Here is a 57,671-nt window from a genome sequence, read left to right as displayed (position 1 = left end):
CCGCGGTGTAGTAGCCGGCGGTCACAGGGCTCAGGCCATATTGGTCGTTGAAATAGCCGGGCAGTGCGCTGGCCAGGCCAATGAATCCACCGAAGGTCACGCTGTAGAAAAACATGAACCACCAGCTGTCGCGGTCGCCCAGGGCTTTGAAGTAGTCGGACACGGACTTGGCTTTCGGCCGTTCAGGTGCGTTTTTCGCCAGCCAGGCGAAGACGATGATGGTCAGGATCAACGGGATCAGGGCGAAACCGAACACATTGCTCCAGCCGAAGGCCGCCGCCAACACCGGGGCGATCAATGCTGCCAGCACAGTGCCCGAGTTACCGGCACCGGCGATGCCCATGGCTTTGCCTTGGTGCTGCGGTGGATACCATTGCGACGCCAACGGCAGGGCGACGGCGAAGGACGCACCGGCCATGCCGAGGAACAGGCCCAGCACCAGCGCTTGCTCGTAGCTGTGAATGCCGAGTTTCCAGGCACCGAACAGGGCACAGATGACAATCACCTGGCCGATCAGCCCGGCGGTTTTTGGCGACAGGCGATCAGCCAGCATGCCCATGATGAAGCGCAGCACGGCACCGGCCAGAATCGGCGTGGCCACCACCATCCCTCGCTGTTGGGTGGTCAGGTGCAGGTCGGCGGCGATCTGCACCGCCAGCGGGCCGAGCAGGTACCAGACCATGAAGCTCAGGTCGAAATAGAGGAAGGCCGCGAACAGTGTCGGGGTATGGCCGGATTTCCAGAAGCTTGAATTCATCGCGCACCTCAGCTGTAGGGAGTCTCGAGAAAGAGTCATGAGCTTGCAGGTGGGGCGCCGCATCGGCCGCACCACCGGCCCCGGTCTCTGGGGCCAAAAACTAAAAAACGCCGCCACCCGATTCGCCATGGGCAAATAAGGTGAGCGACGTCTTTGTCGTAGGTGGGGCAACCGCCGTTGGTTACCTGTAGTGATTACTTAGCGAGATTTGTGCCAGGTTCAGGATGATCGTTCCCACGCTCTGCGTGGGAATGCATCTCGTGACGCTCTGCGTCACAGCTCGAAGCGGACGCAGAGCGTCCATGGCGGCATTCCCACGCGGAGCGTGGGAACGATCATTGGGGGGTTAGCCCAGCAACTCACTCATGGCGATGATCTGTTCCGCCACCTGAATCAGCTTCTGCTGCCGGCTCATGGCCTGGCGGCGCATGAGGGTGTAGGCCTCTTCCTCGTTGCAGTCTTTCATTTTCATCAACAGCCCTTTAGCCAGCTCGATGCGCTTGCGCTCGGCCAGTTGCTGATCGCGGGCGTTGAGCTGGGCGCGCAAGGCCTGGTCGCTTTCAAAGCGCGCCATCGCAACGTCGAGAATCGGCTGCAAGCGTTGTGCGTGAATGCCTTCGACGATGTAGGCACTGACGCCGGACTTGATCGCCTGACGCATTACGTCGGGGTCGTGTTCGTCGGTAAACATCACGATCGGCCGCGGTTGATCACGCGACACCAGCACCACTTGCTCCATCACATCGCGGCTCGGTGACTCGGTATCGATCAGGATCACGTCCGGACGCACCGTTTCGACGCGTGCGGGCAGGTCAATGGTCAGGCCGGATTCATCGATGACCTCAAACCCGGCTTCGGTGAGGGCGGCTTTCAGGCGACCGACTTTCTTCGCCGTGTCGTTGATCAGCAGGATACGCAACATGTTCGCAGTCTCCTGTCAGCGGGTGGCGAATCGGTGCGAGCTGTCGCTCATGGCATGTAGCTTGAAGCTGCGGGCGTAGCCGGCAGGGTCGCTGCCATCCCAGATGTTGCCGTCGATCAATTGGCTGGCGCGCATGGCCTGGCCCTCGGCGGCAACACCGACTGCTGCGGCCGCCTCACGGTACAAGTCTAGTTGCTGGACCTGACGGGCTACGCCGAGGTAATCCGGATCATCGCGCAACAAGCCCCAGCGACGGAATTGGGTCATGAACCACATGCCGTCGGACAAGTACGGCAGGTTGACCTCGCCATCGCCATGGAAGCGCAGGGCGTGCGGGTCCTGCCAGCGATTGCCGAGTCCGTCGGCGTAATCGCCCAGCAACCGTGGCTCGATGCAATCGAGCGGCGCATCGAGGTATTCCGACGCACTCAACAGCTTGGCGGTGCTGCGCCGGTTCTCGGTGCTTTGCTCGATGAAGCGGCTGGCCTCCAGAATCGCCATCACCAGCGCCCGCGCGGTGTTTGGGTATTGCTCGACAAAGGCACGGGTGCAGCCGAGGACTTTTTCCGGATGATCGGGCCAGATTGTCTGGGTCGTCGCCAGGGTAAACCCCAGGTTCTGCTTCACCGCGCTGGCAGACCAAGGCTCGCCAACGCAGAAACCATCGATACGACCCGCCTGCAGGTGCGCGACCATTTGTGGTGGCGGCACCACCACACTGTCGACGTCCTGCAACGGATGAATGCCTTGGCTCGCGAGCCAGTAATACAGCCACATGGCGTGGGTGCCGGTCGGAAATGTCTGGGCGAAGGTCAGTTTTGGGCGACTTTGGTGCACGTGCCGATCCAGTGCTTCAGGACTGGTCACGCCCAAGGCTTGCAAGCCGTGGGAGAGGTTGATGCTCTGACCGTTCTGATTCAGCCCCATCAACACCGCCATATCGGTGGGGGCTACACCGCCGATGCCCAGGTGTACGGCGTAGACCAGGCCATAAAGGCTGTGGGCGGCATCAAGTTCGCCGCTGACCAGTTTGTCCCGCAGGTTGGCCCAGGACGATTGGCGCTTGAGGTTCAGGGTCAGGCCATAAGGCTGGGCGAAACCCTGCGTGGCCGCGACCACCACCGAGGCGCAGTCTGTCAGGGCCATGAAGCCGAGGTTGATTTCGGTCTTTTCCGGGGCATCGCTGCCGTTGACCCAGGCGAGTGGGCCCGCTGTGGTTTCATTCATGACTAAACACCTTCCAAAAAAAAACGTCGCCCGAGACCCTTGCGCGAGCAAAGCCTTGTGACGACGCCATTGTCCTTCCACTCATCCCGCCGTTGGCATGAGTGCTGATGCCTATGCCGGTGCAAGGCATATGCCATCGGCCCTTGATTTTGCTGCGTGCCTCGCTTGCGACCCCGATGCCCGGCTATAATCGCCGCCTCATTTCGCCGCCATTCGAGTCAAAGCCGCCCATGTACACCCTGGCCCGTCAGCTGTTGTTCAAACTTTCCCCGGAAACCTCCCACGATCTGTCCCTGGACCTGATCGGTGCGGGCGGGCGTTTGGGCCTCAACGGCTTGCTGTGCAAGGCCCCGGCGAGAATGCCGGTGAGGGTCATGGGCCTGGACTTCCCGAACCCGGTCGGTCTGGCGGCCGGCCTGGACAAGAATGGCGCGGCCATCGACGGCTTCGCGCAACTGGGTTTTGGGTTCGTTGAAATCGGCACCATTACCCCACGCCCGCAACCGGGCAACCCGAAACCACGGATTTTCCGTCTGCCGGAGGCCGAGGCGATCATCAACCGCATGGGTTTCAACAACCTCGGCGTCGATCACCTGCTGGCCCGTGTGGCGGCCGCCAAGTACAAGGGCGTGCTGGGCATCAACATCGGCAAGAACTTCGACACGCCGGTTGAGCGTGCGGTTGACGACTACCTGATCTGCCTGGACAAGGTCTACGCCCACGCCAGCTACGTGACGGTCAACGTCAGCTCGCCGAACACCCCGGGCCTGCGCAGCTTGCAGTTCGGCGATTCGCTCAAGCAGTTGCTGGCGGATCTTGCGACCCGTCGTGCGGAACTGGCGTTGCGCCACGGCAAACACGTGCCGCTGGCGATCAAGATCGCACCGGACATGACCGATGAAGAAACCGCGCAGGTCGCGCAAGCATTGATCGAAACCGGGATGGACGCGGTGATCGCTACCAATACCACCCTGAGCCGCGTGGGCGTCGAAGGTCTGGAGCATGGCGAGGAGGCGGGCGGTTTGTCCGGCGCACCGGTTCGCGAAAAAAGCACCCACACCGTTAAGGTGTTGGCGTCGGAACTGGCCGGTCGCCTGCCGATCATCGCCGTGGGTGGCATCACCGAAGGCAAGCACGCGGCTGAGAAAATCGCTGCGGGCGCGAGCCTGGTGCAGCTCTATTCCGGTTTCATCTACAAAGGTCCGGCGCTGATTCGCGAGTCCGTCGACGCCATCGCAGCCCTGCGCTGATTCTCTTGCAGACATAAAAAAGGGCACCTCGAAGGTGCCCCTGGGCCGGAGCCCGCCGCCCGGATGGGGCGTGCGTGGTTAAGTCGTTCAGTAATCAGATTGTCGTGTCGGAGTGTTTGGCCCTGTAAATTAGCCGACGGCGTGAAGTTCGTTGAGTCTGTGGATTCCCGCAGTGCCGGTCATACCGTCCCAGTTGTCGCCGCGTCCTTCTCGCCAGCCATTAATCCAGGCTTGGCGTACCGACGGTAGAGTAAATGGGCAAAGCTCACGGGATTTGCCACCAACGCCATATTGATATCCGCGCAAAAATGCTCTTTCCAACGGATCACGCTTAAGTCTTCTCATAGGGTGTTGCCCTCACTTGTTGACTGTATTTATCGCGTCGACCTCAACTGAGGTCTGGCAGAAAAAATCCTGCCGTTGGGGCTCGCTGCCGGCGTCGCGAGCCAAGGTGTTGACGTCGTTGCGGCGTCAACCTGTATTGAGTTCTAACCAATGCGTCACACCGATGGAATGATCGTTTTGTCATAAGGACGTAACCATTAAGGTGGTATGGCCATAAGTAACACGATGTTTGCCCGTGTTTATTGACCAAACCCCGGTATGATCTGCCCCGCGCTGGATGATGGGGTTAATCCTTTGGTGAGAATGCCTCGCGTTGCCCGGAGGCATTATTCGACGAAGGGTCGACTTATGACATTTTGTTGCATCAACTTTTTTATCTGCCTTTGCATCTAAGCTCTTTTAACCCGGGCTTGCAGGGGTGGGACGGCACACCTTCGTGCCACGCGGGCGCTCTTTTAGAAAAGCGCCTGATTGAAAACCGGGCCGGCAATGCGTTGCCGGTCCACTTAGCTAAAGGCTTTGAAATTCCAATGTCCGATCAATTCGAAATCTTCCTCACTTGCCCCAAAGGCCTTGAAGGCCTGCTCATCGAGGAAGCCGTCGGGCTTGGCCTTGAGGACGCGCGTGAGCACACCTCGGCTGTGCGCGGCATGGCCACCATGGAAACCGCTTATCGCCTGTGCCTGTGGTCGCGTCTGGCGAACCGGGTGCTGCTGGTGCTCAAGCGTTTCCCGATGAAGGACGCCGAAGACCTGTATCACGGCGTGCTCGACATCGAGTGGCAAGACCACATGCTCAACGACGGCACCCTGGCCGTCGAGTTCAGCGGCCACGGTTCGGGCATCGACAACACCCATTTTGGCGCCTTGAAAGTCAAGGATGCCATCGTCGACAAACTGCGCACCCCGCAAGGCGACCGTCCGTCCATCGACAAGCTCAACCCGGACCTGCGCATTCATCTGCGCCTGGACCGTGGCGAAGCCATTCTCTCGCTTGACCTGTCCGGCCACAGCCTGCACCAGCGCGGTTATCGTTTGCAGCAAGGCGCGGCACCGCTGAAGGAAAACCTTGCGGCCGCGATCCTGATCCGTTCCGGCTGGCCACGCATTGCGGCCGAAGGCGGCGCACTTGCTGACCCGATGTGCGGTGTGGGTACGTTCCTGGTCGAGGCGGCCATGATCGCTGCCGACATGGCGCCGAACCTGCGTCGCGAGCAGTGGGGTTTTACCGCTTGGCTCGGTCACGTACCGGCACTGTGGAAAAAACTCCACGAAGAAGCCACCGAACGCGCCGCTGCCGGCCTGGCCAAGCCACCGCTGTGGATTCGCGGTTACGAAGCCGACCCGCGGCTGATTCAGCCGGGCCGCAACAACGTTGAACGTGCAGGCCTGAGCGAGTGGATCAAGATCTACCAGGGCGAAGTCGCCACGTTCGAGCCACGTCCGGACCAGAACCAGAAAGGCCTGGTGATCTGCAACCCTCCATACGGCGAGCGCCTGGGCGACGAAGCAAGCCTGCTTTATCTCTACCAGAACCTCGGCGAGCGCCTGCGTCAGGCTTGCCTGAACTGGGAAGCGGCCGTCTTCACCGGCGCCCCGGAGCTGGGCAAGCGCATGGGCATCCGCAGCTATAAGCAGTATTCGTTCTGGAACGGCGCCTTGCCGTGCAAGCTGTTGCTGATCAAGGTCACCCCGGACCAGTTCGTCACCGGCGAGCGTCGCACCCCGGAACAGCGTCAGGTCGAGCGTGAACAAGCTGAAGTCGAAGTCGCCGACAACGACGTGGCACCGGGCAAGTACGAGAAGTACAACAAGAACGGCAACCCGATCAAACCGGCCCCGGTAGTGATCGAGCAGCCGCGCTTGAGCGAAGGCGGGCAGATGTTTGCCAACCGCCTGCAAAAGAATCTCAAGGCGCTGGGCAAGTGGGTCAAGCGCGAAGGCATCGATTGCTATCGCGTCTACGATGCCGACATGCCGGAATATTCCATGGCCATCGACCTCTATCAGGATTGGGTCCACGTCCAGGAATACGCCGCGCCGAAATCCATCGACCCGGAAAAAGCCTCGGCGCGCATGTTCGATGCCCTGGCGGCCATTCCGCAGGCCTTGAACATCGACAAGAGCCGCGTAGTGGTCAAGCGCCGCGAGCGCCAGAGCGGCACCAAGCAGTACGAACGCCAGGCGGCGCAGGGCAAGTTCGTCGAGGTCAACGAAGGCGGTGTGAAGTTACTGGTCAACCTGACCGACTACCTCGACACCGGGCTGTTCCTCGACCACCGTCCAATGCGCATGCGGATTCAGAAAGAGGCGGCCGGCAAGCGCTTCCTCAACCTGTATTGCTACACCGCGACCGCCAGTGTTCACGCGGCCAAGGGCGGCGCCCGCAGCACCACCAGCGTCGACCTGTCGAAAACTTACCTCGACTGGGCGCGTCGCAACCTGTCGCTGAACGGTTTCTCCGACAAGAACCGTCTGGAGCAGGGTGACGTGATGGCGTGGCTTGAAGCCTGCCGTGACGAGTACGACCTGATCTTTATCGATCCGCCGACGTTCTCCAACTCCAAGCGCATGGAAGGCATCTTCGACGTGCAGCGTGACCAGGTGCAATTGATCGACCTGGCCATGGCGCGCCTGGCGCCGGGCGGCGTGTTGTACTTCTCCAACAACTTCCGCAAATTCACGCTCGAGGAAAACCTCACCGAGCGTTATGCCGTCGAAGAAATTACCGCTCAGACCATCGATCCGGATTTCGCCCGTAACGGCAAGATTCACCGTGCATGGAAAATCACGGCCCGTTGACGGTTAAGCCGATTGGATCCACAGAGCCTTGATTTTTAAAGGCTCTTTGGTTCTTTCAGTGCTGGTCAAATTAGTGGCTAATAGCTATAACTCAACGCATGGCCAATGGGCTTTCCCGCACCTGGCGTTTTGAGTTGCGTCTATGTCGTTGCACGCCGTGCGCCCCAAGATCCTGGGTTTTATCAGCGAAGATGTCTCGGCCTGGCTGGTCGCGCTGCTGGTATTGCTCGTTGGCGGAATTCTCACCGGTTTGCTGGCCTGGTCGACGCTTAATCTGTTTCAACATCAATTGCGGCAACGTTTCCAACTGCTGGCCAGCGAACGTTACAGCCGCATCGAAGAACGTTTCGAAGACCAGGAGCAACGCCTTGACGGGGTGCGCCGGTTCTTCGCCAATTCCGAGTCGGTCTCCCGCGAGGAGTTCAACGGCTACACACAACCACTCTTGCACCGCGCACAGGCGTACTCGTTCGCTACGCGGGTCACTCGCGCCGAACGGCCTGCCTTCGAACGCCGGGTGCGCGACGAGGGGTTGAGCGACTTCACCATCCGCGAACTCAATGCCGAAGGCCAACTGCAATTGGCGGCCGAACGGGATGAGTACGTGGCCGTGCTTTACAGTCAGACGCAAAGCCGGCTCGGCTCGCCGCTGGGGTACGACTTGTGGGCCCAGCCCTTGCGCCGCGATACGCTGGAGCGGGCCAACCAACTGGGGGGCCTGGCGGTGTCGAAGCCGATGCATCTGGTCAGCATCGAGCCTGCTTACGCGCGCGGGGTGTTGTTGGTGGCGCCGGTGAAGCAGGCCAGTGATCCGGCCGGGAAACCCTCCGGTTATGTCATGGCGGTGATCAGCATGCGTCAGCTGCTGGCAGATGGGTTGCCCGAGGCCAGTCATGACTATCTCTCGGTGCGAATCCTGGATTTGTCCACCGATGATCAGCACGAAGTGCTGTATGAATCCTCCAACACGCCAGCCACCAGCGAGTTGTCCGCGACACGCCTTTTGCGCATGGCCGACCATGACTACCAAGTCGACATCCTGCCCAGCGAAGCCTTTCTGCAAGCCAACCATTCCTCGGTGAGCAGCCTGGTGGTGCTCGGCGGTTTGCTAAGTCTGTTGCTCAGTGCGTTGCTCTATGTGTTGGTCAGTCAGCGCCAGCGTGCGCTGAGAATGGTCGAGCTGCGCACTCAGGAATTGCACGCCCGTGAGCAGGAGTTGCGCGGCACCCACGGCCAGTTACGCGGTGTGCTCGATGCCGCGACTCAGGTGGCGATCATTGCCACCGACTTGCGCGGTGTCATCAGTACCTTCAATGCCGGGGCCGAGCAGATGCTGGGTTATTCCAGTGCCGAAGTGGTGGGGCACATGACCCTGGAAAACCTGCACTTCCCTCGCGAGCTGGTAGCCCGCGCGGCCGAATTGAGTGCGTGCTATGGCAAGCCGATTCCGACCTGTCAGGCAATGCTGGTCGAGGGCGGCGAAGAGGGGGGCCACGAAGCGCGGGAGTGGACGTTGGTCCGCCAGGATGGCAGCCATTTGACCGTCAACATGCTCGCGACCCCGGTGCTCGACGAACAAGGCCTGTGGGTCGGGCATCTGGCCATTTGCATCGACATCACCGAACGCAAGCGCGTGCATGAGGCATTGGCCGCGCGAGACCTGCTGCTGAAAAAACTCAGCGCTCATGTGCCCGGTGGCATTTATCAATTCAAGATGGAGTTTGACGGGCGCTTCAGCGTGATTTATGCCAGCGACGGTATTCGCGACATTTACGAACTCGAGCCAGACGTGCTGTTGTTCGACGCCGAAGCAATCTTCACGCGGATTCATCCTCAGGACACCACCCGCGTGCGCGCCTCGATCCGGGCGTCGGCGGACACCCTCAGCCCGTGGCGCGAGGAATACCGTGTGCAACTGCCCAAACGCGGCCTGCGCTGGGTGCGTGGCGAGGCAACTCCGGAAGAACTGCCCGGCGGCGGTGTGCTGTGGCATGGCTATGTTTCGGACATTTCCGACCTGAAGCGAGTGGAGGAGGAACTGCGGGCGCTGTCGATCACTGACTCCCTGACCGGAATCCACAACCGCCGCTACTTCCAAGAGCGCCTGACCACGGAAATGTCCCGGGTCGAACGCGGTGGCGGCGAATTGTCGGTGATCATGCTCGACATCGACCACTTCAAACGCATCAATGACCTGCATGGCCACGCTGTGGGCGATCGGGTGTTGCAGGCCGTGTGCGAACGCATCGGTCATCGCCTGCGCCGCACTGACATATTCTGTCGCCTGGGCGGCGAGGAGTTCATGGTGCTCTGCCCGGACATTGACGGCGAGCACGCGCATGTCCTGGCCTTGCAGCTATGGCAGGGGTTACGCGGTACACCGATCGAAGGCGTCGGCACCGTGACCGCGAGTTTCGGGATTGCCAGTTGGCGAGTCGGGGAGGGCGCGGATGCGCTGTTGTTGCGGGCGGATTCGGGGGTTTACGCGGCGAAGCAGGCGGGACGGGATCGGGTACAGGAAGAGATGAAGTAAGCCACACCAGATGATCGTTCCCACGCTCCGCGTGGGAATGTCTCCAGGGACGCTCTGCGTCCAGTGACGCGGAGCGTCACGGGCTGCATTCCCACGCAGAGCGTGGGAACGATCAAACGATCAGTGTCAGGCGGATCAGGTCACAGCACCGAAGCCGTTTCCGGCACTTTCGGCTGGCGATACAGGTCCAGCAGCACCTGATCCAACACCGACGAAGCACCAAACGGCGCCTTGTCGTTGAGAATCGCCACCACCGCCCAGGTATTGCCGTTGACGTCGCGGCTGAAGCCGGAGATCGCGCGTACCGTGTTCAGGGTGCCGGTCTTGACGTGGGCTTCGCCGCGCATGGCCGTGGTTTTCAGGCGTTTGCGCATGGTGCCGTCAGTGCCGGCAATCGGCATCGAACTGATGAACTCGGCGGCGTACGGGCTGCGCCATGCGGCTTGCAGCATCGCCGCCATTTCACGCGCGCTCACCCGTTCGGCACGGGACAGGCCGGAACCGTTCTCCATCACCAGGTGCGGCGCGGTTATGCCTTTCTTCGCCAGCCACTGACGCACCACACGCTGGGCAGCCTTGGCGTCGTCGCCGTCAGCGTCGGTGCGGAATTTCTGGCCCAGGCTCAGGAACAACTGCTGGGCCATGGTGTTGTTGCTGTATTTATTGATGTCGCGAATGATTTCCGCCAGGTCCGGCGAGTAAGCCCGGGCCAGTACCTTGGCGTCGCTTGGCGTCGGGGCCAGGCGATCCTTGCCCTGGATGCTGCCGCCCAGTTCTTTCCAGATCGCACGCACCGCGCCTGCGGTATACGTGGCGTGGTCGAGCAGCGACAGGTAAGTCTGCGAACTGCAGCCATCGCCCAACTGACCGCCAACCGTCACGGTCACGCTGCCATCGGCCTGGGTCACCGGGTTGTAGCGCACGCCACCGGTGCATTGCTTGGAATTGACGGCTTTGACCTGGTTTTCAATGTTGATGGTGGCGATCGGCGGTTCCACCGAAATCAGCACCCGGCCATTGTCGTTGCGTGCCACGAAACGCAGGGCCTTGAGGTTGACCATCAGCGAATCTGGCTTGACCAGGAACGGCTTGTTCTCGTCATTGCCGTCATCGTTGAACTCGGGCAATTGCGGTTGGACGAAGAAGCTGCGGTCGAGCACCAGGTCGCCAGTGATTTGCGTCACGCCGTTGGCGCGCAGGTCACGCATCAGCAACCAGAGTTTTTCCATGTTCAGTTTCGGATCGCCGCCACCCTTGAGGTAGAGGTTGCCGTTGAGGATGCCGCCGCTCAAGGTGCCGTCGGTGTAGAACTCGGTTTTCCACTGATGGTTCGGGCCGAGCATTTCCAACGCGGCGTAGGTGGTGACCAGCTTCATGGTCGACGCCGGGTTGACCGAAACGTCAGCGTTGAAAACGGTTGGGGTGCCCGGACCGGTCAGCGGAATCATCACCAGCGACAGGGCGGTGTCCGGCAGCTTGCTGGCCTTGAGGGCTTTTTCGACGTTGGGCGACAGGCCGGTATTGATGGACGCGGCGGAAACGGAGAAGGCCAGTGGAAGAAGGAAACCGGCCAGCAGCAATGGACGCAAAGACTTGATCATGTGAAATAAAACCCTACAGCCGAGGGGAAAAAAGACGAGGGCATGGAGACAAAAATCCCTCAGTGGTCATGAAAGTGTCGGCATTATGCCCCAAGGTGCAACCGCTTGTGCCGTGCCAGGCTTCACTGATTTGCTATTTTTTACCGGCGGTAGGCGTCACGCCGCCGAGAATCGGGCAATCAGCGGCTGAAACTGCTAAAGTGCCGCCCGTTATTACTTATGAGGATTGTTCCAATGGCGACTAACCGTTCCCAGCGTCTGCGCAAAAAACTGTGCGTCGATGAATTTCAAGAGCTGGGTTTCGAACTGAACCTGGATTTCAAAGAAGATTTGGCTGATGAAGCCATTGATGCTTTCCTCGACGCGTTCCTGAAAGAAGCCATGGAAGCCAACGGTCTGGGCTATGTTGGCGGCGACGACTTCGGTCTGGTTTGCCTGCAGAAGCGTGGCTCGGTATCCGAAGAGCAGCGTGCCGCTGTTGAAGCCTGGCTCAAAGGCCGCAGCGAACTGACCGAAGCAACCGTCAGCCCGCTGATCGACGTCTGGTACCCGGAAAAGCCGATCAATCCGGTAGCTTGATGTCATAAAAAACGGCGACCCAAGGGTCGCCGTTTTTTTATGCGCAGATTTTAGGTTTTACGCCAATTCAGGATCAGCAGCGTCAACACCCCCGCCACAATCCCCCAGAACGCCGAGCCGATGGAAAAGAGCGTTAGCCCCGACGCCGTGACCATAAAGGTGATGAGCGCTGCTTCACGCTCCTTCACTTCGGTCATGGCGATGCTCAAGCCATTGATGATCGAACCGAACAGCGCCAGCGCGGCAATCGACAGCACCAACTCCTTGGGCAACGCGGCAAACAACGCTGCCAGCGTCGCGCCGAACACGCCGGCGATCCCGTAGAAAATCCCGCACCACACCGCTGCCGTGTAGCGCTTGTTACGATCTTCATGGGCATGCGGCCCGGTGCAGATCGCCGCACTGATGGCCGCCAGGTTGATCCCATGGGAGCCGAACGGCGCCAGCAGCAACGACGCGATCCCTGTGGTGGTGATCAGCGGGGAGGCTGGCACGGTGTAGCCGTCGGCGCGCAGCACGGCAATGCCGGGCATGTTCTGCGACGTCATCGCCACCACGAACAGCGGGATGCCGATGCTGATGGTCGCGGCCAGAGAGAAATGCGGCGTGGTCCAGACCGGCGTTGCCACTTCCAGATGGAAGCCGCTGAAATCCAGCAGCCCCATGAACCCCGACAACGCCGTGCCGATCAGCAATGCCGCGAGCACCGCATACCGTGGCGACAGGCGCTTGATCACCAGGTACGTGAAGAACATTCCCAATACCAGCCCGGTGCGATGCTGGGCAGCGACGAAGATTTCGCTGCCGATCTTGAACAGGATCCCCGCCAGCAATGCCGCCGCCAATGAAGCCGGAATTCTTTTCACCAGGCGTTCGAAGCTGCCGGTCAAACCACAAATCGTCACCAGCACCGCGCAGGTAATGTAGGCACCGATGGCTTCGCCGTAGCTGACGCCGCCCAGGCTGGTGATCAGCAATGCTGCGCCGGGCGTCGACCAGGCGATGGTGATGGGCGTGCGATAACGCAAGGACAGGCCGATGGAGCAAACTGCCATGCCAATCGATATCGCCCAGATCCACGAGGAAATCTGCCCACTGGTCAACCCCGCCGCTTGCCCGGCCTGGAACATCAGGACCAGGGAGCTGGTGTAACCGGTCATCATCGCGATGAAGCCGGCGACGATGGCCGACGGTGACGTGTCGGCCAGGGGGCGGAGCTGCGTGTGCGTGGCGTCGTTCATGACAGCGGTGTTCCTTGTTCTGATAAAGATGTCCGTTGCAGCGCCAACCCCTGTGGGAGTGAGCCTGCTCGCGATAGCGATTTCACATTCAACATAAATCTCGACTGACCCGTCGCCATCGCGAGCAAGCTCTCTCCCACAGGGATCGCGGATTCTGTGTTCAAGCCTAAACTCAAAAGTAACCAGTCGTTGCAATACAGCGGAAGTGACAAACAGCCGTACAGTCGTGTTGCCACCATCCATTGTGTACAATCGCGGTGTTTTTTACGCGATACTTGCCAGCGACCCACTGTGCCGTATTACAGTCACGGTCAATTCGCCGCAGTTCTCCCGACTCGAGTGCCCATGAACGAACAGTTGCAACCCCTAAAGAAACAACCGCGAGCAGGCAAAGCCGGCCGCAGCGGTACCCAGGACGATATTGTCTACGCGCATATCTTCGAGGCCATCCTCGAACAGCGTCTGGCGCCCGGCACCAAGTTGAGCGAAGAAGCGCTGGGGGAAATTTTCGGGGTCAGTCGCACCATCATTCGCCGCGCGCTGTCGCGCCTGGCCCATGAAGGCGTCGTGCTGCTGCGTCCAAACCGTGGCGCCGTCGTCGCCAGCCCGAGTGTCGAAGAGGCCCGCCAGGTGTTCCTCGCGCGGCGTCTGGTGGAGCGGGCGATCACTGAACTGGCCGTTCAACACGCCACCGCCGAACAGATTGCCGAGTTGCGCCAGATGGTCAACGACGAACGCGACAGCTTCTCCCGTGGCGATCGTGGTGCGGGTATCCGTTTGTCGGGCGAGTTCCATCTGAAACTGGCCGAAGCGGCGAAAAACGCGCCACTGATCAGCTTCCAGCGCAGCCTGGTGTCCCAGACATCGTTGATCATTGCCCAGTATGAAAGCGGCAATCGCTCGCACTGTTCCTACGACGAGCACACCCAGTTGATCGACGCGATCGAAGCGCGCAACGGTGAGTTGGCAGTGAATCTGATGATGCATCACATGGATCACATCGACAGCAAACTCAACCTCGACGAAGAAAGCGCGTCGGATGACTTGCATGCAGTGTTCTCGCATTTGTTGCAGACCAAGAAGCCAGGGCGGCCAGCCGCGAAGCTCTAACTGCCTGACGCTGATCGTTCCCACGCTCTGCGTGGGAATGCCTCAACGGACGCTCTGCGTTCGGCTCTGGATGGGACGCGGAGCGTCCCGGGCTGCATTCCCACGCGGAGCGTGGGAACGATCAATTCCACCTCCGAACCCTGTAGGAGCGGGCTTGCCCGCGATGGCTTTCCGACAGGCAATAAAAATCCCCCGGGCTGAACGGCTACGGGGGATTTTTTTGAGTGTCTGATCGTTCCCTCGCGGAGCATGGGAACGATCAGCGTGGAGAGAACTTAGCGCTGATGCACCTGATTCCCCGCCGCATACGTCTGCAGCACCGTCCGGTCATCCCCCAGCGTCATCAATACAAATAACGTCTCGGCGATGTTATTGGCCTGCTTCAGGCGATAGCTCAGCAGTGGCGTGGCGTTGTAGTCCAGCACCAGGAAGTCGGCGTCGGTGCCCGGTTGCAAGGTGCCGATCTTGCCTTCCAGGCGCAACGCGCGCGCGCCGCCCAGCGTCGCCAGGTACAGCGATTTGAACGGGCTCAGCCGCGCACCTTGCAGCTGCATGACTTTGTAGGCTTCGTTCAAGGTTTGCAGCAGCGAAAAACTGGTGCCGCCACCCACGTCCGTGCCCAAACCGACATTCAACTTGTGCTTCTCGGCCATCGGCAGGTTGAACAGGCCGCTGCCGAGGAAAAAGTTCGAGGTCGGGCAGAAGGCGATGGCCGAGCCGGTCTGCGCCAGTCGAGCACACTCGTCGTCGCACAGGTGCACGCCGTGGGCAAACACCGAGCGCTCGCCAAGCAGTTTGTAGTGGTCGTAGACGTCGAGGTAACCCTTGCGCTCCGGGAACAGCTCCTTGACCCATTCAACTTCCTTGAGGTTTTCACTGATGTGGGTCTGCATGTACAGGTCTGGGTATTCGCTGAGCAACTGACCGGCGAGGGTGAGTTGTTCCGGGGTGCTGGTCGGCGCGAAGCGCGGAGTGACCGCGTAATGCAGGCGGCCCTTGCCATGCCAGCGCTCGATCAGCGCCTTGCTTTCAACGTAGCTGGATTCGGCAGTGTCGGTCAGGTAGTCCGGCGCGTTGCGGTCCATCATCACCTTGCCGGCGATCATCCGCAGGTCCAGCTGTTCGGCGGCTTCGAAAAACGAATTCACCGATTGCGGGTGCACGCTGCCAAACACCAGCGCGGTGGTGGTGCCGTTGCGCAGCAGTTCCTTGATGAAAATGTCCGCGACTTCATCGGCGTGCGCCTTGTCGGCGAACTGGCTTTCGCACGGGAAGGTGTACGTGTTGAGCCAATCGAGCAACTGCTCGCCATAGGCACCGACCATGCCGGTTTGCGGCAGGTGAATGTGCGTATCAATGAAGCCGGGGGTGATCAGCGCGTCCTGATAATGGGTGATCTCGATGTCGGCCGGCAGGGTCGGCAGCAAGTCGCTGGCGTGGCCAAGGGCGCTGATCTGGCCGTTATCAACCACCAGCAGGCCGTCCTCGAAATACTCGTACGAGGCTTCGATGCCCACTTCGGCGGGGTCGGCGATGCTGTGGAGGATGGCGGCGCGGTAGGCTTTGCGTGTCAGAGGCATGTGAGTTCTCAATAGGAAGCTTGGCTGCGGCGAGAAGCGGGCAGCAGTTTGGCAATCGATGATCCGGCGCTGGCGGTGTGCTGGCCGAAATTCGCGTTATAGGTGGCGATGATTTCGCCGGCGATGGAGATGGCGATTTCCACAGGCAACTTGCCTTTGACTTCGCCGATGCCCATCGGGCAGCGCATGCGTTGCAGCACGCTGCTGTCAAAACCGCGCTCGCGCAGGCGATGTTCGAACTTCACCCGTTTGGTCTTCGAACCGATCAGGCCGAAGTAGGCGAAGTCGTTGCGCTTGAGGATCGCGGCGGTGAGTTCGAGGTCGAGCTGGTGGTTATGGGTCATGACGATGCAGTAGCTGCCGGCGGGCAGGTCGTCGACTTCGTCCACCGGTTCTTCGCTGACGACCTTACGCACGCCATGGGGAATCTGTTCCGGGAACTCTGCGTCCCGCGAATCGATCCAGCGCACCCGGCAGGGCAGGCTGGCAAGCAGCGGCACCAAGGCGCGACCGACATGGCCGGCGCCGAACACGGCGATCTGCGCCTGGACCTGACCCATAGGTTCAAACAGCAAAACAGTCACGCCGCCGCAGCACTGGCCCAGGCTGGCGCCGAGGCTGAAGCGCTCCAGATGGGTGTCCTGCTTGCCGCTTGCCAGCATCTCGCGGGCGATTTGCATGGCCTTGTATTCCAGGTGACCGCCACCGATGGTGTCGAAGGTCTGGGTGGCGCTGATGACCATCTTCGAGCCAGCATTGCGCGGCGTCGAGCCGAGCTCTTCGATGATGGTCACCAGTACGCAGGGTTCACCCTGGGATTGCAGGTCGGCGAGGGCGTCGATCCAGTTGTACATATTCACCTCGACATCGTTGTTGTCTGTCAGTCCGCCATCGCGAGCAAGCTCGCTCCCACATTGGATTTGTATTGATTCATAAATCGCCACATAACCCTGTGGGAGCGAGCTTGCTCGCGATGGCCGCGCCTCGGTCTTAGAGCGAAGCCAACTCGGCTTCAGCCTCAGCAGGCTTCGCCGCCTTCAACTGGCGCATCTGCTCGCAACCCCACAACACTCGCTCCGGCGTCGCCGGCGCGTCGATCTTCGGTTGATGCTTGTAGTCGCCCAGGCTCGCCACCGCGTCCTTGATCGCACACCACGAGGCGATGCCGAGCATGAACGGCGGCTCGCCCACAGCCTTGGAATGGAACACCGTGTCTTCCGGGTTCTTGCGGTTTTCCACCAGCTTCACCCGCAGGTCCAGTGGCATGTCGGCCACCGCCGGGATCTTGTAGCTGGCCGGGCCGTTGGTCATCAATTTGCCCTTGGCATTCCAGACCAGCTCTTCCATGGTCAGCCAGCCCATGCCCTGGATGAAACCGCCCTCGACCTGGCCGATGTCGATGGCCGGGTTCAGCGAGGCACCGACGTCGTGGAGGATGTCGGTACGCAGCATCTTGTATTCGCCGGTCAGGGTGTCGACGATCACCTCGCAACAGGCCGCGCCAAAGGCGTAGTAGTAGAAAGGACGCCCCCGCGCCTGGCTGCGGTCGTAGAAGATTTTCGGAGTCTTGTAGAACCCGGTGCTGGACAGCGACACCTGAGCAAAATACGCCTGCTGGATCAGCGCCTCGAAGGTCAGGATGTGATCGCGAATCCGCACGTGACCGTTGTGAAATTCCACGTCTTCTTCGCTGACCTTGTACTGCCGCGCGGCGAATTCGATCAGGCGTTTCTTGATGATTTCAGCGGCGTTCTGTGCGGCTTTACCGTTCAGGTCGGCGCCGCTGGAAGCCGCGGTCGGCGAGGTGTTCGGTACCTTGTCGGTGTTGGTTGCGGTGATCTGCACGCGGTCCATTTCCACCTGGAACACCTCGGCCACAACTTGCGCGACTTTGGTGTTCAGGCCCTGGCCCATTTCGGTGCCGCCATGGTTCAGGTGGATGCTGCCGTCGGTGTAGACGTGGATCAGCGCACCCGCCTGGTTGAGGAAGCTGGCGGTGAAGGAAATACCGAATTTGACCGGGGTCAGCGCCAGGCCTTTTTTCAGGATCGGGCTGTTGGCGTTGTAGCGACGGATCGCTTCGCGGCGCTCAAAGTACTGGCTGCTTTCTTCCAGTTCGGCGGTCATTTCCTCGAGCATGTTGTGCTCGACGGTCTGGTAGTAATGGGTGACGTTGCGCTCGGTCTTGCCGTAGTAGTTGGCCTTGCGCACGGCCAGCGGGTCGAGGCCGAGATGACGGGCGATGGCATCCATCACTTCTTCAATCGCGACCATGCCTTGCGGGCCACCGAAACCACGATATGCCGTGTTCGACGCGGTGTTGGTCTTGCAGCGGTGACCGTTGATGGTCGCATCGCCCAGGTAGTACGAGTTGTCGGCGTGGAACATCGCACGGTCGACAATCGACGCCGACAGGTCCGGCGAGCAACCGCAGTTGCCGGCCAGTTCCAGGGCGATGCCGTGCAGCCGGCCGGTGCTGTCAAAGCCGACGTCGTACTCAACGTAGAACGGGTGACGCTTGCCGGTCATCAGCATGTCTTCGACCCGTGGCAAGCGCATTTTTGTCGGCTGGCCGGTGAGGTGCGCGATCACCGCGCACAGGCATGCCGGGCTCGCCGCCTGAGTTTCCTTGCCGCCGAAACCACCGCCCATGCGGCGCATGTCGACGACGATTTTGTTCATCGACACGTCGAGCACTTCGGCGACCAGCTTCTGCACTTCGGTCGGGTTTTGGGTCGAGCAATAAACGATCATGCCGCCGTCTTCGGTTGGCATCACCGATGAGATCTGGGTTTCGAGGTAGAAGTGTTCCTGGCCACCGATGTGCAGCGTCCCTTGGATGCGATGTTCGGCGGTGGCCAAGGCGCCGGCCGAGTCGCCGCGCTGATGGGTGTGGCTGTCGAGCACGAAATGGCGTTTGCGCAGGGCTTCGACCACGTCCAGCACCGGCTCGAGATCTTCGTATTCGATGATCGCGGCCATCGCGGCTTTGCGTGCGGTTTCCAGGTCTTTCGCGGCAACGGCGAGTACCGGCTGGCCGACGAATTGCACGTCATCAATCGCCAGCAGTGGATCGCCCGGCAACAACGGGCCGATGTCTTTCAGGCCCGGCACGTCTTCGTGGGTAATGGCAATGCGCACACCTTCAAAGGCGTAGCAGGGCTTGGTGTCGATGCTGATGATTTTCGCGTGGGCGCGGTCCGACAGGCGTGCGTAAACGTGCAACTGGTTCGGAAACTCCAGGCGGTCGTCGATGTACTGCGCTTCACCGGACACGTGCTTGGCTGCGCTGTCGTGCTTGACGCTGCGGCCGACGCCGGTGGTCAGGTCCTTGGCGAACAGTTCAGCCAGTTCGGCTTGGGTCTTCTCTACAGCGTGATGATTAGACATAAGCGGTCACCCGAGTCTCGATGTGCGGTGTTTGCAGTTCGATGAAGTATTTACGCAGCAGGTTTTGCGCGCTGAGCAGGCGATATTCCTTGCTGGCGCGGAAGTCCGAGAGCGGCGTGAAATCTTCGGCCAGTGCGGCGCAGGCACGTTCGACGGTGGCGTTATTGAACGGCGAGCCGAGCAACACGGCTTCGCAGTGGCTGGCGCGTTTCGGAATTGCGGCCATGCCACCGAAGGCGACACGGGCATCAGCGACCACGCCGTTGTCGATGCGCAGATTGAACGCGGCGCAGACGGCGGAAATGTCATCGTCCAGACGCTTGGACACCTTGTAGGCGCGGAACAATTGTTCAGCGCTGGCACGGGGCACGATGATCTTCTCGATGAACTCGCTTTCCTGGCGCGCGGTGACTCGGTAATCGATGAAGTAGTCTTCCAGCGCCATCGTGCGGCGAACTTCGCCTTTGCACAAAACGATCTGCGCGCCGAGGGCAATCAGCAGCGGTGGCGAATCACCGATGGGCGAGGCGTTGCCAATGTTGCCGCCGAGGGTGCCCTGGTTGCGGATCTGCAAGGACGCGAAGCGTTGCAGCAGTTCGCCGAAGTCCGGGTACTCGGCTTTCAAGGCGTCGTAGCAATCGGAGAGGGCGGTCGCGGCGCCGATTTCCAGGCGATCGTCGAAACGCTCGATGCGCTTCATTTCGGCGACATTGCCGACGTAAATCATCACCGGCAGCGTGCGGTGGAACTGGGTGACTTCCAGCGCCAGGTCCGTCCCGCCGGCCAGCAGGCGCGCCTGTGGATAAGCGTCGTAGAGGTCAGCCAGATCGGCCACGGTCAGCGGCACCAGGCAACGCTTGTCGCCGCTGTTGAGTTCGCCAATATCGGTGGGAGCGATGGCCTTCAGGCGCGCGATGGTCTCGGCTTCGCGGGCGTCGAATTGGTCGGGTTGCTTGGCGCAGCAGGATTGCTCGGCGGCTTGCAGGATCGGCCGATAGCCGGTGCAGCGGCAGAGGTTGCCGGCCAGTGCTTCGTGAGCCTTGTGCGAGTCGGGTTGATCGCTGTTCTTTTGCAGCGCGAACAGAGACATGACGAAGCCCGGGGTGCAGAAGCCGCATTGCGAGCCGTGGCACTCGACCATGGCTTTCTGCACGCTGTGCAGCTCGCCCTGATGCTTGAGGTCTTCGACGCTGATCAATTGTTTGCCGTGCAATGACGACACGAACGTCAGGCACGAGTTGAGGCTGCGATAGCGAATGTGTTCGCGGCCATCGTCATCCGTTTGCAGCTCGCCGACCACCACGGTGCAGGCGCCACAGTCACCGCTGGCGCAGCCTTCTTTGGTGCCGGGCTTGCCCACATGGTCGCGCAGATAATTGAGCACGGTCAGGTTTGGGTCCAGGGCGTGCTCGCTACGGAGTTCCTGGTTAAGTAAAAACTGGATCACGGAAGGCCTCGCAGACTCATTATTGTTGTTAACCGACTTGAACCGAATTTATCAGGTCTGACTTTGCGGTCAATGATTTTCTGACTTAAAGGTCAGGAAAAAGCATTTTGTCGATCAACGACTCGTTCCTTCATTATTGACCCTCGCGCGATAGCTTGCCTTTTGCGTGATTCGTGCCAAAAACCGCCGAGTGGGCACTCCGCCATGACCCTTCATGTGCGCTACACTGCGCCGCTTGTACAGATCGAAGAATTTGAAGGACACCCATGACGTTCAAGGCGCCGGACAGCCTCGCCGAGCAAATCGCCCATCACCTCGCCGAACGCATCATTCGTGGCGAAATGAAGCCGGGAGAGCGCATCCAGGAACAGAAGGTCACGCTGGCCCTCAATGTCAGCCGCGGTTCGGTCCGTGAGGCCTTGCTGATCCTCGAACGGCGCCACCTGATCGCGATCCTGCCGCGACGGGGCGCGCATGTCACCGAGCTCACCGCCCACAAGGTCCAGAGCCTGTGCACGCTCATGAGCGAGCTTTACATTCTGCTCGGCAACGCCGTGGCCAGCGGCTGGAAAGTCCAGGCCGACATGGCGCCATTCGTGCAGATCCAGCAGCGCCTGGCCGCCAGCTATGAGCGACAGGACATCCGCACCTTCGTTGACGACAGCTTCAACGTGATGCGTGCTGCGTACCCGTTTGCCAACAACCCTTATTTGCAGGAAACCGTCGAGAATCTGCAGCCGGCCATGAGCCGTGCGTATTTTCTCGCCCTGGACCAGCGCAAAGCGTCGATGAGCGAATTTCTTGAGCTGTTCGAACGCCTGCTGGCGGCAGTGCTGGCCCGGGACTTTACGCAGATTCGCGAAGTGCTGACGGCATACGGCCAGCGCAGCTGCGATCTGGTGGTTTCCGCCCTGACGGACGCTTAAGCGTGCGGCTAAAGTGCATCAAGCTGGCGGGGTTCAAATCCTTCGTCGACCCGACCACGGTGAACTTCCCCAGCAACATGGCGGCCGTCGTCGGGCCCAATGGCTGCGGCAAGTCGAACATCATCGACGCCGTCCGTTGGGTGATGGGCGAAAGCTCGGCCAAGAACTTGCGTGGCGAGTCGATGACCGACGTCATCTTCAATGGTTCGACCAGCCGCAAACCGGTGAGCCAGGCCAGCATCGAGCTGGTGTTCGATAACTCCGACGGCACGTTGCTCGGCGAATACGCCGCCTATGCGGAAATTTCCATTCGCCGCAAAGTGACCCGCGACAGCCAGACGACTTACTACCTCAACGGCACCAAGTGCCGTCGTCGCGATATCACCGACATCTTCCTCGGCACCGGCCTGGGCCCGCGCAGCTATTCGATCATCGAGCAGGGGATGATCTCCAAGCTGATCGAGTCGAAGCCCGAAGACCTGCGCAACTTTATTGAAGAAGCGGCGGGCATCTCCAAATACAAGGAACGCCGGCGCGAGACTGAAAACCGCATCCGCCGCACCCACGAAAACCTCGCCCGCCTGACCGACCTGCGCGAAGAACTCGAGCGTCAGCTCGAACGCTTGCACCGTCAGGCCGAGGCCGCCAGGAAGTATCAGGAATACAAAGGCGAGGAGCGTCAGCTCAAGGCCCAACTGTCGGCCCTGCGCTGGCAGGCATTGAACGAACAGGTCGGTCAGCGCGAAGCGATCATCGGTAATCAGGAAGTCACGTTCGAAGCGTTGGTCGCCGAGCAGCGCAACGCCGATGCGGCCATCGAGCGCCTGCGTGACGGGCACCATGACCTGTCCGAACGCTTCAATCTGGTGCAGGGGCGTTTCTATTCGGTCGGTGGCGATATCGCTCGGGTCGAACAGAGCATCCAGCACGGCCAGCAGCGTTTGCGGCAGTTGCAGGACGATCTCAAAGAAGCCGAGCGCGCGCGTCTGGAAACCGAGTCTCACTTGGGCCACGACCGCACCTTGCTGCTGACCCTCGGCGAAGAGCTGGACATGCTCACCCCCGAGCAGGAAGTCACCAGCGCCGCCGCCGAAGAGGCCGCCGCCGCGCTGGAAGAATCCGAAACCACCATGCACGGCTGGCAGGAGCAGTGGGACACGTTCAACCTCACCGCCGCCGAACCGCGTCGCCAGTCTGAAGTTCAGCAATCACGCATCCAGCAGCTGGAAACCAGCATGGAGCGTTTGGCCGACCGCCAGAAGCGCCTGGGTGAAGAACGTGCGTTGCTTTCGGCGGACCCGGAAGACGCGGCGATCATGGAGCTCAGCGAGCAGTTGGCCACGTCCGAGGCCACGCTTGAAGACTTACAGGCCAGCGAAGAAGCCCAGGTCGAACGCCTTGAGCAGCTGCGCCAGGAATTGCAGCTTGCCCTGCAAAATCAGCAACAGGCCCAAGGCGATTTGCAGCGCCTCAACGGTCGCCTCGCATCGCTTGAAGCGTTGCAGCAAGCGGCACTCGATCCAGGCACCGGCACCGCTGAATGGCTGCGCGATCAGCATCTGGCCGACCGTCCGCGCCTGGCCGAGGGCCTGAAAGTCGAAGCGGGTTGGGAGCTGGCGGTGGAAACCGTGCTGGGCGCCGACCTGCAAGCGGTGTTGGTTGACGATTTCGGCGACTTCGATTTGGCCGGTTTTGCCCAAGGTGATTTGCGCTTGCTCAGCCCGGCCAGCGATGGCGCGCGGGTGCCGGGCAGCCTGCTCGATAAAGTTGAAGCGTCAGTTGATCTGTCGCCTTGGTTGGGCCAGGTCAAACCGGTCGACACCCTTGAGCAGGCCTTGGACTTGCGCGGTCAATTGACCGCCGGTGAGAGCCTGATCAGCCGCGACGGTTACTGGGTGGGTCGGCACTTTTTACGTGTGCGCCGGGCCAGCGAAGCGGAAAGCGGCGTGCTCGCCCGTGGCCAGGAAATCCAGCGTCTGACCCAGGAGCGTGAAGAGCGCGAAGCCACGGTCGAAACCCTCGAAACGCAATTGCAAAACCTGCGGGCGCAACAGCGTCAGCAGGAAAACGGTCGCGAGCACTTGCGTCGTTTGCTGCAAGACGAAGCGCGTCAGCAAGGCGAGTTGAAGGCTCAGTTATCCGCCGGCAAAGCCAAGGTCGAACAACTGACCTTGCGCCGCACGCGCTTGGATGAAGAGCTCACCGAACTGGCCGAGCAGCGCGCGCTGGAACACGAAAATATCGGCGAGGCGCGTCTGCAGTTGCAGGAAGCCCTCGATGCCATGGCGCTGGACACCGAGCAGCGCGAGTTGCTGCTGGCCCAGCGCGACAGCCTGCGCGAGCGACTTGATCGCGTGCGTCAGGAAGCCCGGCAGCACAAGGATCACGCCCATCAACTGGCGGTGCGCCTGGGCTCGCTCAAGGCGCAACACGACTCCACGCGCCAGGCGTTGGAACGACTGGAAATGCAGTCCGAGCGCCTGACCGAAAAACGCGAACAGCTCAGTCTTAATCTGGAGGAGGGCGAAGCACCACTGGAAGAGTTGCGCTTGAAACTCGAAGAGTTGCTCGACAAGCGCATGACCGTTGACGAAGAACTCAAGACCGCGCAAATCGCGCTGGAAGACGCCGACCGCGAACTGCGCGACGCCGAGAAACGCCGGCACCAGGCCGAACAGCAGTCGCAGTTGATTCGGGGGCAGATGGAAACCCAGCGCATGGAATGGCAAGCCCTGACCGTGCGCCGCAAAACCCTCGAAGATCAATTGCTGGAAGACGGCTACGACCTTCACGGCGTGCTCGCCACGCTGACGACCGAGGCCAACGAGAAGGACGCCGAGGAAGAACTTGAACGCATTGCCGCACGCATTCAGCGTCTCGGTGCGATCAACCTGGCGGCCATCGACGAATACACACAACAATCCGAGCGTAAACGTTATCTGGACGCGCAGAACGACGATCTGGTGGAAGCGCTGGACACCCTCGAGAACGTGATTCGCAAGATCGACAAGGAAACCCGCAACCGCTTCAAAGATACCTTTGATCAGATCAATGGCGGTTTACAGGCTCTTTTCCCGAAAGTTTTCGGTGGAGGACGCGCGTATTTGGAACTGACGGGCGAAGATCTACTCGATACAGGGGTAACGATCATGGCGCAGCCGCCAGGAAAGAAGAACAGCACCATCCATTTGCTCTCCGGTGGCGAAAAAGCCCTGACGGCATTGGCCCTGGTGTTTGCGATCTTCAAATTGAATCCGGCGCCGTTCTGCATGCTTGATGAAGTTGACGCACCACTGGACGACGCTAACGTGGGACGCTACGCACGGTTGGTTAAAGAGATGTCGGAAACGGTGCAATTCATCTACATCACCCACAACAAGATCGCCATGGAAATGGCCGATCAACTGATGGGGGTGACGATGCACGAACCGGGTTGCTCGCGTCTGGTGGCAGTGGATGTCGAAGAGGCAATGGCGATGGTGGATGCTTGAGTGGGTAGTTGTAGGGGAAGTATTTTTAGTCTGTAGGACTTTTTTACCTTCCTTGACTTGCTGGCCAATCGACATATTCGCGCAAGGCATTGTGACAGACGGTGTAAAGTTACCTTTGGTCGTGCTAGTTTAATGTCAATTTTTCGTATACGTGGGCAAAACGCCTGTCAGAACATAGAGTTGGCGCCACGTTTTAAAGCGGTTTACGAGTTGTAAACCCCTTATTTTTCAGCATTTTTTATAGAGGCACGGGATTAAATGGAAATCGGTCTGCGCGAGTGGCTGATCGTCATCGGCATTATTGTCATTGCCGGTATTCTTTTCGATGGCTGGCGTCGCATGCGCGGCGGCAAGGGAAAACTGAAATTCCGTCTTGACCGAAGTTTGTCCAACCTGCCGGACGAGGACACCAGCGCCGAGCTGTTGGGCCCGCCTCGAGTGCTGGATACGCATAAAGAACCGCAGCTGGACGAGCATGATCTGCCGTCCGTGAGCATGCCGGCCCGGGAACCCCGCGAATCGGGTTCCAAGCGCGGCAAGCGTGGCCATGGCGAGCCATCACAGGGCGACATGAACCTCAGCCTGGACCTCGATGGCGGCCCGAGCTTCAGCAGCCGTGACGATGACTTCCCGGATGACAGCAAGTCCTCGCCTTCGGTCAGCGACAAGGAACAACCGCAGGCCGAAGAAGTGCTGGTGATCAGTGTTATCTGCCGTGACGCGGCAGGCTTCAAGGGCCCGGCGTTGTTACAGAACATCCTGGAAAGCGGTCTGCGTTTCGGCGAGATGGATATTTTCCACCGTCACGAAAGCATGGCCGGCAATGGCGAAGTCCTGTTCTCCATGGCCAATGCGGTCAAGCCGGGCGTGTTCGATCTGGACGACATCGACCATTTCAGCACGCCAGCCGTGAGCTTTTTCCTCGGTCTGCCAGGCCCGCGTCATCCGAAACAGGCTTTCGACGTGATGGTTGCTGCGGCACGCAAGCTGTCCCAGGAGCTGAACGGTGAACTCAAGGACGATCAGCGCAGCGTGCTGACCGCCCAGACCATCGAACACTACCGTCAGCGTATCGTTGAATTCGAACGCCGCGCCCTGACCCAGAAGCGTTGATTCAAAAGGTTGCTCCCGCGCCGTGCGCGGGTCGATCGGCAAATAGATTGAGCAGCCTCGGCTGCTCTTTTGCTTTATGAGAGAACACCCATGACCGCCGCCAAAACCCGCATTCTAGAGCTGCGTGCTGAGCTTGATCAGCACAACTATCGCTATCACGTGCTGGACGAGCCGAGCATTCCGGACGCCGAATACGATCGGTTGTTCCACGAACTCAAGGCCCTTGAAGCGGCGCATCCCGAACTGATTACCAGCGACTCGCCGACCCAGCGTGTGGGCAGTGCGGCGTTGTCGGCGTTCACGCAAGTTCGTCACGAAGTGCCGATGCTCAGCCTCGGCAACGCCTTTGAAGAAACCGACATGCGCGAATTCGATCGCCGCGTGACGGAAGGACTGGATCTGCCCGTCGGCGACTTGTTTGGTGGCGGCGCGGCGGTGGAATACAGCTGCGAGCCAAAGCTCGATGGTCTGGCGGTCAGCCTGTTGTACCAGGACGGTGTGCTGGTGCGCGGCGCCACGCGCGGCGATGGCACCACGGGCGAAGACATCAGCGTCAATGTGCGCACCGTGCGCAATATTCCACTCAAGCTGCAAGGCACCGGCTGGCCCGCGACCCTCGAAGTGCGCGGTGAAGTGTTCATGTCCAAGGCCGGTTTCGAACGCCTGAATGCTACACAACTTGAGGTGGGTGGCAAGACCTTCGCCAACCCGCGCAACGCGGCGGCAGGCAGCTTGCGGCAGTTGGATTCGAAGATCACCGCCAATCGTCCTCTGGAGTTCTGCTGCTACGGCATTGGTCAGATTTCGGCGGACATTGCCGACACGCACATTGGGAATCTCAAGCAGCTTCAGGCATGGGGTCTGCCGATCAGTCGTGAGCTGAAACTGGCCCACGGCATCGATGAATGCCTGGATTACTACCGCGACATCGGTGAGCGCCGTGACGGGCTGGCCTATGAAATCGACGGGGTGGTGTTCAAGGTCAACAGCATTGCCTCCCAGCGTGAACTGGGTTTCCGCGCTCGCGAACCGCGCTGGGCCATCGCGCACAAGTTTCCAGCGATGGAAGAGCTTACCGAATTGCTCGACGTGGAATTCCAGGTCGGTCGCACCGGTGCCGTGACGCCGGTGGCGCGCTTGAAGCCGGTCAAGGTGGCAGGCGTTACCGTGGCCAATGCAACGTTGCACAACATGGATGAAGTGGCGCGTCTGGGCCTGATGATCGGCGACACCGTGATCATCCGTCGCGCAGGCGATGTGATTCCACAAGTGGTGCAAGTGGTCATGGAGCGTCGCCCGGAAACCGCGCGGCCGGTACAGATTCCACAGCAATGTCCGGTCTGCGGCTCGCACGTCGAGCGCACGCAGCTGGTCAAGCGCAGCAAGGGGCGCGAGACCGTCAGCGAAGGCGCGGTCTATCGTTGCGTCGGTCGACTGGCCTGCGGTGCGCAACTCAAGCAGGCGATCATTCACTTCGTGTCGCGCCGCGCCATGGACATCGAAGGTCTGGGCGAGAAGAGCGTCGAGCAGTTGGTCGATGAAGGTCTGGTGAGTTCGCCGGCCGATCTGTATGCGCTGACGTTTGAGCAGATTGTCGACCTGGAAGGTTTTGCCGAGCTGTCGAGCAAAAACCTGCTCAGCGCTATCGAAGACAGCAAGCGTCCGAGCCTTGCACGGTTTATCTACGCCCTCGGGATTCCCGATGTCGGCGAAGAGACGGCCAAGGTGCTGGCGCGCTCTCTCGGCTCCCTGGAACGGGTTCAGCAGGCATTGCCGCAAGTGCTCACGTATTTGCCGGATGTCGGCCTGGAAGTGGCGCACGAGATTCACAGCTTTTTTGAGGATGCGCATAACCGCCAGGTGATTGCCGATCTGCTCAAGCACGGCCTGCAGATTCAGGATCAGGGTGAGCTCGGCGCCGAGTTTGCCGCGAGCACGACACTGGGCGGCTTCCTCGACAAGTTGAACATTCCTTCGGTCGGACCGGGTGGTGCGCAGAAGTTGGCGGACAAGTTTGGTTCGCTGGAGGCCGTCATGAGTGCTGACTGGCTGGACATGCGCCAGGCGCTGCCCGAGAAGCAGGCGAATTCGGTTCGCGAGTTTTTTGCGGTGGCGCACAATCGTCAGCTCGCTGAAGCCGCTGAAAAGCAGCTGCGCGATTTCGGCATGCACTGGCAGAGCGAGAAAAAAGTCGTCGAAGGATTGCCGCTGGCCGGGCAGACATGGGTGCTGACGGGGTCGCTGGAGTTAATGAGCCGTGACATCGCCAAGGACAAGCTCGAGAGCCTTGGTGCCAAAGTGGCGGGTTCGGTATCGGCCAAGACCCATTGCGTGGTGGCTGGGCCGGGGGCTGGTTCCAAGCTGGCCAAGGCCAATGAGCTGGGGTTGAAGGTTTTGGATGAAGAGGCGTTTGTCGAGTTTTTGCGCCTGCACGATATTTCGATGTGATGCCATTCGCGAGCAAGCCCGCTCCCACATTTAACCGAGTTCTCCCTGTAAGAATGCGATCAAATGTGGGAGTGGGCTTGCCCGCGAAGGCGATAGTTGCATTGCGCAAAAAACCGGGAACGATCGACGGCCATTCATGATCTAGTCTTGGCAAGCCCCAGGGAGAGATCGTCATGTACCGCTTCTTCGAACAGCTCAGTACACGCATTGCCGCGCCTTTCATCGGCGAAAGTTCGCGTAACAGCAAAATCTGGCACTGCCGTTGCGGCCAGTCGCTGTTCTTTCGCAACAGTCAGTGCCTGGCCTGTTCGGCGGCGTTGGGGTATCAGCCGGAGCAGAGCCGTTTGTCCTCGCTGCAACCAGGCAGGCAAGCCGATACATGGTTGCTCGATGCCGATCCCGACGCGGGAGTCTTCCGTCGCTGCGCCAACCTCGATTCCCCGGCGGCGTGCAACTGGCTGCTGCCGGCCAACGATCACGATGCCTTGTGCATCGCCTGCCACCTGAATCGCACCATCCCTGATCTGTCGATTGCCGAAAACCATGAACGCTGGCGCAAGGTGGAGACCGCCAAGCGTCGTCTGGTCGCACAGTTGATCAGTCTTGGTTTGCAGGTGATTCCCAAAACCCTCGACGAAGACACCGGCCTGGCGTTCGATTTCATCGGTGTCGACCTTAAAGGCAACGCGCCGACCACTGGTCACGCCAACGGCCTGATCACCCTCGATATCAAGGAAGCCGACGACGCTCACCGTGAGCAGGTCCGGGTGCAAATGCATGAGCCCTATCGCACGCTGCTGGGGCATTTTCGGCATGAGGTCGGGCATTATTACTGGGATCGGCTGATCGCCAACAGTCACTGGCTGGAACCGTTCCGCGGGTTGTTCGGCGATGAGCGGGCGAGCTACGCCGAGGCTCTCGAACGGCATTACCAACAAGGTGCGTCGCCCGACTGGCAGCAACATGCCGTCAGCGCCTACGCCACCATGCATCCGTGGGAAGACTGGGCCGAAACATGGGCTCACTACCTGCACATGATGGATGCGGTGGATACGGCGCTGGGGTTTGGCATGAGCGCGCGGGAAATGGATTTCGATTACCAGCCATTTCCGTCCAGCGTCCTCTACGATCCACAGCATCCCGGCGGCGCGGCATTCCTGTCGTTCGTCAACGCGTGGATCGAACTGGCTGGCATGCTCAACGAGCTGTCTCGCAGCATGGGCCAACCGGATTTCTATCCATTTGTCCTGCCGCCAGCGGTGATTGCCAAGCTGCACTTCATTCACCTGGTGATCCAGCAAGAGGGCGGCAGGGTGGATGAGGTGTTGCAGGATCTGTAGCGGCAGGTGGCTTCAATCCGGGATGTTGCGCAGGTATTGCATGTCCTTGAAGCAACACAGATTTTTTAATCCGCCTGAACGGTTGTAACTTCGTCTCAGATAGGTACAATGGCGCGGCTCGCCGTCAGGTGAGCGTCGTTATGGTGACCCCATCGGTCCCCCCGCAACGATTACCCGTGAACCTGGTCAGATCCGGAAGGAAGCAGCCACAGCGGGAACATTGTGTGCCGGGGTGTGGCTGGTGGGGTTGCCTCCATAACGCACCGCGAGTCTTCTCTCGCGCTATCTTTTTTTAAAAATACTTCTTTGCTGCCACGGATTTTGTCCGGTGCGGTTTTTCGTCGTTTCCGATTTTCGCATGAACATAAAAAAGGAGGCCGGCCTGTCGTATCAGATACGCCAGCCTCCTTTTTCATGAGCGGCACTTTTTCGCCGCTAAGGCTTGGACAAGGCCTGGTCAACCGCTGCGATCAGCTTTCCCAGATCCTTGGGGGGTGCTTTGTGTATGACACTGAACAAATACGCCCGCTGTTCATCTTCATCGCCTGAATCGGCAAAAAAGACTTTGAGCTTTACGTCCAGCGCATCAGCAAGCCGGAACAGGGCTTCAACGCTGGGGGTGTAGGTTCCGGTTTCAAAGCGGCTGATGGTTTTGGGGTCAAAACCGGTTTTTTCGCCGAGTTCAGCCTGAGTAAGCCCCGCGCCCTTGCGGTAGCGTCGGATGGCCGGACCCAAACTTGAAATGTGCATCGCTCAATTCCCATTTAGAATCAAGAACTTAACGATAGATTTTTGCATTAGACAACTGCATGATCCATCACCTTGCTTTGCAAAATGTGATGCATTTCGTAGAATCGCCGCCATTAAGCGGTATTTGGTGACCTGTTTCCAGAAAATCGGCAGTGCGAAACGGCCGGCAGTGCGCTTCCTTGTCAGCTTTGCATGAGGTCTTTGAGCCTGGCTGATCAAGGTTCTGCGGGCCATCAAATGCTGATCATGGAGTTGTAACGTGTCTGCGCAGTCCCACCGCTAGTGACAGCGAGCCTGATTCATGGATGAGAAATACCGCAGGGCCGTGGATGCCGCCGCCATATTTTCCGAGACGGACCTGAGCGGCCGAATCACCTACGTCAACGATCAGTTTTGCGCCGTGTCCGGCTATAGCCGTGCGGAATTGATCGGTCAGAATCACCGTCTTCTCAACTCCGGTCTGCATGGCAGCGACTTTTTCGCGACCATGTGGCGCACCATCGCGCTGGGCAATGTCTGGAAGGGCGAGATCTGCAATCGGGCGAAGGACGGCAGCCTGTATTGGGTCGACAGCACCATGGTGCCGGTACTCGACGATGCCACGGGGCGCATTGACCGATACCTGTCGATTCGTTTCGATGTCAGTGAAAAACGCCAGTTGCTGCACACCCTGCAATGGCGGGTCGGGCACGACGTCCTGACCGGGCTGCCCAATCGTGCGTTTCTATCAGACCTGCTGGATCAGGCGCTGGAGTTTTCCCGCCATGAAAATATCCCGTTGGCCGTGTGCATGCTCGACCTCGACGGGTTCAAGGCAGTCAACGACGGCTACGGTCACGCCAGTGGCGATCAGTTGCTGGTGGAAGTGGCCAAGCGTCTGCGCCAGATCGTGCGTGCTGAAGATGTGGTGGCGCGGTTGGCCGGTGACGAGTTCGTGCTGGTGTTGCGTTATGTGCGTGACCTGACGGAATTGCGCGCGGCGCTGAATCGGGTGCTGGGAGCGATATCGGCGCCGTACACGCTGCATGGCAAGGACATCAATGTGTTCGCCAGCATTGGCGTCACGCTGTTCCCCCTCGATAACGAAGATGCCGAGACCTTGTTGCGTCACGCCGATCAGGCCATGTACGTGGCCAAGCAGCGCGGTCGCAACCGTTTTCATCTGTTTGATGTGTCCAGGGATCAAGAAGTCAAAGTCACCCACCAGACCGTCGAGCGTGTGCGTCAGGCGCTGGCCGCCGATGAGTTGTGTCTGCATTTTCAACCCAAGGTCAATATGCGCCTGGGCGTGGTGGTAGGGTTCGAAGCGTTGTTGCGCTGGCAGCACCCTGAGAACGGCATGGTGCCGGCCCGGGATTTTTTGCCGCTGGTGGAAGAGACGGACCTGATCATCGACATCGGCGAATGGGTGATGGATCAGGTGCTGTCGCAGCTCAACCGCTGGCAGCAGGCGGGGCAGTGCTGGCCGATCAGCATCAATATCGCGGCACGGCATTTTCAGCGCCCGGATTTTGTCGATCGGCTCAGTTATGTACTCGCCCGGCATGCGGACGTCGCTCCGCAGATGCTGGACCTGGAAATCGTCGAGTCGGTTGCGATCGAGAACATCCAGCATGTCAGCGCCTGCTTGCAGGCTTGCCAAGCACTCGGCGTGCAGTTCTCACTGGGTGATTTTGGCACTGGGTACTCGTCAATGAGCTACCTCAAGCGCTTGCGCACCCAAACCATCAAGATCGATAAATCGTTTGTGCGCGACATTCTCGTGGATCGCGATGACCTGGCCCTGACCACCGCGGTGATCGGTCTGGCACGGGCGTTTGGCCGGCAAGTGATTGCCGAAGGGCTGGAAAGTCTCGAACACGGTGAGCTGCTGCTGCGGCTGGGGTGTGAGGTTGCTCAAGGCTATTTCATCGCCCGGCCGATGCCTCCCGCCGATGTGCCGGATTGGGTCGCGAAGTTTGTCGCGCCAGCGCGATGGCAGGCGCTGGATCAGGTTGGCTGAAGTTTGCTGGCCAACACCGATCTCCTGTGGGAGCGAGCTTGCTCGCGATAGCGATAGATCAGCCGCCATCAATGCTGAATGGAAGACCGCTATCGCTAACAGGCTCGCTCCCACAATGGCGTCGCGTTGATCGGAAGATTCGCCTAGGGCACACCGGGCTCGCCGCCTATATAAAGCCGGATAATGTCATCGATCTCCCCCGACATTTTCATCCGCAGCAATGTGCGCAGGATGCGTTGCACCGGCACCTTGGGGTCGTTGCGCACATAACAGCCGACACGCTGCTCTTGCAGCACCGCCACGCTTTTGAGTTGCCGTTCGGGCAATAAGCGCTGATTGAACCAGTCCAGAGTCCATTGATTGCTCACGGCATAGCGATAGCGTCCGGCGTGGAGTTTTTCCAGCACTTGTTCCTGATTGCGCGCGTCCTCGCGCTGCAATTGGTCGGCGTCGAACAGCGGTTGCAGGGTCGGGTAGCTGTAGCCGAGCACCGTGCCGATGGATTGCCGCGGCAAGTCCGCCGCTATGACGGCGCTCGGTGGGGTCTGCCGGGTGATCAGCACGTCGGGCTGAGTCCAGAGCGGAATGCTCCAGATATAGTCGCCGGACTGATTGGGCTGCCAGGACTGCGCGGCATAGCAGCGCACATCGACTTCGCCGTGCTCCATGGCGTTTTGCACGCGTGTCCGGGGCAGGACATGAAATTCGGCTGGTACGCCGACCTGGGTCGCGAGGCTGAGCATCACGTCATACAGAATGCCCTGGGTCGGACGACCGTGGTCCAGTTGTACCATCGGCATCGCCCAACTGTCGGGTATTACAAAACGCAACGGCGGCTCGGCGGCGGCGACGTTCAGACTTATCCACAGCAGTGCCCCCAAGGCAAAACGCATAAACGCTCCGGTACGACGAAAACCTGAGTGGATAAAAGCCCCCAAAGTGCATCTTAGCCAGATTAGACGAGCGCGCCGGATGCAATTTTGGCCTTGCTCCGCTAGCATTAGCCGCTTGTGTTCCTTCGTGGCGACGGTTTTCGATGAGTTATCAGGTTCTTGCACGTAAATGGCGTCCGCGCTCGTTCCGCGAAATGGTCGGCCAGACCCATGTGCTCAAGGCTCTGATCAATGCCTTGGACAGCCAGCGGCTGCATCACGCCTACCTGTTCACCGGTACGCGCGGGGTCGGCAAGACCACCATCGCACGTATCATTGCCAAATGCCTGAACTGTGAAACAGGTATCACTTCGACACCCTGCGGCGAGTGCTCGGTATGCCGTGAAATCGATGAAGGCCGCTTCGTCGACCTGATCGAGATCGACGCCGCGAGCCGGACCAAGGTCGAGGACACCCGCGAACTGCTCGACAACGTGCAATACGCGCCTAGCCGTGGGCGCTTCAAGGTCTACCTGATCGACGAAGTGCACATGCTCTCCAGCCATTCCTTCAATGCGCTGTTGAAAACGCTCGAAGAGCCGCCGCCCTACGTCAAGTTCATCCTGGCGACGACCGACCCACAGAAACTTCCTGCAACCATTCTTTCCCGGTGTTTGCAGTTCTCCCTGAAAAACATGACCCCGGAACGCGTGGTCGAGCATTTGACCCATGTGTTGAGTGCCGAGAACGTACCGTTCGAAGACGACGCGCTGTGGCTGCTGGGCCGTGCCGCCGACGGTTCGATGCGCGACGCCATGAGCCTGACCGACCAGGCCATCGCCTTCGGTGAAGGCAAGGTCATGGCCGCTGACGTGCGAGCGATGCTGGGCACCCTTGATCACGGTCAGGTCTACGATGTGCTGCATTCGTTGATCGAAGGCGACGCCAAGGCATTGCTCGAAGCCGTCCGGCACCTGGCCGAACAAGGCCCGGACTGGAACGGTGTGCTCTCGGAAATTCTCAACGTGCTGCACCGAGTCGCTATCGCCCAGGCCCTGCCTGAAGGTGTCGACAACGGTCACGGCGACCGCGATCGGGTGCTTGCACTTGCTCAGGCACTGCCGGCCGAAGACGTGCAGTTCTACTACCAAATGGGCCTGATCGGCCGTCGCGACCTGCCGCTGGCGCCGGATCCGCGGGGTGGCTTCGAAATGGTCTTGCTGCGCATGCTCGCGTTCAGACCGGCAGACACCGCGGATGCACCGAGGCAACCGCTAAAGCCAGTGGGGATCAGCCAAGCCACAGTTGATTCCGCAAATTCAGTGGCTGCCGCGCCTGTTGTTGCGCCGGTAGTCCCTGCGGCAGTTGCACCGGTCTCGCCTGCGCCCGTCGCTGCGGTTGTTGCTCCAGTCCCGGTGCCTGAACCCGAGCCTGAGCCCGTTGCGCCCGCGGTCGTGCCTGAACCCGTCGTTGCGCCCGTAGCGGTTGAAGCCGTGGTCGACTTGCCGTGGAATGATCCGGTAGAGCCTGAAGTCGTCCAGCAACCCGCCGTCGAGCCGGTTCTGGAAACGGCCGGCGAGCAACCCGATTTGCCGCCGATGCCATTGCCGACACCTGACAGCGTGGTGCCGGACGCCCCGGAATGGGCCGCTGCGCCGATACCGGAGCCGTCGGTCGCCGAAGTCGATGCCGCCACGCCGGGCATGGACCTGGACGACGAGCCGCCGCTGGACGAGGATTACATCGAGCCGGACCTGGATTCGGCCTACAGTTACCTTGATGAACTGGCCAGCGAACACTCTGCCGAGCCGGCGCCAGAACCTGAGCCTGAACCCGCGTCCATGCCGGCCACCGGTCTGGCCCTGCAGTGGCTGGAGCTGTTCCCGAAATTGCCGATCTCCGGCATGACGGGCAGCATCGCCGCCAATTGCACGTTGATTTCAGTCGAGGGCGACCACTGGCTCATGCACCTGGATCCGGCCCACAGCGCCTTGTTCAACGCGACCCAGCAACGTCGACTCAACGATGCATTGAACCAGTTTCACGGACGCACGCTGACCCTGACCATGGAGCTGATCAAGCCAGAGCAGGAGACGCCGGCCCAGGCCGCGTCCCGTCGCCGTGCGAACCGTCAGCGCGAGGCGGAGGAATCGATCCACGGTGATCCGTTCATCCAGCAAATGATGCAGCAGTTCGGTGCGGTGGTCCGCAACGATACTATTGAACCTGTCGAAGCCCTGGTCAGTCAGGGCTAATAACTGAAGGCGTTCGGCCTCACGGGCCGGGCGCTGTTTAATCCAAGTACTTTTGAGGTGATTCCCATGATGAAAGGTGGCATGGCCGGCCTGATGAAGCAGGCGCAGCAGATGCAGGAAAAAATGGCCAAGATGCAGGAAGAACTGGCCAACGCTGAAGTCACCGGTAAAGCCGGCGGCGACATGGTCACTGTGGTGATGACCGGTCGTCACGACGTCAAGCGCGTGACCATCGACCCAAGCCTGGTCGAAGGCCTGAGCGAAGACGACAAGGAGATGCTGGAGGCCGTGTTCGCCGCCGCCGTCAACGACGCCGTGCGCAAGATCGAAGCCAACAGCCAGGACAAAATGGGCAACATGACCGCTGGCATGCAACTGCCACCGGGTATGAAACTCCCGTTCTGATTCGCCAAGGCGCGTCTGATGAGCTACAAAAAATGCCAGGCCTCGCGCCTGGCATTTTTGTTTCTGGCTGTTGAAGATGTAGTGCCCATAAGGGCGCTTTCGCGAGCAGGCTCGCTCCCACGGGTGACCGAGTTCCAATGTGGGAGCGAGCCTGCTCGCGATGAAGTCGCCTCGGTGCAATTGACGAAACATCGAACCCGCCACCGCCACAACGGTCTGCTCCCTATACCATCGAATTCAACATTCAAGGAGACGCTGCCATGTCTGACCCACTGACCCTGAACCAACGCATCGTCCTGGCGTCCCGGCCTGTAGGCGCGCCGACGCCGGAGAATTTCCGCCTGGAGCGCGAAGCGCTGCCGGACCTGGCCGACGGTCAGGTCCTGCTCAAGACTCTGTACTTGTCGCTGGACCCTTACATGCGCGGTCGTATGAGTGACGCACCGTCCTACGCCGCACCGGTGCAAATCGGCGAAGTGATGACCGGTGGGGCTGTCAGCCGCGTCGAGCGCTCGCTGAATCCGAAATTTCAGGAAGGTGATCTGGTCGTCGGCGCCACTGGCTGGCAGAGCCACAGCATCAGCGACGGTCGCAACATCATTCCCGTGCCGTCCGGGCTGCCGAGCCCGTCGATGGCCCTGGGGGTGTTGGGCATGCCGGGCATGACGGCGTATATGGGCCTGATGGACATCGGTCAGCCGAAAGCCGGTGAAACCCTGGTGGTTGCGGCAGCGTCGGGCGCAGTGGGCTCGGTGGTCGGCCAGGTGGCCAAGATCAAAGGCCTGCGTGTGGTTGGCGTGGCGGGCGGTTCGGAGAAGTGCCGTTATGTGGTCGAGGAATTGGGCTTTGACGCCTGCATCGACCACAAGAGCCCGAACTTCGCCGAAGAACTGGCCCAGGCGTGCGCCGAAGGCATCGATATTTATTACGAGAACGTGGGCGGCAAAGTATTCGATGCGGTGGTGCCGCTGCTCAATGCCAAGGCGCGGATTCCGCTTTGTGGCCTTATCGCTTCCTACAACGCCCATGAAGCACCGACCGGGCCGGACCGTCTGCCGCAATTGCAACGGACGATTTTGACCAAGCGCGTGCGTATTCAGGGCTTCATCGTCTTCGACGACTATGGCGATCGTCAGCCGGAATTCGTCAGCGCGATGGCGCCGTGGGTACGTGATGGCAAGGTGAAATTCCGCGAAGACGTGGTCGATGGCCTGGAGCAGGCGCCGCAAGCGTTCATCGGACTGCTGGAGGGACGCAACTTCGGCAAACTGGTGGTTCGGGTCGCGCAAGACTGAGTATTTGACGCTAAAGAGAGGCGCGGGTATAAACCGCGTCTCGTTGTTATGTCGGACGTTTCCCCATGAGCTTCAGCCCTTTGATTCGCCAACTGATCGACGCCCTGCGGACTTTGCCGGGTGTAGGTCAGAAAACCGCCCAGCGCATGGCGCTGCAACTGCTCGAGCGTGATCGCAGCGGTGGTTTGCGATTGGCCCAGGCTTTGAGCCAGGCCATGGAAGGGGTGGGGCATTGCCGGTTGTGCCGCACGCTGACCGAAGATGACCTTTGTCCGCAATGCGCAGACACCCGTCGCGACGACACTTTGCTGTGCGTGGTGGAAGGACCGATGGATGTCTACGCGGTGGAGCAGACCGGTTTCCGTGGTCGCTACTTTGTGCTCAAGGGTCATCTGTCGCCACTTGATGGCCTGGGGCCTGAGGCCATCGGTATTCCGCAATTGCTGACGCGCATCGAGGAGGCGGGCACGTTTACCGAAGTCATTCTTGCCACCAACCCGACCGTGGAAGGTGAAGCGACGGCGCATTACATCGCGCAGTTGCTGAGCAATAAAGGCTTGATCGCCTCGCGCATCGCCCATGGCGTGCCGTTGGGCGGCGAGCTGGAGTTGGTGGATGGCGGGACGTTGGCGCATTCATTCGCCGGGCGCAAACCGATCGCCTTGTAGTGGCTGATTGGGCCCCATCGCGAGCAAGCTCGCTCCCACAGGGGTTTTGTATGCACCGTAAATCCAATGTGGGAGCAGGCTTGCCCGCGATACAGGCGCCTCGGTCGACCTGATTCACACAATTCTCTTGAAAACCAAGCAAGCGCTCGGTTAACTTCGCTGAACCTTCAGTGGAGCTCGCCGATGCCTGCCTTTGAGGAATACTTCGACCCCAGTCACCAATTGGTCCGCGACAGCGTCAGACGTTTCGTCGAACGCGAGATTCTTCCGGACATCGACCAGTGGGAAGAGGCTGAAAGCTTTCCCCGCGAGCTCTACCTCAAAGCCGGCGCAGCGGGCATTTTGGGGATCGGTTACCCCGAATCCCTGGGCGGCAGTCACGAAGGCGACCTGTTCGCCAAGATCGCGGCCAGCGAAGAGTTGATGCGTTGTGGCTCTGGCGGTCTGGTGGCGGGTCTCGGTTCGCTGGACATCGGCTTGCCACCCATCCTCAAGTGGGCCAGGCCCGAAGTCCGCGACCGCGTGGTGCCGCACGTGCTGTCTGGTGAGAAAATCAGCGCCCTGGCAGTCACCGAACCCAGCGGCGGCTCCGACGTCGCCAACCTGCAAACCCGCGCCGTGCGTGACGGTGATTTCTACCGGGTCAACGGCAGCAAAACCTTTATCACCAGCGGCGTCCGCGCCGATTTCTACACGGTTGCGGTGCGCACGGGTGACCCAGGTTTCGGCGGCATCAGCCTGCTGCTGATCGAAAAAGGCACGCCCGGATTCACGGTCGGTCGCCAGTTGAAGAAGATGGGGTGGTGGGCATCGGACACCGCCGAACTTTTCTTCGATGATTGCAGGGTGCCGGCGGGCCATTTGATCGGTGCCGAGAACATGGGATTCGCCTGCATCATGGGCAACTTCCAGAGTGAGCGTCTGGCCCTGGCGCTCATGGCCAACATGACCGCGCAGTTGGCCCTGGAAGAAAGCCTGAAATGGGCGCGTCAGCGCGAAGCTTTCGGCAAGCCGATCGGCAAGTTCCAGGTGCTTAAACACCGCCTCGCGGAAATGGCCACGGCATTGGAGGTGTCGCGGGAGTTCACTTATCGTCAGGCGGCGAAAATGGCGGCGGGGCAGAGCGTGATCAAGGAGATTTCGATGGCCAAGAACTTTGCGACCGACACGGCTGACCGGATTACCACGGATGCGGTGCAGATTCTTGGGGGCCTGGGTTATATGCGCGAGAGCCTGGTGGAGCGGCTGTACCGGGATAACCGGATTCTGTCGATTGGCGGCGGGACGCGGGAAGTGATGAACGAGATCATCAGCAAGCAGATGGGGCTTTAATTCGGTGGTGTAGCGGCTGACGCCATCGCGGGCAAGCCCGCTCCCACAGGATTATCGTCAGATACACATCTTGTGTACGGCGTAGATCACTGTGGGAGCGGGCTTGCCCGCGAAGGCGTCAGTGATAACGCAGCCTTACTTCTCGCTCAACGCAAACTGCGTCAGGCAGAACGTAGGAATCCCCATCTCTTGCAGCCGTTTCGACCCACCCAACTCCGGCAAATCGATAATTGCCGCCGCTTCATGAACCCGCGCGCCCATGCGTCGAATCAGGTTCGTCGCGGCGATCAGCGTGCCGCCGGTCGCGATCAGGTCATCGAACATCACCACAGAATCGCCTTCGCACAAGCTGTCGGCATGCACTTCGAGGAACGCTTCGCCGTATTCGGTGGCATAACCTTCAGCCAGCACGTCGGCCGGCAGTTTGCCCTGCTTGCGAAACAGCACCAGCGGCTTGTTCAGTTGATAGGCCAGTACTGAACCGATCAAGAAACCGCGAGCATCCATCGCGCCGATATGGGTGAAATCCGCCTCAACGTAACGGTGGGCGAAGCTGTCCATCACCACGCGCAGGGCCGTAGGGGACTGGAACAATGGTGTGATGTCGCGAAAGATCACCCCCGGCTTCGGGAAGTCGATCACTGGGCGGATGAGGGATTTGATGTCGAAGGCGTCGAAGGCCATAGCGAAGAATCCTGGCAGGCTGCAAACGTCGCAGTATAACGGCGGCTGAACCGTTTCGCTCAGCCGCATTCGTTACCATCAGCCTTCGAGCGAGCCACCGGCCAGTGCACAGAGCTGGATCGGGTCCAGGATATGGATTTCCTTGCCTTCGGCGGCGATCAGTTCGTTCTGCTGAAAGCGTGTGAACACGCGGGACACGGTCTCCACGGCCAGACCCAGGTAATTACCGATTTCGTTGCGCGACATGCTCAAGCGGAACTGGTTGGCCGAGAAGCCCCGAGCGCGGAAACGTGCCGAGAGGTTGACCAGGAACGTGGCGATGCGCTCGTCGGCGGTTTTCTTCGATAGCAGCAACATCATCTGTTGATCGTCACGAATCTCGCGGCTCATCACGCGCATCAGTTGCCGGCGCAGTTGCGGCAGTTGCAGGGCCAGTTCATCGAGACGTTCGAAGGGGATTTCACACACCGAAGTGGTTTCCAGGGCTTGCGCCGACACCGGGTGCTTTTCGGTGTCCATGCCCGACAGGCCGACCAATTCGCTAGGCAGGTGGAAACCGGTGAGTTGTTCTTCACCGCCATCGCTCAGACTGAAGGTCTTGAGGGCACCGGAGCGAACGGCATAAACGGAGTCGAAGGTGTCGCCCTGGCGGAACAGAAATTCGCCTTTTTTAAGCGGGCGGCCCCGTTTGACGATTTCGTCCAGCGAGTCCATGTCTTCCAGATTCAACGACAGCGGCAGACAAAGCGGGGCCAGACTGCAGTCCTTGCAATGGGCCTGGCTATGAGCACGCAGTTTTACTGGCTCGGACATTTCTTCAATCCTTGTGGGAAAACACACATAAGCCGTAAGGGTAACTCACGGGAGGACAATCAAGCCAGCCTGCGCGGTTTTGTCGCTTGTCGACGAAGGGGCGCTCTGCCGACACTCAATGCCGGCTTGATGACTGCCGATACCGATGGAGCGCTAGATCACCCGGGAAAACCGCTGGTTATTGTGCTGTTGCAGATAGGCATCGAACACCATGCACACCGATCGCACCAGCAGACGTCCGGCGGGCAGTACGGTGATCCGCTCGTTGTCGAGTGTGATCAAGCCGTCATCAGCCAGGGTCTGGAGCTGCGGCCACAATTCCCCGAAGTAGCCACGAAAATCGATGTTGAACGCCTGCTCTATCGCCGAAAACTCCAGGTTGAACGTGCATATCAACTGCTGAATCACCGCCCGCCGCACGCGATCATCGGCGTTGCACACCAGGCCACGGCTGGTCGCCAGTTGAGCGCTGGCGAGAGCGTTCTGGTACTGGTTCAGGTCGCTGTTGTTCTGGCAGTAAAGGTCGCCGATCTGACTGATGGCCGACACGCCCAACCCGATCAGATCGCAATGACCATGGGTGGTGTAGCCCTGGAAATTGCGCTGCAGGGTCGATTCTTCCTGGGCAATCGCCAACTCATCGTCGGGTAACGCGAAGTGGTCCATGCCGATGTAGCGGTAACCGGCAGCGGTTAGCTGCTCGATGGTGTGCTGGAGCATTTCCAGTTTTTGCGCCGGAGTCGGCAGCTCGTTGCTGTTGATCCGCCGTTGTGGCAAGAAGCGTTCCGGCAGGTGCGCGTAGTTGAATACCGAGAGCCGGTCCGGTTGCAGCGCGATGACTTCGTCGACAGTGCGCGCGAAGTTCTCCGGCGTCTGTTTCGGCAAGCCGTAGATCAGGTCAATGTTGATCGAGCGAAACTGCAGGGTTCGGGCGGCATCGATCACCGCGCGGGTTTCTTCCAGGCTTTGCAGGCGATTGACTGCCCGTTGCACGGCCGGGTCGAGGTCTTGCAGGCCAATGCTGACCCGGTTGAAGCCCAGCTCGCGGAGCAGGCCCATGGTCGACCAATCCGCTTCGCGCGGGTCAATCTCTATGCCGTAATCGCCAGAATCGTCGTCCAGCAAGTTGAAGTGTTTGCGCAACTGGGCCATCAACTGGCGCAGTTCATCGTGGCTGAGAAAAGTCGGGGTGCCGCCGCCGAAGTGCAGTTGCTCAACCTTTTGCGTGGGGTCGAGGTGGCAGGCGATCAGCTGGATTTCCTGCTCCAGGCGCTGCAAGTAGGGCAGGGCGCGGCCACGGTCCTTGGTGATGACTTTGTTGCAGGCGCAGTAGTAGCAAATGTTCGCGCAGAACGGCACATGCACATACAGCGACAGCGGGCGCAGCGCCTTGCGGCTGTCACGCAGGGCATGAAACAGGTCAAAGGTGCCGACCTGTCCGTCGAATTGCATGGCGGTCGGGTAAGAGGTGTAGCGCGGTCCCGCCAGGTCGTAACGGCGGATCAGATCAGTGTCCCAACGAATGGCGTCGAGCATCATGCGGGCATTCCCCCGGATAGGCTGGCAGTGTCAGCGAGTCTAGGGGGCGGGGCGGTGGGGCATCTTGATTTGCATCAACGGTCAGGATTTGTGTTGTTAGTGAGGGCCTCATCGCGAGCAAGCTCGCTCCCACAGGTTTTGTGAACACTGTAAATCCCTGTGGGAGCGAGCTTGCTCGCGATGGGGGCGCCGCCGATCTAATGCCCCATCAACCAATGCTGATGCGGCCCTGGCAAGGTCCAGAGGCCGAACAGGATCACCAGCACCCCGCCTGTCATCCGCACACTGCGTTTGCGCAACAACGCCGTGACGCGCTCAGCCGCCAGGCCTGTGGCGAGCAGCACCGGCCAGGTGCCGAGCCCGAAGGCAAGCATCAGCAACGCACTGTCCAGCGCATTGCCCTGACTCGCCGACCACAACAAGGTGCTGTAAACCAGTCCGCACGGCAGCCAGCCCCACAGCGCGCCCAGCAGCAATGCGCGGGGCAGGCTCGACACGGGCAGCAATGTGTTGGCGACCGGCTGGATATGCCGCCACAGGCCGCGACCGAGGCTTTCGATGCGGGTCAGGCCGCTCCACCATCCGGCGAGGTACAAACCCATGGCGATCAGCAGCAGACCGGCGATCACCCGCATGAACATGGCCGCCGGGCTGTTGGCCACGGCCCAGCCTGCCAAACCGATCAAGAGTCCGGCCGTGGCATAGCTGAGAATTCGTCCCAGGTTATAGGCCAACAGCAGCCGAAAGCGGCGGCTGCGTTGCTCCTTGGGAATCGCCAGGGTGAGTGCGCCCATCAAGCCGCCGCACATTCCCAGGCAGTGCCCGCCACCGAGCAGGCCGAGAATCACCGCAGACACTAACAGCGGCGCCAACTCAAGCATGCGGAGGGGCCTTGTCGTCGGGTTTGACCGGATGACCGCTGGCTTCGTCGACCGCGGCCTTGTGGTTCGGGTCCTGGTCGTCGAACAGAATGCTGTGGGCCGGGCCGTCGAGGTCGTCGTACTGACCGCTGTCGACCGCCCAGAAGAAGATGTAAACGGCGATGGCCACGATCAGCAGCGCGGCCGGGATCATCACGTAGAGAGCTGGCATCTGGACTCCATGCCCGCGCGGCTCAAGCCGGCAGCGGACGGGTTTCTGGCGTGGTACGGCTGGCAGGCGCGCTCGGCAGGCGAGTCAGGCGCAGGGCGTTCAGCACCACGGTCAACGAACTGATGGACATGCCGACCGCGGCCCATATCGGCGTGATCCAGCCGAGGGCCGCGAACGGCAACATAAGGCCATTGTACAGCCCGGCCCACAACAGGTTCTCGATGATTACCCGGCGGGTGCGCCGCGCCAGGCTGAAGGCTTGCACCAACGCCTCGAGGCGGTTCGAGAGCAGGACCGCATCGGCACTGGTTTTCGCCAGGTCGGTGGCCGAGCCCATCGCCACGCTGATATCGGCGGCGGCCAGCACCGGCACGTCGTTGACCCCGTCACCGAGCATCAACACCTTGCGGCCTTCCTTGTGCAGTTGTTGCAGGACCTGCAATTTGTCATCCGGGCGCAAGCCGCCCCGAGCTTCATCGATGCCCAGTTCGGCGGCGACGCTGGCGACCATCGGCGAGGTGTCGCCCGACAGCAGCAGTGTGCGCCAGCCACGGGCCTTGCAGGCGTCCACCAGCGTTTGGGCATCGGCGCGCAAGCGGTCGTCGAGCACAAACCAGGCCAGCGGTCCCTGGCTGTCGCCGAGCAGCAGCCACTGGCCCGCTTCATCCGGCATCGACGGCACGGGTGCGCCACTGAGCTCACAGACGAAGCCCGGTTGACCGATGCGCAAGCGTTGCGCGCCGACCAGCCCTTCAAGGCCCAGCCCCGGTGTGCTGTGGACTTCTTCGGCGGCCAGTGGCGCCCGGCCAAAGGCGCGTGCAATCGGGTGTTCGGAGCGGTTTTCCAGCGCGGCAGCCAGGCTCAGGCATTGATCGCTGCCGAGTTCGCCGAGCGGGCGGATCGAGCGCAATGCCAGGCGTCCTTCGGTCAGCGTGCCGGTCTTGTCGAAAATCACTGTGTCGATCTGGTTCAGGCCTTCGAGCACATGACCGCGCGTCAGCAGTAAACCCAGTTTATGCAGGGTGCCGGTGGCGGCGGTGAGGGCGGTCGGTGTGGCCAGCGACAAGGCGCACGGGCACGTCGCAACGAGCATCGCCAGGACAATCCAGAAGGCGCGAGATGAATCCAGTTCCCACCAGAGCAAGCCGATGGCCACGACGGCAATCAGCGTCAGCAGCAAAAACCATTGCGCGGCGCGGTCGGCGATTTCCGCCAGGCGCGGCTTTTCGGCCTGGGCGCGGTCCAGCAGGCGGACAATGGCCGACAGCCGCGTGTCCTGGCCGAGGGCGAGGACTTGCACGGTCAACGCGCCTTCGACATTGAGCGTGCCGGCGGTGACGGCATCGCCCAGCGTTCGCGGTTGCGGCAGGTATTCGCCGGTCAGCAGCGATTCGTCGATGCTTGACTGGCCATCGAGGATCTTGCCGTCCGCCGGCAGAATTGCGCCGGGGTGAACCAGCACCTGATCGCCGACGCGCAATTCGCTGAGCAGGATTCGCTCGCTCTGGCCGTCAGTGCTCAAGCGCAGGCACGAGGCGGGCAACAGATTGACCAGTTGCGCGGTGGCGGCGGCGGTGCGCTCTCGGGCGCGACGTTCCAGGTAACGTCCGGCCAGCAGGAACAGCGCGAACATGCCCACCGCATCGAAATACAATTCGCCGACACCGCTGATCGACGTCCAGATCCCGGCGATGTAGGCGCTGCCGATTGCCAATGACACTGAAACATCCATGGTCAGGTGGCGGGTGCGCAGGTCGCGCAGGGCGCCTTTGAAGAATGGCGCGCAGCTGTAGAACACAATCGGCGTCGTGAGGAACAGCGCAACCCAGCGCAGGATGGTGTGCAGCTCGGGGCTCAAGTCGATGTTGAACTCGGGCCAGGTGGCCATGGTCGCCATCATCGCCTGGAACCACAGCAGGCCGGCCACGCCGAGTTGGCGCAGGGCCAGGCGATTTTCGGCGGCCAGTTGTTCGCTGGCACGGTCGGCTTGATAGGGGTGGGCGGCGTAGCCGATGTGGCGCAATTCGCAGAGCACCTGGCTCAGTGGCAATTGCGCGTCAGCCCAGCGTACATGCAGGCGATGATTGGACAGGTTCAACCGCGCCTCGGCTACCGCCGGCAAACCGCGCAAGTGTTTCTCGATCAGCCAGCCGCAGGCGGCGCAGCTGATGCCCTCCATCAACAAGGTGGTTTCGGCGAGTTCGCCGTCGTGGCGCACAAACGGTTGTTGCACGTCGGCGCGGTCGTACAGCGCCAGCTCATCCACCAACTGCACGGGCAAGGCTTCGGGGTTGGCTGAGGATTCGCTGCGATGCTGGTAATAGCTTTCCAGGCCACCGGCCACGATCGCTTCAGCCACGGCCTGGCACCCAGGGCAGCAGAACTCGCGGGTTTCACCGAGGACTGCGGCGGTGAAGCGGCTGCCGGCCGGGACGGGCAGGGCGCAGTGGTAGCAAGGGAGTGGGGTGGTCATTGGATTTTCACTGGTGCCGCAGAGTCTATGTCGTCGGATAGGGCCTCTTCGCGGGCTTGCCCGCGATTCGCAATGCGCAGGCTTTTTACTTCTTCAGGTCTTCGGCGCCCTGCAGCGGCTCGTCGCCCAGCATCAGGTCTTTGTCATGGCTGACCTGTTCTTCCTCGAACAGACGCCAGGTCTTGTCGTCCTGCACACCCAGCAATTCGACAAAGCGACGGCCTTCAATCTTGTCACTCAGCTGGCCGATGTAGCGGCCTTGTTCGGTTTCGCTGCGGGCGAGGGTGATCTTGCGATCCTTCTCGGGTTGGGTCGGTGAGATCAGGTTCAGTTGAAGGGTCTTGGGTTGACTGTTGCCGCTCAGGCGCAAGTCGACTTCGCCCGTCACGTCGTCCAGATGCACGCTGGCACGCAGCAACAGGGTCTGTGCCAGCAGTTCGCGGTCCAGGGAGCGGTTGATGCCTTTGCCGGCCTCGTAGTAATTGTCATTGACCAGGTTGTCGGGATTGTTCACCGCGATCGTCACCATGGACAAGGTCAGGGTCACGGAGCACGCCAGGATGGCAATGATGATCCATGGCCAAAGATGCTTGTACCAAGGGCTTGCGGCATTTGCTGCGGGCATGATCACTTCTCTCAACGAATTTGTGGGCCGATGAATCGGCTCTTGGCTTCAACGTGGACACTGTTGTCGTCGGCATCCTTGAGGGTGAATTTGACCTCGTTGGTGCTCGACGGCAATTTCTCCGGCGCCATGGACAATTCCACGGGCTGGCTGAAAATCTCCCCGGCGGCGACTTTGATTTCACGCTTGCCTTGCAGCTTCAGGTCCGGCAAACCAGAGGCTTCCAGCACGTAGGTGTGGTCACGCTGGTCTTTGTTCATGATCTTCAGGCTGTAGACGTTTTCGATCCGGCCTTCGGCGTTCTCGCGGTACAGCACGCGGTCCTTGCTGACGTCGAAACCGACCAGCGAACGCATGAAGAACGCGCCGGCCAGCAAGCCCATCATGGTCAGCAGCACCAAGGCGTAGCCGATCAGGCGCGGGCGCAGTTTATGGGTTTTTTGCCCGGACAGGTTATGTTCGGTGGTGTAGCTGATCAAACCGCGTGGGTAGTCCATTTTGTCCATGATGCTGTCGCAGGCATCGATGCAGGCGGCGCAGCCGATGCACTCAATCTGCAGGCCATCGCGGATGTCGATCCCGGTCGGGCAAACCTGCACGCACATGGTGCAATCGATGCAGTCGCCAAGGCCCTGGGCCTTGTAGTCAATGCCTTTCTTGCGCGGGCCACGGCTTTCGCCGCGACGTGGATCGTAGGAAACGATCAGCGTGTCCTTGTCGAACATCACGCTCTGGAAGCGCGCATAGGGGCACATGTAAATGCACACTTGCTCGCGCAGCCAGCCGGCGTTGCCGTAGGTGGCGAGGGTGAAGAACGCGACCCAGAAATACGACCAGCCATCCGCTTCGCCGGTGAAGAAATCGATGGTCAGTTCGCGAATGGGCGAGAAGTAACCGACGAAGGTCATGCCGGTCACGAAGCCGATCAACAGCCACATCGAGTGTTTGCTGAGTTTACGCAGGAGCTTGTTGGCGCTCATCGGCGCCTTGTCGAGTTTGATGCGCTGGTTGCGGTCGCCTTCGGTGACCTTTTCGCACCACATGAAAATCCACGTCCAGACGCTTTGCGGACAGGTATAGCCGCACCAGACCCGGCCGGCGTACACGGTAATGAAGAACAGGCCAAAGGCGCTGACAATCAAGATGCCGGAAAGCAGGATGAAGTCCTGAGGCCAGAAGGTGGCGCCGAAGATGAAGAATTTACGCTCCGGCAGGTTCCACCACACGGCTTGATGGCCGCCCCAGTTCAGCCAGACCGTGCCGAAATACAACAGGAACAAAAAGGCCCCGCCCATCATTCGCAAATTGCGGAACAGGCCGGTGAAGGCTCGGGTGTAGATCTTTTCTCGGGAGGCGTAGAGGTCGACGCTGTTGTTCGCGTTTTTGGCAGGCGGTGTGACGTCGTGTACCGGAATCTGATTGCTCATCATTGCATCCCACGGCAGTGGAAAAATGCCTCGGTCAGTGCATGCCGACCGCGGTCAAAAAGGGGTGTAGCAGTGGCCCAATGATACGCCTGTAGCTCTACCTCAAGGGTGCGACCTTTGGTCACGTTGGTAGAAATCAATTGACGGTGTAATGACTTGAATCAATTGACTTGTCAATTATGGACGTTTTTTCGAGATTCAGATTCGGAGGTGATGCGATTCGTGGCCGCCCGGCATGCCGATCACCGAAGGGATGGCCGCAGCGGCTTCCTGGTGGGGCTCACCACACGCTGAATATAAGCTGCAAAAAGAAAGTTGGGCGAAGTTGTTCTTCTGTATTAATTCCGGGTTGCGGAAATATATTTATTTAATTGGCTCTGGTTAGTTGTTTGAGGTTTTTGTTCGTTTTCATTAAGTTGGTTGGGTGCTGTTTTGATTGCACTTTACTTAATACTAATGGAAACGGAATTTCATGATTGTCAAGAAAGTTAAGCAGTTTGTGTTGGGCTTGTGCCTGTTGTCTACGATGCCTTTGGCCTATTCAGTGGAGGGTGCTCCACGTTACATGATATTCGCTTCGGATACGCAATACCCCTGGACCGATAAGCTCGACCGCAGAGAGCCTGAATCAGAAACAGATTTCAATAGCCGTTCAAAATGGCTGGTAGAGACCCAGTTTGCGAGTATTGCGGACTTTCGGAAAAACAATGCGCAATCCCATGTGCCGCTCATGATTAATGGTGATATCACCGCTTTCGGTCACGGCTGGCAGCGCTCTTACATGAACTCGGCATTGAAAAAATACTTCAAGGACGATTATCTGTATGGGTTGGGTAATCACGATTATGAGAATAACGTGGATGATTGTTTCAGTAATAGTTGTGCGGCAGGCAGTATCGTGGAGTTTAAAGAACATCATGAAGGCAAGGTTGATAATTTTGATCTGAACATTACGGGCAGTTTCATCAGTCGGCAGTATTCGGGCAGCCTCGCCTATTCCAAGAACATCGGTGAAGTCCATATGGTGCAACTCAATAATGAGCCGACCTATGCGACCAGGATTTCTCATGCGTTAAACCCGACGACCTTCGATATCACCAGTACCCTGGATTGGCTGGAAACCGATTTGAGACACGCTCGGATTCAGGGCTACGCCATCATTATCAACATGCACAAGCCGGAGGAAATGATGGGGAACAGTGAGCAAGTGAGGCGTTTCCAGCAAATGATCAGGAAGTATGAGGTCACTGCCATTTTTGCCGGTCATTACCACCAAAATGGTGGCGATGCCTATGAAGTGAATGGCGTGCCAATGTACCTCAGCGGCGCCACTTCCCAGCAGACCTACCTGATTGCCAGCTTCTCGGATGATCGCAAGCAATTGCATATCAACCTTGTGACGAATAACCAATGGCAGACCCGAAAGCTGCTGGATACCGTGCCGGTGAAATCGATCTGGGCCAGTCGCCCATAAAAAAGGCCCCGTCAGATCACTGGCGGGGCCTTTTTTATTGCATCAAGCATTTACCTTACTGAGCGTCTGCCGCCGGAGCCTTCTCACCGTGAGAAAGGCTGTAGACGTAAGCGGCCAGCAGGTGAACCTTGTCGTTGCCTTGCAGCAGTTCTTGCGCAGGCATCTGGCCCTGACGGCCGTAACGGATGGTCTGCTGCAGTTGAGCGAAGCTCGAACCGTAGATGAACGCTGCCGGGTGGGTCAGGTTAGGTGCGCCCATCGCTGGTGTACCTTTGCCTTCCGGACCGTGGCAAGCCACGCAGTTGGCGGCGAACAGCTTCTGGCCGGCAACCGGGTCAGCCTTGGTGCCTTCCGGCAGCTTGCGGCCGTCGAGGTTGGTCAGCACGAACGACGCAACGTCCGCAACGCCTTGCTCGCCGATCACGTCAGCCCACGCCGGCATGACCGCGTGACGGCCACCCATGATGGTGGTCTTGATGGTTTGCGGCTCGCCGCCCCAGCGCCAGTCGGCGTCGGTCAGGTTCGGGAAACCATAAGCGCCCTTGGCGTCGGAGCCGTGGCAGACCGAGCAGTTGGAGGCGAACAGACGGCCACCCATCTTCAGGGCTTGCGGGTCCTTGGCCACTTCTTCGATTGGCATGGAAGCGAACTTGGCGAAGATCGGACCGAACCTGGCGTCCGACTTGGCCATTTCCTTTTCCCACTCGTGAACGCCGGTCCAGCCGGACTGGCCGTTGGCGAACGCGGTTTGCTTGTCGTTATCCAGGTAGTTGTAACCTGGCAGCAGGCCTTTCCAGTTGCCCAGGCCCGGGTACAGCACCAGGTAGCCCAGAGCGAAGATGATGGTGCCCACGAACAGCATGAACCACCATTTTGGCAGTGGGTTGTCGTACTCCTCGATCCCGTCGAAGGAGTGGCCAACCGTTTCTTCGGTGGCTTCGCTGCGCTGGCCCTTGCGGGTGGACAGCAGCAGCCAGGTCAAGGCGAAGATGGTGCCGAGACTGAGGACTGTGACGTACAGACTCCAGAACGTAGTCATTCTTTGTTACTCCTAGAAGCTTGCTCGACGTGCTTGATGGCTTCGGGATCATCCGCGAAAGGCAGCAAGGTCGCGTCTTCAAACTCCGACTTGCGCTTGGGGCTGAATACCCACAACGCCAGACCGATGAAGGCCACCATCACAACAACGGTGCCCAGGCCACGAATCATCCCGATATCCATCTAAATCACCGTTTGCTTTTGATGATGGTGCCCAGGCCTTGCAGATAGGCCACCAGCGCGTCCATTTCGGTTTTGCCCTTCACAGCATCCTTGGCGCCGGCGATGTCTTCGTCGGTGTAAGGGACGCCGAGCGTGCGCAAGACTTCCAGTTTCTTGGCGGTGTCTTTGCCGTCGAGCTTGTTTTCCACGAGGAACGGGTAGGCCGGCATTTTCGACTCAGGCACTACGTTGCGCGGGTTGTACAAGTGCGCACGCTGCCAGTCATCGGAGTAACGACCGCCGACGCGGGCCAGGTCCGGACCGGTACGCTTGGAACCCCACAGGAACGGGTGGTCCCAGACGCTTTCACCGGCAACCGAGTAGTGGCCGTAACGTTCGGTTTCAGCACGGAACGGGCGGATCATCTGCGAGTGGCAGCCGACACAACCGTTGGCGATGAACACGTCGCGTCCTTCGACTTCAAGCGCGGGACGAGGCTTCATGCCTTCGACCGGCTTGTTGGTGACGTCCTGGAAAAACAGCGGAACGATCTGGGTCAGGCCGCCGATGCTGACGGCGATAACCATGAAGAAGGCCAGCAGGCCAATGTTCTTCTCGACTGCTTCATGCTTCATCAGTGAGCTCCAACTACAGCAATCTGTTCAGCGGCTTTGGCTTCTGCCGGGTTCGAGGCACGTACGGTACGCCATACGTTGTAGGCCATGAACAGCATGCCGCTGGCGAAGAACGCACCGCCCAGGGCGCGAACGATGTAGCCAGGGTGGCTGGCTTGCAGCGCTTCGACGAACGAGTAGGTGAGGGTGCCGTCGTCGTTGATTGCACGCCACATCAGGCCCTGGGTGATGCCGTTGACCCACATCGAGGCGATGTACAGAACGGTACCGATGGTTGCGAGCCAGAAGTGCGTGTTGATCAGGCCGATGCTGTGCATCTGCGCACGACCGAACAGTTTCGGGATCATGTGGTAGATGGCGCCGATCGAGATCATCGCTACCCAGCCAAGAGCGCCGGCGTGTACGTGGCCGATGGTCCAGTCGGTGTAGTGCGACAGCGAGTTCACGGTCTTGATGGCCATCATCGGGCCTTCGAAGGTCGACATGCCGTAGAACGCCAGCGATACCACCAGGAAGCGCAGGATCGGGTCGGTGCGCAGCTTATGCCAGGCGCCCGACAGGGTCATCATGCCGTTGATCATGCCGCCCCAGCTTGGAGCCAGCAGAATGATCGACATCGCCATGCCCAGGGACTGAGCCCAGTCCGGCAGTGCGGTGTAGTGCAGGTGGTGCGGACCGGCCCAGATGTACAGGGTGATCAGCGCCCAGAAGTGCACGATCGACAGGCGATAGGAGTAGATCGGACGCTCGGCCTGCTTCGGAACGAAGTAGTACATCATCCCCAGGAAGCCGGTGGTCAGGAAGAAACCGACCGCGTTGTGGCCGTACCACCACTGAATCATCGCGTCCGTGGCACCCGCATAGGCGGAGTAGGACTTGAACAGGCTGACCGGCAGCGACATGTGGTTGACGATGTGCAGCATCGCCGTCACGACGATGAACGCGCCGTAGAACCAGTTACCGACGTAGATGTGCTTGGTCTTGCGCTTGACGATGGTGCCGAAGAACACCAGACCGTAAACAACCCAGACGATGGCCAGCAAAATAGCCAGGGGCCATTCCAGCTCAGCGTATTCCTTGGTGGTGGTGTAACCCAGCGGCAAGGTAACGATGGCGCCGATGATCACCGCTTGCCATCCCCAGAAGTGGAAGGCGGCGAGACTGTCGGAAATCAGTCGCGTTTGGCAGGTTCGCTGCACGACGTAATAAGAAGTGGCAAACAGTGCACAACCACCGAAGGCGAAAATCACCAGGTTGGTGTGCAACGGGCGTAAGCGTCCAAAAGTCGTCCACGGCAGACCGAAGTTCAATTCCGGCCATACAAGCTGTGAGGCGATGAAGACACCAAGCCCCATGCCAAGGATCCCCCAGACCACCGTCATGATGGCGAACTGGCGGACTACCTTATAGTTATAAGCAGTCGGACTGATTGCTGTGCTCATTCTAAGGTTCCACGGTTTGGGTGTTTTATTAGGAGTAAAAATCGGTCGCAAGTATGGAGAAAGCAGGGGGTCATTGCAACGCGCCATGACCTGGATCAATGCTTTCAAAAGCTGATTCTGCGGCCTTTCCATGCGCCGCGTAAGGACAAAATTGGCCCCGGACAAAATGTCGCAGCGAACGAAAAGGGTGAGGGGGTCAGGTCAGTTGTAACGGGCTGTGTTCAAACGCAACGATCGGGTGACAGACGGCAATTGGCACGACAGCCGGTATCTACCAGCCTTTGCGGCCTGTCATCGAGCGAATTCGTCGAACGCATCGGGTTGGGTCGACCTGGAACCGGCTCATGCCAGTTCGCATCGCAGAAGCTTAGACCCGATTCTGGTGAACCGAAAGGAAGGACCCAAGGAGGGGTGCGACACTTGGTCGCAAAAAGGCAGGGAACTGCCGCATCCGGGAGAATGCGGCAATAGAGCGGTCGAGATTTATTCGCGTTTGCCTTCAGCTTGCAAGCGCTCGGTGCTCAGACCGTGAGACAGGCTGTAAACATACGCAGCCAGCAGTTGCACCTTATCGTTACCGAGCAATTCGTTCTGCGCCGGCATATGGCCCTGGCGGCCATGACGAATCGTTTGTTGCAGTTGCGCCAGGCTTGAACCGTAGATAAATCCGGCCGGGTGCGTCAGATTCGGCGCCCCCATGGCTTCAGTGCCCTGGCCGTTTGCCCCGTGACAGGCTACGCAGGTGGTGCTGAACAGTTGCTGTCCGGCCTGCACATCGGCACCACTGTCGGCTGGCAATGGCAGGCCGGCCAGTTCGTGACGCACATACGCGGCGACGTTTTTCACGCCGGTTTCACCGAGGATTTCGCCCCAGGCCGGCATTGCCGCCATGCGACCGCCCATGATGGTGGTCTTGATGGTGTCGGCAGCACCGCCCCAGCGCCAGTCGGCGTCGGTCAGGTTCGGGAAGCCGAAGGCGCCCTTGGCATCCGAGCCGTGGCAGACCGAGCAGTTGGAGGCGAACAGACGACCGCCCATTTTCAGCGCTTGTGGGTCCTTGGCCACTTCTTCCACCGGCATGGCGGCGAATTTGGCGAAGATCGGCCCAAACTTAGCGTCAGCCTTGTTCATCTCCTTTTCCCATTCGTGGACGCCGGTCCAGCCGTCCTCGTAACCCGGCAGGACGCCTTTCCAGTTGCCCAGGCCGGGATAAAGGATCAGATAGCCCACGGCAAACACCAGCGTGCCGGCGAACAGCATGAACCACCACTGCGGCAGCGGATTGTCATACTCCTCGATGCCGTCGAAGCTATGGCCCATGGTCTGGTCGACGCTGCCCTTGGTTTCGCCCTTGCGGGTGCCGATCAGCAGCCAGGTCAGGCCGATCAGGCTGCCGATGGTCAGTACGCAGATCCACGTACTCCAGAAGGTGGTCATGGCCGGGTACTCCTTGTTGTTGCGGGTTCTTGGGGGCTATCGGGTTGTGGTTCGTCGGCGAACGGCAGCAGGCGCGCTTCGGCGAATTCCGGGTTGCGCTTGCTGTTGAACACCCACAACGTCAGGCCAACGAAGGCCACGAACACCACGACCGTGCCTAAGCCCCGGATCATTCCACTGCTTAACTCAACGACCATGGCTCACCTCTTGCTCTTGATGGCAGTGCCGAGCACTTGCAGGTAGGCGACCAGGGCGTCCATTTCGGTCTTGCCCTTGAGCGAGGCCGTTGCACCGGCGATGTCGTCGTCGGTGTAGGGCACGCCCAAGGTGCGCATGGTCTTGATCTTGGTTTCGGTGTGGCTGCTGTCGAGTTGATTGGCCACCAGCCACGGATAGGCCGGCATCTTCGATTCCGGCACGACGTTGCGCGGGTTGTACAAGTGCGCGCGGTGCCAGTCTTCGGAGTAACGGCCGCCGACCCGTGCCAGGTCCGGCCCGGTGCGTTTGGAGCCCCACAGGAAGGGGTGATCCCAGACGCTCTCGCCAGCCACCGAGTAGTGGCCGTAGCGTTCGGTCTCGGCCCGGAACGGACGGATCATCTGCGAGTGGCAACCGACGCAGCCTTCGCGGATGTAGATGTCACGTCCTTCCAGTTGCAACGCGGTGTAGGGCTTCATGCCTTCCACCGGTTTGTTGGTCACGTCCTGAAAGAACAGCGGGACGATCTGGGTAAGACCGCCGATGCTCACGGCCAGAATCATCAGCAGCATCAGCAGGCCGACGTTTTTCTCGATTGTTTCGTGTTTCATGGCGGACTCCTCAGGCCATCTGCGCGGCAGCGGCGACTTCGGCAGGCTGCGAGGCCCGCACGGTACGCCAGGTGTTGTAAGCCATCAGGAACATGCCACTGAGGAAGATTGCACCGCCCACCAGTCGCACGACGAAGCCTGGGTGGCTGGCCACCAGGGTTTCGACGAAGGAGTAGGTCAGCGTGCCGTCTTCGTTGACGGCGCGCCACATCAGGCCTTGGGCGATACCGTTGACCCACATCGAGGCGATGTACAGCACGGTGCCGATGGTCGCGAGCCAGAAGTGCGCGTTGATCAGGCCGATGCTGTGCATCTGCGCGCGACCGAAGATTTTCGGGATCATGTGATACAGCGCACCGATGGAAATCATCGCCACCCAGCCGAGCGCACCGGCGTGAACGTGGCCGATGGTCCAGTCGGTGTAGTGGGAGAGGGCATTGACCGTCTTGATCGCCATCATCGGACCTTCGAAGGTCGACATGCCGTAGAAGGCCAGGGACACCACGAGGAAGCGCAGGATCGGGTCGCTGCGCAATTTATGCCAGGCGCCCGAGAGCGTCATCATGCCGTTGATCATCCCGCCCCAGCTTGGCGCCAGCAGGATCAGTGACATCACCATGCCCAGCGACTGCGCCCAGTCGGGCAGCGCGGTGTAGTGCAAGTGGTGCGGGCCGGCCCAGATGTACAGGGTGATCAGCGCCCAAAAGTGCACGATGGACAAACGATAGGAATACACCGGGCGCTCGGCCTGCTTCGGCACGAAGTAATACATCATCCCCAGGAAACCAGCGGTGAGGAAAAAGCCTACGGCGTTGTGCCCGTACCACCACTGGACCATTGCATCGGTCGCACCGGCGTACACCGAGTAGGACTTGGTGAAACTCACTGGCAATTCAAGGTTGTTGACGATGTGCAGGATCGCCACGGTGATGATGAATGCACCGAAGAACCAGTTGCCGACGTAGATGTGTTTGGTCTTGCGCTTGGCCAGCGTGCCAAAGAAGACGATGGCGTAGGCGACCCAGACGATGGTGATCAGGATATCGATCGGCCATTCCAGCTCGGCGTATTCCTTGGAACTGGTGTAACCCAGCGGCAGGCTGATAGCCGCCAGCAGAATGACCAGTTGCCAGCCCCAGAAGCAGAACGCGGCGATTTTCGGCGCGAACAATTGGGTCTGGCAGGTGCGTTGCACCGAATAGAACGAACTGGCGAACAGGGCGCAACCGCCAAAGGCGAAGATCACCGCGTTGGTGTGCAGCGGGCGCAACCGCCCGAAACTGGTCCACGGCAAATTGAAGTTGAGTTCGGGCCAGACCAATTGGGCCGCGAGAAAAACCCCGAGGCCCATGCCGACGATGCCCCACACCACCGTCATAATGGCGAATTGGCGGACCACCTTGTAGTTGTAGGCGGTACTGATAGAAGTGTTCATGGTTCCCCATCCACGGTTCAGCCGAAGTGAGCGCCAGCGGCGCCGCTTCGCCTGGAGTTATAGGCAGACTAAAAGCGAGGCAAGCATGGACAAAGAGCACAAGGCCAGTATTGACGGGGATCAATGGGCGCAATGTGTGCGGGATCATGGATGGTTGTGGAATGCCGCGTCAGTGCCAGCATCGGCGACGCTGATTCTCGCCCACGGTGCCGGTGCGCCGATGGACAGTGCCTGGATGGACGATGTGGCTGCGCGCCTTGCGGCTCAAGGCGTCAATGTATTGCGCTTCGAGTTTCCATACATGGCGCAAAGGCGTGTCGATGGCGGCAAGCGTCCTCCGAATCCGGCGCCAAAACTGCTGGAATGCTGGCGTGAGGTGTATGCCGTGGTGCGACGCCATGTCACTGGGCGTCTGGCCATTGGTGGCAAGTCCATGGGCGGGCGGATGGCCAGTCTGTTGGCTGATGAGCTGGGGGCTGATGCCTTGGTTTGCCTGGGTTATCCGTTTTATGCGGTGGGGAAGCCGGAGAAGCCTCGGGTCGAGCATTTGGCTTCTTTGCAGACTCGGGCGTTGATTGTGCAAGGCGAGCGGGATGCGCTTGGCAATCGTGAGGCGGTCGAGGCTTACGACCTATCGCCGGGGATTGAGGTGTTTTGGTTGGGGGCGGGGGATCATGATTTGAAGCCGCTCAAGGTTTCCGGGTTTACGCATGAGCAGCATTTGGCCTGCGCCGTGCAGAAAGTGGCCGAGTTTCTTCGGTGAGATTTTTTGCGGGGGTATATTCGTTGCTGCGGTAACGGCTACTTAGGGTTTCGCCCTTACGGCGACTCACTTTTTTTACAAGCGCCTAAAAAAAGTAAGCAAAAAAACGCTTGCTCCTACGTTCGGCCCGCTCGCTGAGGCTC

The 57,671-nt window shown here is 60.0% G+C and carries 46 protein-coding genes and 1 other RNA gene (1 of these 47 running past the window's edge); 19 read left to right on the top strand and 28 right to left on the bottom strand.

The genetic code is table 11. The features are described 5' to 3' along the window. The 3 genes from QRN31_RS11725 to QRN31_RS11715 form a co-directional block, all read right to left on the bottom strand. A protein-coding gene (locus tag QRN31_RS11725) for a nitrate/nitrite transporter (protein ID WP_208672018.1) crosses the window boundary here: on the bottom strand, positions 1-757 show its 5' portion. The gene continues 455 nt to the left of window position 1, outside the view; 757 of the gene's 1,212 nt are visible here — the first part of the coding sequence; the start codon lies at positions 755-757; its stop codon lies off the left edge, out of view. Positions 758-1,103: 346 nt separating this feature from the next. Further along, positions 1,104-1,679 carry an ANTAR domain-containing response regulator gene (locus tag QRN31_RS11720; protein ID WP_008146285.1) on the bottom strand — a complete coding sequence of 192 codons (576 nt, stop codon included), beginning with the start codon at positions 1,677-1,679 and terminating at the stop codon, positions 1,104-1,106. 15 nt (positions 1,680-1,694) lie between these two features. Then, positions 1,695-2,906, bottom strand: coding sequence for a CmpA/NrtA family ABC transporter substrate-binding protein (locus QRN31_RS11715; RefSeq protein ID WP_285432148.1), 1,212 nt, complete (start codon positions 2,904-2,906; stop codon positions 1,695-1,697). Between the two features lie 230 nt (positions 2,907-3,136). Between QRN31_RS11715 and QRN31_RS11710 the strand changes: the two genes are divergently transcribed. After that, on the top strand, positions 3,137-4,156 hold the full coding sequence (locus QRN31_RS11710) for a quinone-dependent dihydroorotate dehydrogenase (protein WP_285432147.1): 1,020 nt from the start codon (positions 3,137-3,139) through the stop codon (positions 4,154-4,156). 129 nt (positions 4,157-4,285) lie between these two features. On the opposite strand, the gene rmf is transcribed toward QRN31_RS11710, so the two are convergent. Beyond that, positions 4,286-4,501 (bottom strand): ribosome modulation factor, encoded by a 216-nt coding sequence (rmf, locus tag QRN31_RS11705; RefSeq protein ID WP_003223300.1) that lies wholly within the window; start codon positions 4,499-4,501, stop codon positions 4,286-4,288. A 530-nt stretch (positions 4,502-5,031) separates the two neighbouring features. Between rmf and rlmKL the strand changes: the two genes are divergently transcribed. After that, entirely contained in the window at positions 5,032-7,302 is a 2,271-nt protein-coding gene (gene rlmKL / locus QRN31_RS11700) for a bifunctional 23S rRNA (guanine(2069)-N(7))-methyltransferase RlmK/23S rRNA (guanine(2445)-N(2))-methyltransferase RlmL (protein ID WP_285432145.1), read from the top strand. A 142-nt stretch (positions 7,303-7,444) separates the two neighbouring features. Next, positions 7,445-9,835, top strand: a complete 2,391-nt coding sequence (locus QRN31_RS11695; protein ID WP_285432144.1) for a sensor domain-containing diguanylate cyclase — start codon at positions 7,445-7,447, stop codon at positions 9,833-9,835. Positions 9,836-9,975: 140 nt separating this feature from the next. On the opposite strand, the gene dacB is transcribed toward QRN31_RS11695, so the two are convergent. Next, positions 9,976-11,436: a D-alanyl-D-alanine carboxypeptidase/D-alanyl-D-alanine endopeptidase gene (dacB, locus tag QRN31_RS11690; RefSeq protein WP_285432142.1), complete on the bottom strand. Its 1,461-nt coding sequence runs from the start codon at positions 11,434-11,436 to the stop codon at positions 9,976-9,978. A 234-nt stretch (positions 11,437-11,670) separates the two neighbouring features. Here dacB and QRN31_RS11685 point away from each other — a divergent pair, with 234 nt between their 5' ends. After that, positions 11,671-12,015, top strand: a complete 345-nt coding sequence (locus QRN31_RS11685) for a YggL family protein (RefSeq protein WP_007896965.1) — start codon at positions 11,671-11,673, stop codon at positions 12,013-12,015. Between the two features lie 50 nt (positions 12,016-12,065). On the opposite strand, the gene QRN31_RS11680 is transcribed toward QRN31_RS11685, so the two are convergent. Next, positions 12,066-13,256 (bottom strand): benzoate/H(+) symporter BenE family transporter, encoded by a 1,191-nt coding sequence (locus tag QRN31_RS11680; protein ID WP_285432141.1) that lies wholly within the window; start codon positions 13,254-13,256, stop codon positions 12,066-12,068. 345 nt (positions 13,257-13,601) lie between these two features. On the opposite strand from QRN31_RS11680, the gene QRN31_RS11675 reads away from it, so the two are divergent. Continuing rightward, on the top strand, positions 13,602-14,366 hold the full coding sequence (locus QRN31_RS11675; protein ID WP_090182016.1) for a GntR family transcriptional regulator: 765 nt from the start codon (positions 13,602-13,604) through the stop codon (positions 14,364-14,366). Between the two features lie 275 nt (positions 14,367-14,641). Here the strand turns inward: QRN31_RS11675 and guaD are convergent, their stop codons facing one another. The 4 genes from guaD to xdhA all read right to left on the bottom strand — a co-directional run bounded on the left by guaD (position 14,642) and on the right by xdhA (position 20,783). Then, positions 14,642-15,946, bottom strand: a complete 1,305-nt coding sequence (gene guaD, locus QRN31_RS11670) for a guanine deaminase (RefSeq protein WP_285432139.1) — start codon at positions 15,944-15,946, stop codon at positions 14,642-14,644. Positions 15,947-15,954: 8 nt separating this feature from the next. Beyond that, complete coding sequence (gene xdhC / locus QRN31_RS11665; RefSeq protein WP_285432137.1) at positions 15,955-16,800, bottom strand: xanthine dehydrogenase accessory protein XdhC; 846 nt, start codon at positions 16,798-16,800, stop codon at positions 15,955-15,957. Positions 16,801-16,936: 136 nt separating this feature from the next. Then, positions 16,937-19,336 (bottom strand): xanthine dehydrogenase molybdopterin binding subunit, encoded by a 2,400-nt coding sequence (gene xdhB, locus QRN31_RS11660; protein WP_285432136.1) that lies wholly within the window; start codon positions 19,334-19,336, stop codon positions 16,937-16,939. Further along, positions 19,329-20,783, bottom strand: a complete 1,455-nt coding sequence (gene xdhA, locus QRN31_RS11655; RefSeq protein ID WP_285432134.1) for a xanthine dehydrogenase small subunit — start codon at positions 20,781-20,783, stop codon at positions 19,329-19,331. Before xdhA ends, xdhB begins: the two co-directional genes overlap by 8 nt. Positions 20,784-21,049: 266 nt before the next feature. Between xdhA and QRN31_RS11650 the strand changes: the two genes are divergently transcribed. From QRN31_RS11650 to ffs, 6 genes are all read left to right on the top strand, one after another. Beyond that, positions 21,050-21,709, top strand: coding sequence for a GntR family transcriptional regulator (locus QRN31_RS11650; protein WP_285432132.1), 660 nt, complete (start codon positions 21,050-21,052; stop codon positions 21,707-21,709). Positions 21,710-21,711: 2 nt separating this feature from the next. Continuing rightward, positions 21,712-25,200 carry a chromosome segregation protein SMC gene (gene smc / locus QRN31_RS11645; RefSeq protein WP_285432131.1) on the top strand — a complete coding sequence of 1,163 codons (3,489 nt, stop codon included), beginning with the start codon at positions 21,712-21,714 and terminating at the stop codon, positions 25,198-25,200. Between the two features lie 258 nt (positions 25,201-25,458). Continuing rightward, positions 25,459-26,313, top strand: a complete 855-nt coding sequence (gene zipA / locus QRN31_RS11640) for a cell division protein ZipA (protein ID WP_222585424.1) — start codon at positions 25,459-25,461, stop codon at positions 26,311-26,313. 90 nt (positions 26,314-26,403) lie between these two features. Next, on the top strand, positions 26,404-28,761 hold the full coding sequence (gene ligA, locus QRN31_RS11635) for an NAD-dependent DNA ligase LigA (protein WP_285432130.1): 2,358 nt from the start codon (positions 26,404-26,406) through the stop codon (positions 28,759-28,761). Between the two features lie 173 nt (positions 28,762-28,934). Continuing rightward, positions 28,935-30,101 carry a zinc-binding metallopeptidase family protein gene (locus tag QRN31_RS11630; RefSeq protein WP_285432129.1) on the top strand — a complete coding sequence of 389 codons (1,167 nt, stop codon included), beginning with the start codon at positions 28,935-28,937 and terminating at the stop codon, positions 30,099-30,101. A gap of 150 nt (positions 30,102-30,251) precedes the next feature. After that, an RNA gene (ffs, locus tag QRN31_RS11625) (signal recognition particle sRNA small type) lies at positions 30,252-30,348 on the top strand. Between the two features lie 188 nt (positions 30,349-30,536). On the opposite strand, the gene QRN31_RS11620 is transcribed toward ffs, so the two are convergent. Continuing rightward, positions 30,537-30,851 carry a helix-turn-helix domain-containing protein gene (locus QRN31_RS11620; RefSeq protein ID WP_285432128.1) on the bottom strand — a complete coding sequence of 105 codons (315 nt, stop codon included), beginning with the start codon at positions 30,849-30,851 and terminating at the stop codon, positions 30,537-30,539. A 301-nt stretch (positions 30,852-31,152) separates the two neighbouring features. On the opposite strand from QRN31_RS11620, the gene QRN31_RS11615 reads away from it, so the two are divergent. Then, positions 31,153-32,853 carry a putative bifunctional diguanylate cyclase/phosphodiesterase gene (locus tag QRN31_RS11615; RefSeq protein WP_285432127.1) on the top strand — a complete coding sequence of 567 codons (1,701 nt, stop codon included), beginning with the start codon at positions 31,153-31,155 and terminating at the stop codon, positions 32,851-32,853. Between the two features lie 143 nt (positions 32,854-32,996). On the opposite strand, the gene QRN31_RS11610 is transcribed toward QRN31_RS11615, so the two are convergent. Next, complete coding sequence (locus QRN31_RS11610; protein ID WP_285432126.1) at positions 32,997-33,746, bottom strand: substrate-binding periplasmic protein; 750 nt, start codon at positions 33,744-33,746, stop codon at positions 32,997-32,999. Positions 33,747-33,889: 143 nt separating this feature from the next. On the opposite strand from QRN31_RS11610, the gene dnaX reads away from it, so the two are divergent. From dnaX to QRN31_RS11585, 5 genes are all read left to right on the top strand, one after another. After that, entirely contained in the window at positions 33,890-35,980 is a 2,091-nt protein-coding gene (gene dnaX / locus QRN31_RS11605) for a DNA polymerase III subunit gamma/tau (RefSeq protein ID WP_285432124.1), read from the top strand. Positions 35,981-36,046: 66 nt separating this feature from the next. Further along, positions 36,047-36,385: a YbaB/EbfC family nucleoid-associated protein gene (locus QRN31_RS11600; RefSeq protein WP_109628912.1), complete on the top strand. Its 339-nt coding sequence runs from the start codon at positions 36,047-36,049 to the stop codon at positions 36,383-36,385. 260 nt (positions 36,386-36,645) lie between these two features. Beyond that, entirely contained in the window at positions 36,646-37,680 is a 1,035-nt protein-coding gene (curA, locus tag QRN31_RS11595) for an NADPH-dependent curcumin/dihydrocurcumin reductase (RefSeq protein ID WP_285432120.1), read from the top strand. A gap of 65 nt (positions 37,681-37,745) precedes the next feature. Next, a complete protein-coding gene (gene recR, locus QRN31_RS11590; protein ID WP_285432118.1) occupies positions 37,746-38,348 on the top strand; it encodes a recombination mediator RecR in 603 nt (200 codons plus the stop codon). Between the two features lie 183 nt (positions 38,349-38,531). Further along, positions 38,532-39,680: an acyl-CoA dehydrogenase family protein gene (locus tag QRN31_RS11585; protein WP_285432117.1), complete on the top strand. Its 1,149-nt coding sequence runs from the start codon at positions 38,532-38,534 to the stop codon at positions 39,678-39,680. 135 nt (positions 39,681-39,815) lie between these two features. Here the strand turns inward: QRN31_RS11585 and QRN31_RS11580 are convergent, their stop codons facing one another. The 8 genes from QRN31_RS11580 to ccoG form a co-directional block, all read right to left on the bottom strand. Beyond that, a complete protein-coding gene (locus tag QRN31_RS11580) occupies positions 39,816-40,364 on the bottom strand; it encodes an adenine phosphoribosyltransferase (protein WP_090182043.1) in 549 nt (182 codons plus the stop codon). Between the two features lie 78 nt (positions 40,365-40,442). Next, positions 40,443-41,177: a fumarate/nitrate reduction transcriptional regulator Fnr gene (fnr, locus tag QRN31_RS11575; RefSeq protein ID WP_222585434.1), complete on the bottom strand. Its 735-nt coding sequence runs from the start codon at positions 41,175-41,177 to the stop codon at positions 40,443-40,445. A 153-nt stretch (positions 41,178-41,330) separates the two neighbouring features. Next, complete coding sequence (gene hemN / locus QRN31_RS11570) at positions 41,331-42,713, bottom strand: oxygen-independent coproporphyrinogen III oxidase (protein WP_285432186.1); 1,383 nt, start codon at positions 42,711-42,713, stop codon at positions 41,331-41,333. Positions 42,714-42,913: 200 nt separating this feature from the next. Further along, the gene (locus QRN31_RS11565; RefSeq protein WP_285432113.1) at positions 42,914-43,597 is read right to left on the bottom strand and encodes a sulfite exporter TauE/SafE family protein; all 684 of its coding nucleotides are present in this window, start codon (positions 43,595-43,597) and stop codon (positions 42,914-42,916) included. Continuing rightward, positions 43,590-43,808 (bottom strand): cbb3-type cytochrome oxidase assembly protein CcoS, encoded by a 219-nt coding sequence (ccoS, locus tag QRN31_RS11560; protein ID WP_208672037.1) that lies wholly within the window; start codon positions 43,806-43,808, stop codon positions 43,590-43,592. The genes QRN31_RS11565 and ccoS overlap by 8 nt, the downstream gene beginning before the upstream one ends. 22 nt (positions 43,809-43,830) lie before the next feature. Continuing rightward, on the bottom strand, positions 43,831-46,281 hold the full coding sequence (locus QRN31_RS11555) for a heavy metal translocating P-type ATPase (protein WP_285432111.1): 2,451 nt from the start codon (positions 46,279-46,281) through the stop codon (positions 43,831-43,833). Positions 46,282-46,366: 85 nt separating this feature from the next. Next, entirely contained in the window at positions 46,367-46,906 is a 540-nt protein-coding gene (locus QRN31_RS11550) for a FixH family protein (RefSeq protein ID WP_285432109.1), read from the bottom strand. 11 nt (positions 46,907-46,917) lie between these two features. After that, positions 46,918-48,333 carry a cytochrome c oxidase accessory protein CcoG gene (ccoG, locus tag QRN31_RS11545; protein WP_285432108.1) on the bottom strand — a complete coding sequence of 472 codons (1,416 nt, stop codon included), beginning with the start codon at positions 48,331-48,333 and terminating at the stop codon, positions 46,918-46,920. A 472-nt stretch (positions 48,334-48,805) separates the two neighbouring features. Here ccoG and QRN31_RS11540 point away from each other — a divergent pair, with 472 nt between their 5' ends. Further along, positions 48,806-49,807, top strand: a complete 1,002-nt coding sequence (locus QRN31_RS11540; RefSeq protein ID WP_285432107.1) for a metallophosphoesterase family protein — start codon at positions 48,806-48,808, stop codon at positions 49,805-49,807. A gap of 55 nt (positions 49,808-49,862) precedes the next feature. Here the strand turns inward: QRN31_RS11540 and ccoP (QRN31_RS11535) are convergent, their stop codons facing one another. The 8 genes from ccoP (QRN31_RS11535) to ccoN (QRN31_RS11500) form a co-directional block, all read right to left on the bottom strand. After that, the gene (gene ccoP / locus QRN31_RS11535; protein ID WP_285432106.1) at positions 49,863-50,846 is read right to left on the bottom strand and encodes a cytochrome-c oxidase, cbb3-type subunit III; all 984 of its coding nucleotides are present in this window, start codon (positions 50,844-50,846) and stop codon (positions 49,863-49,865) included. Further along, entirely contained in the window at positions 50,843-51,028 is a 186-nt protein-coding gene (locus QRN31_RS11530; protein WP_003175465.1) for a CcoQ/FixQ family Cbb3-type cytochrome c oxidase assembly chaperone, read from the bottom strand. The genes ccoP (QRN31_RS11535) and QRN31_RS11530 overlap by 4 nt, the downstream gene beginning before the upstream one ends. A gap of 5 nt (positions 51,029-51,033) precedes the next feature. Continuing rightward, complete coding sequence (gene ccoO, locus QRN31_RS11525; RefSeq protein ID WP_054054085.1) at positions 51,034-51,642, bottom strand: cytochrome-c oxidase, cbb3-type subunit II; 609 nt, start codon at positions 51,640-51,642, stop codon at positions 51,034-51,036. Further along, a complete protein-coding gene (gene ccoN / locus QRN31_RS11520; RefSeq protein WP_090182059.1) occupies positions 51,642-53,084 on the bottom strand; it encodes a cytochrome-c oxidase, cbb3-type subunit I in 1,443 nt (480 codons plus the stop codon). The genes ccoO (QRN31_RS11525) and ccoN (QRN31_RS11520) overlap by 1 nt, the downstream gene beginning before the upstream one ends. Positions 53,085-53,567: 483 nt before the next feature. Further along, on the bottom strand, positions 53,568-54,521 hold the full coding sequence (gene ccoP, locus QRN31_RS11515; protein ID WP_090182061.1) for a cytochrome-c oxidase, cbb3-type subunit III: 954 nt from the start codon (positions 54,519-54,521) through the stop codon (positions 53,568-53,570). Further along, positions 54,518-54,718, bottom strand: coding sequence for a cbb3-type cytochrome oxidase subunit 3 (locus tag QRN31_RS11510; protein WP_285432102.1), 201 nt, complete (start codon positions 54,716-54,718; stop codon positions 54,518-54,520). The genes ccoP (QRN31_RS11515) and QRN31_RS11510 overlap by 4 nt, the downstream gene beginning before the upstream one ends. Before the next feature lie 3 nt (positions 54,719-54,721). After that, on the bottom strand, positions 54,722-55,330 hold the full coding sequence (gene ccoO, locus QRN31_RS11505; RefSeq protein WP_285432100.1) for a cytochrome-c oxidase, cbb3-type subunit II: 609 nt from the start codon (positions 55,328-55,330) through the stop codon (positions 54,722-54,724). 10 nt (positions 55,331-55,340) lie between these two features. Next, the gene (gene ccoN, locus QRN31_RS11500; RefSeq protein ID WP_090182066.1) at positions 55,341-56,765 is read right to left on the bottom strand and encodes a cytochrome-c oxidase, cbb3-type subunit I; all 1,425 of its coding nucleotides are present in this window, start codon (positions 56,763-56,765) and stop codon (positions 55,341-55,343) included. Between the two features lie 85 nt (positions 56,766-56,850). Between ccoN (QRN31_RS11500) and QRN31_RS11495 the strand changes: the two genes are divergently transcribed. Next, the gene (locus QRN31_RS11495; RefSeq protein ID WP_285432097.1) at positions 56,851-57,528 is read left to right on the top strand and encodes an alpha/beta family hydrolase; all 678 of its coding nucleotides are present in this window, start codon (positions 56,851-56,853) and stop codon (positions 57,526-57,528) included. Positions 57,529-57,671: the final 143 nt, after the last annotated feature.

The sequence above is a fragment of the Pseudomonas sp. fls2-241-R2A-110 genome, assembly GCF_030209165.1.
Classification (GTDB): domain Bacteria; phylum Pseudomonadota; class Gammaproteobacteria; order Pseudomonadales; family Pseudomonadaceae; genus Aquipseudomonas.
Note: the sequence above shows the minus strand (reverse complement) of the source record. Positions and strands in the feature narration are given on the sequence as shown.

Coding starts and splice junctions, on each gene's coding strand:
- QRN31_RS11540 (WP_285432107.1), top strand. CDS start 48,806: ATGATTGTCAAGAAAGTTAAGCAGTTTGTGTTGGGCTTGTGCCTGTTG.
- QRN31_RS11715 (WP_285432148.1), bottom strand. CDS start 2,906: ATGAATGAAACCACAGCGGGCCCACTCGCCTGGGTCAACGGCAGCGAT.
- ccoN (WP_090182066.1), bottom strand. CDS start 56,765: ATGAACACTTCTATCAGTACCGCCTACAACTACAAGGTGGTCCGCCAA.
- QRN31_RS11510 (WP_285432102.1), bottom strand. CDS start 54,718: ATGGTCGTTGAGTTAAGCAGTGGAATGATCCGGGGCTTAGGCACGGTC.
- QRN31_RS11710 (WP_285432147.1), top strand. CDS start 3,137: ATGTACACCCTGGCCCGTCAGCTGTTGTTCAAACTTTCCCCGGAAACC.
- QRN31_RS11600 (WP_109628912.1), top strand. CDS start 36,047: ATGATGAAAGGTGGCATGGCCGGCCTGATGAAGCAGGCGCAGCAGATG.
- rlmKL (WP_285432145.1), top strand. CDS start 5,032: ATGTCCGATCAATTCGAAATCTTCCTCACTTGCCCCAAAGGCCTTGAA.
- guaD (WP_285432139.1), bottom strand. CDS start 15,946: ATGCCTCTGACACGCAAAGCCTACCGCGCCGCCATCCTCCACAGCATC.
- QRN31_RS11620 (WP_285432128.1), bottom strand. CDS start 30,851: ATGCACATTTCAAGTTTGGGTCCGGCCATCCGACGCTACCGCAAGGGC.
- QRN31_RS11720 (WP_008146285.1), bottom strand. CDS start 1,679: ATGTTGCGTATCCTGCTGATCAACGACACGGCGAAGAAAGTCGGTCGC.
- curA (WP_285432120.1), top strand. CDS start 36,646: ATGTCTGACCCACTGACCCTGAACCAACGCATCGTCCTGGCGTCCCGG.
- QRN31_RS11685 (WP_007896965.1), top strand. CDS start 11,671: ATGGCGACTAACCGTTCCCAGCGTCTGCGCAAAAAACTGTGCGTCGAT.
- dnaX (WP_285432124.1), top strand. CDS start 33,890: ATGAGTTATCAGGTTCTTGCACGTAAATGGCGTCCGCGCTCGTTCCGC.
- QRN31_RS11630 (WP_285432129.1), top strand. CDS start 28,935: ATGTACCGCTTCTTCGAACAGCTCAGTACACGCATTGCCGCGCCTTTC.
- xdhC (WP_285432137.1), bottom strand. CDS start 16,800: ATGTACAACTGGATCGACGCCCTCGCCGACCTGCAATCCCAGGGTGAA.
- recR (WP_285432118.1), top strand. CDS start 37,746: ATGAGCTTCAGCCCTTTGATTCGCCAACTGATCGACGCCCTGCGGACT.
- ccoP (WP_090182061.1), bottom strand. CDS start 54,521: ATGACCACCTTCTGGAGTACGTGGATCTGCGTACTGACCATCGGCAGC.
- ccoO (WP_054054085.1), bottom strand. CDS start 51,642: ATGAAGCATGAAGCAGTCGAGAAGAACATTGGCCTGCTGGCCTTCTTC.
- ccoS (WP_208672037.1), bottom strand. CDS start 43,808: ATGCCAGCTCTCTACGTGATGATCCCGGCCGCGCTGCTGATCGTGGCC.
- QRN31_RS11580 (WP_090182043.1), bottom strand. CDS start 40,364: ATGGCCTTCGACGCCTTCGACATCAAATCCCTCATCCGCCCAGTGATC.
- zipA (WP_222585424.1), top strand. CDS start 25,459: ATGGAAATCGGTCTGCGCGAGTGGCTGATCGTCATCGGCATTATTGTC.
- QRN31_RS11565 (WP_285432113.1), bottom strand. CDS start 43,597: ATGCTTGAGTTGGCGCCGCTGTTAGTGTCTGCGGTGATTCTCGGCCTG.
- fnr (WP_222585434.1), bottom strand. CDS start 41,177: ATGTCCGAGCCAGTAAAACTGCGTGCTCATAGCCAGGCCCATTGCAAG.
- QRN31_RS11615 (WP_285432127.1), top strand. CDS start 31,153: ATGGATGAGAAATACCGCAGGGCCGTGGATGCCGCCGCCATATTTTCC.
- QRN31_RS11585 (WP_285432117.1), top strand. CDS start 38,532: ATGCCTGCCTTTGAGGAATACTTCGACCCCAGTCACCAATTGGTCCGC.
- QRN31_RS11695 (WP_285432144.1), top strand. CDS start 7,445: ATGTCGTTGCACGCCGTGCGCCCCAAGATCCTGGGTTTTATCAGCGAA.
- QRN31_RS11495 (WP_285432097.1), top strand. CDS start 56,851: ATGGACAAAGAGCACAAGGCCAGTATTGACGGGGATCAATGGGCGCAA.
- ccoP (WP_285432106.1), bottom strand. CDS start 50,846: ATGACTACGTTCTGGAGTCTGTACGTCACAGTCCTCAGTCTCGGCACC.
- ccoN (WP_090182059.1), bottom strand. CDS start 53,084: ATGAGCACAGCAATCAGTCCGACTGCTTATAACTATAAGGTAGTCCGC.
- QRN31_RS11680 (WP_285432141.1), bottom strand. CDS start 13,256: ATGAACGACGCCACGCACACGCAGCTCCGCCCCCTGGCCGACACGTCA.
- xdhB (WP_285432136.1), bottom strand. CDS start 19,336: ATGTCTAATCATCACGCTGTAGAGAAGACCCAAGCCGAACTGGCTGAA.
- QRN31_RS11650 (WP_285432132.1), top strand. CDS start 21,050: ATGACGTTCAAGGCGCCGGACAGCCTCGCCGAGCAAATCGCCCATCAC.
- ccoG (WP_285432108.1), bottom strand. CDS start 48,333: ATGAGCAATCAGATTCCGGTACACGACGTCACACCGCCTGCCAAAAAC.
- rmf (WP_003223300.1), bottom strand. CDS start 4,501: ATGAGAAGACTTAAGCGTGATCCGTTGGAAAGAGCATTTTTGCGCGGA.
- QRN31_RS11530 (WP_003175465.1), bottom strand. CDS start 51,028: ATGGATATCGGGATGATTCGTGGCCTGGGCACCGTTGTTGTGATGGTG.
- hemN (WP_285432186.1), bottom strand. CDS start 42,713: ATGCTCGACGCCATTCGTTGGGACACTGATCTGATCCGCCGTTACGAC.
- ligA (WP_285432130.1), top strand. CDS start 26,404: ATGACCGCCGCCAAAACCCGCATTCTAGAGCTGCGTGCTGAGCTTGAT.
- dacB (WP_285432142.1), bottom strand. CDS start 11,436: ATGATCAAGTCTTTGCGTCCATTGCTGCTGGCCGGTTTCCTTCTTCCA.
- QRN31_RS11555 (WP_285432111.1), bottom strand. CDS start 46,281: ATGACCACCCCACTCCCTTGCTACCACTGCGCCCTGCCCGTCCCGGCC.
- QRN31_RS11610 (WP_285432126.1), bottom strand. CDS start 33,746: ATGCGTTTTGCCTTGGGGGCACTGCTGTGGATAAGTCTGAACGTCGCC.
- ccoO (WP_285432100.1), bottom strand. CDS start 55,330: ATGAAACACGAAACAATCGAGAAAAACGTCGGCCTGCTGATGCTGCTG.
- QRN31_RS11675 (WP_090182016.1), top strand. CDS start 13,602: ATGAACGAACAGTTGCAACCCCTAAAGAAACAACCGCGAGCAGGCAAA.
- QRN31_RS11550 (WP_285432109.1), bottom strand. CDS start 46,906: ATGCCCGCAGCAAATGCCGCAAGCCCTTGGTACAAGCATCTTTGGCCA.